Annotated in this window: 50 protein-coding genes, 1 tRNA gene and 1 CRISPR repeat array (1 of these 52 running past the window's edge); of the genes, 33 read left to right on the forward strand and 18 right to left on the reverse strand. The window is 69.2% G+C overall.

From position 1 onward, the window contains the following. Positions 1–57: 57 nt before the first annotated feature. Positions 58–1,005 (reverse strand): hypothetical protein, encoded by a 948-nt coding sequence (locus tag ACTOQ2_RS12845; RefSeq protein WP_440099805.1) that lies wholly within the window; start codon positions 1,003–1,005, stop codon positions 58–60. A gap of 906 nt (positions 1,006–1,911) precedes the next feature. On the opposite strand from ACTOQ2_RS12845, the gene ACTOQ2_RS12850 reads away from it, so the two are divergent. The 4 genes from ACTOQ2_RS12850 to ACTOQ2_RS12865 all read left to right on the forward strand — a co-directional run bounded on the left by ACTOQ2_RS12850 (position 1,912) and on the right by ACTOQ2_RS12865 (position 6,854). After that, positions 1,912–2,673: a hypothetical protein gene (locus tag ACTOQ2_RS12850; protein WP_440099806.1), complete on the forward strand. Its 762-nt coding sequence runs from the start codon at positions 1,912–1,914 to the stop codon at positions 2,671–2,673. Positions 2,674–2,754: 81 nt separating this feature from the next. Next, a complete protein-coding gene (locus ACTOQ2_RS12855) occupies positions 2,755–3,942 on the forward strand; it encodes a sensor histidine kinase (RefSeq protein ID WP_440099807.1) in 1,188 nt (395 codons plus the stop codon). Further along, positions 3,939–4,601: a response regulator gene (locus ACTOQ2_RS12860; RefSeq protein WP_440070895.1), complete on the forward strand. Its 663-nt coding sequence runs from the start codon at positions 3,939–3,941 to the stop codon at positions 4,599–4,601. The genes ACTOQ2_RS12855 and ACTOQ2_RS12860 overlap by 4 nt, the downstream gene beginning before the upstream one ends. A gap of 174 nt (positions 4,602–4,775) precedes the next feature. Further along, positions 4,776–6,854 (forward strand): multicopper oxidase family protein, encoded by a 2,079-nt coding sequence (locus ACTOQ2_RS12865; RefSeq protein WP_440099808.1) that lies wholly within the window; start codon positions 4,776–4,778, stop codon positions 6,852–6,854. On the opposite strand, the gene ACTOQ2_RS12870 is transcribed toward ACTOQ2_RS12865, so the two are convergent. Continuing rightward, the gene (locus ACTOQ2_RS12870; protein ID WP_440099895.1) at positions 6,815–7,210 is read right to left on the reverse strand and encodes a zinc-binding dehydrogenase; all 396 of its coding nucleotides are present in this window, start codon (positions 7,208–7,210) and stop codon (positions 6,815–6,817) included. The two genes, ACTOQ2_RS12865 and ACTOQ2_RS12870, sit on opposite strands and share 40 nt — an antisense overlap. Here ACTOQ2_RS12870 and ACTOQ2_RS12875 point away from each other — a divergent pair. After that, positions 7,098–7,424 (forward strand): hypothetical protein, encoded by a 327-nt coding sequence (locus ACTOQ2_RS12875; protein WP_440099898.1) that lies wholly within the window; start codon positions 7,098–7,100, stop codon positions 7,422–7,424. The genes ACTOQ2_RS12870 and ACTOQ2_RS12875 overlap by 113 nt on opposite strands. 503 nt (positions 7,425–7,927) lie before the next feature. Then, a CRISPR array of direct repeats spans positions 7,928–8,750; the repeat unit is 30 nt; unit sequence GTCCTCATCGCCCCTACGAGGGGTCGCAAC. A gap of 1,897 nt (positions 8,751–10,647) precedes the next feature. Here ACTOQ2_RS12875 and ACTOQ2_RS12880 read toward each other — a convergent pair. Continuing rightward, complete coding sequence (locus ACTOQ2_RS12880; protein WP_440099809.1) at positions 10,648–11,100, reverse strand: NUDIX hydrolase; 453 nt, start codon at positions 11,098–11,100, stop codon at positions 10,648–10,650. A gap of 73 nt (positions 11,101–11,173) precedes the next feature. On the opposite strand from ACTOQ2_RS12880, the gene ACTOQ2_RS12885 reads away from it, so the two are divergent. From ACTOQ2_RS12885 to ACTOQ2_RS12920, 8 genes are all read left to right on the forward strand, one after another. Then, on the forward strand, positions 11,174–11,959 hold the full coding sequence (locus tag ACTOQ2_RS12885; protein ID WP_440099810.1) for a GntR family transcriptional regulator: 786 nt from the start codon (positions 11,174–11,176) through the stop codon (positions 11,957–11,959). 1,079 nt (positions 11,960–13,038) lie between these two features. Continuing rightward, on the forward strand, positions 13,039–13,773 hold the full coding sequence (locus tag ACTOQ2_RS12890; protein ID WP_440099811.1) for a GntR family transcriptional regulator: 735 nt from the start codon (positions 13,039–13,041) through the stop codon (positions 13,771–13,773). Between the two features lie 119 nt (positions 13,774–13,892). Beyond that, a complete protein-coding gene (locus ACTOQ2_RS12895; protein ID WP_440099812.1) occupies positions 13,893–14,306 on the forward strand; it encodes a plasmid replication, integration and excision activator in 414 nt (137 codons plus the stop codon). A gap of 83 nt (positions 14,307–14,389) precedes the next feature. Beyond that, positions 14,390–15,835: an FtsK/SpoIIIE domain-containing protein gene (locus ACTOQ2_RS12900; protein ID WP_440099813.1), complete on the forward strand. Its 1,446-nt coding sequence runs from the start codon at positions 14,390–14,392 to the stop codon at positions 15,833–15,835. Beyond that, on the forward strand, positions 15,835–16,029 hold the full coding sequence (locus ACTOQ2_RS12905) for a hypothetical protein (RefSeq protein ID WP_440099814.1): 195 nt from the start codon (positions 15,835–15,837) through the stop codon (positions 16,027–16,029). Before ACTOQ2_RS12900 ends, ACTOQ2_RS12905 begins: the two co-directional genes overlap by 1 nt. Further along, positions 16,026–17,777 (forward strand): replication initiator, encoded by a 1,752-nt coding sequence (locus ACTOQ2_RS12910; RefSeq protein ID WP_440099815.1) that lies wholly within the window; start codon positions 16,026–16,028, stop codon positions 17,775–17,777. Before ACTOQ2_RS12905 ends, ACTOQ2_RS12910 begins: the two co-directional genes overlap by 4 nt. Continuing rightward, positions 17,774–18,028 carry an excisionase family DNA-binding protein gene (locus tag ACTOQ2_RS12915; RefSeq protein WP_440099816.1) on the forward strand — a complete coding sequence of 85 codons (255 nt, stop codon included), beginning with the start codon at positions 17,774–17,776 and terminating at the stop codon, positions 18,026–18,028. Before ACTOQ2_RS12910 ends, ACTOQ2_RS12915 begins: the two co-directional genes overlap by 4 nt. Positions 18,029–18,225: 197 nt before the next feature. After that, positions 18,226–19,239 (forward strand): tyrosine-type recombinase/integrase, encoded by a 1,014-nt coding sequence (locus ACTOQ2_RS12920; RefSeq protein WP_440099817.1) that lies wholly within the window; start codon positions 18,226–18,228, stop codon positions 19,237–19,239. A 52-nt stretch (positions 19,240–19,291) separates the two neighbouring features. Here ACTOQ2_RS12920 and ACTOQ2_RS12925 read toward each other — a convergent pair. From ACTOQ2_RS12925 to cysS, 3 genes are all read right to left on the reverse strand, one after another. Beyond that, positions 19,292–19,364, reverse strand: a tRNA-Thr gene (locus ACTOQ2_RS12925). A gap of 72 nt (positions 19,365–19,436) precedes the next feature. Further along, complete coding sequence (gene rlmB / locus ACTOQ2_RS12930; protein ID WP_440070397.1) at positions 19,437–20,405, reverse strand: 23S rRNA (guanosine(2251)-2'-O)-methyltransferase RlmB; 969 nt, start codon at positions 20,403–20,405, stop codon at positions 19,437–19,439. A gap of 23 nt (positions 20,406–20,428) precedes the next feature. Then, positions 20,429–21,826 carry a cysteine--tRNA ligase gene (gene cysS, locus ACTOQ2_RS12935; protein WP_440099818.1) on the reverse strand — a complete coding sequence of 466 codons (1,398 nt, stop codon included), beginning with the start codon at positions 21,824–21,826 and terminating at the stop codon, positions 20,429–20,431. 510 nt (positions 21,827–22,336) lie between these two features. Between cysS and ACTOQ2_RS12940 the strand changes: the two genes are divergently transcribed. Then, positions 22,337–23,791, forward strand: coding sequence for a hypothetical protein (locus ACTOQ2_RS12940; protein ID WP_440099819.1), 1,455 nt, complete (start codon positions 22,337–22,339; stop codon positions 23,789–23,791). 997 nt (positions 23,792–24,788) lie between these two features. Here ACTOQ2_RS12940 and ACTOQ2_RS12945 read toward each other — a convergent pair. The 4 genes from ACTOQ2_RS12945 to ACTOQ2_RS12960 all read right to left on the reverse strand — a co-directional run bounded on the left by ACTOQ2_RS12945 (position 24,789) and on the right by ACTOQ2_RS12960 (position 26,562). Further along, positions 24,789–25,055: a GlsB/YeaQ/YmgE family stress response membrane protein gene (locus tag ACTOQ2_RS12945; protein WP_440070400.1), complete on the reverse strand. Its 267-nt coding sequence runs from the start codon at positions 25,053–25,055 to the stop codon at positions 24,789–24,791. A gap of 93 nt (positions 25,056–25,148) precedes the next feature. Further along, complete coding sequence (locus tag ACTOQ2_RS12950) at positions 25,149–25,415, reverse strand: GlsB/YeaQ/YmgE family stress response membrane protein (RefSeq protein WP_440099820.1); 267 nt, start codon at positions 25,413–25,415, stop codon at positions 25,149–25,151. Between the two features lie 188 nt (positions 25,416–25,603). Further along, positions 25,604–26,062, reverse strand: a complete 459-nt coding sequence (ispF, locus tag ACTOQ2_RS12955; protein WP_440099821.1) for a 2-C-methyl-D-erythritol 2,4-cyclodiphosphate synthase — start codon at positions 26,060–26,062, stop codon at positions 25,604–25,606. A 17-nt stretch (positions 26,063–26,079) separates the two neighbouring features. Beyond that, on the reverse strand, positions 26,080–26,562 hold the full coding sequence (locus ACTOQ2_RS12960; protein ID WP_030924410.1) for a CarD family transcriptional regulator: 483 nt from the start codon (positions 26,560–26,562) through the stop codon (positions 26,080–26,082). A 261-nt stretch (positions 26,563–26,823) separates the two neighbouring features. Here ACTOQ2_RS12960 and ACTOQ2_RS12965 point away from each other — a divergent pair, with 261 nt between their 5' ends. Further along, positions 26,824–27,405: a copper chaperone PCu(A)C gene (locus tag ACTOQ2_RS12965; RefSeq protein ID WP_440070401.1), complete on the forward strand. Its 582-nt coding sequence runs from the start codon at positions 26,824–26,826 to the stop codon at positions 27,403–27,405. 227 nt (positions 27,406–27,632) lie between these two features. On the opposite strand, the gene ACTOQ2_RS12970 is transcribed toward ACTOQ2_RS12965, so the two are convergent. Beyond that, the gene (locus tag ACTOQ2_RS12970) at positions 27,633–28,322 is read right to left on the reverse strand and encodes a response regulator transcription factor (RefSeq protein WP_362678267.1); all 690 of its coding nucleotides are present in this window, start codon (positions 28,320–28,322) and stop codon (positions 27,633–27,635) included. Beyond that, positions 28,319–29,500: a sensor histidine kinase gene (locus tag ACTOQ2_RS12975; RefSeq protein ID WP_440070564.1), complete on the reverse strand. Its 1,182-nt coding sequence runs from the start codon at positions 29,498–29,500 to the stop codon at positions 28,319–28,321. The genes ACTOQ2_RS12970 and ACTOQ2_RS12975 overlap by 4 nt, the downstream gene beginning before the upstream one ends. Before the next feature lie 158 nt (positions 29,501–29,658). Between ACTOQ2_RS12975 and phoU the strand changes: the two genes are divergently transcribed. After that, positions 29,659–30,318 carry a phosphate signaling complex protein PhoU gene (gene phoU, locus ACTOQ2_RS12980; protein ID WP_440099822.1) on the forward strand — a complete coding sequence of 220 codons (660 nt, stop codon included), beginning with the start codon at positions 29,659–29,661 and terminating at the stop codon, positions 30,316–30,318. Between the two features lie 126 nt (positions 30,319–30,444). Here the strand turns inward: phoU and ACTOQ2_RS12985 are convergent, their stop codons facing one another. The 3 genes from ACTOQ2_RS12985 to mshA form a co-directional block, all read right to left on the reverse strand. Beyond that, complete coding sequence (locus ACTOQ2_RS12985) at positions 30,445–31,188, reverse strand: phosphoglyceromutase (protein ID WP_362678263.1); 744 nt, start codon at positions 31,186–31,188, stop codon at positions 30,445–30,447. 194 nt (positions 31,189–31,382) lie between these two features. Then, positions 31,383–31,862, reverse strand: coding sequence for a YbjN domain-containing protein (locus ACTOQ2_RS12990; protein ID WP_440099823.1), 480 nt, complete (start codon positions 31,860–31,862; stop codon positions 31,383–31,385). 72 nt (positions 31,863–31,934) lie between these two features. After that, on the reverse strand, positions 31,935–33,218 hold the full coding sequence (mshA, locus tag ACTOQ2_RS12995) for a D-inositol-3-phosphate glycosyltransferase (protein WP_440099824.1): 1,284 nt from the start codon (positions 33,216–33,218) through the stop codon (positions 31,935–31,937). A gap of 107 nt (positions 33,219–33,325) precedes the next feature. Here mshA and ACTOQ2_RS13000 point away from each other — a divergent pair, with 107 nt between their 5' ends. The 17 genes from ACTOQ2_RS13000 (at position 33,326) to ACTOQ2_RS13080 (ending at position 55,037) form a co-directional block, all read left to right on the forward strand. Beyond that, a complete protein-coding gene (locus ACTOQ2_RS13000; RefSeq protein ID WP_440099825.1) occupies positions 33,326–34,063 on the forward strand; it encodes an SDR family oxidoreductase in 738 nt (245 codons plus the stop codon). A gap of 2 nt (positions 34,064–34,065) precedes the next feature. Then, positions 34,066–34,869: a class I SAM-dependent methyltransferase gene (locus tag ACTOQ2_RS13005; protein ID WP_440070407.1), complete on the forward strand. Its 804-nt coding sequence runs from the start codon at positions 34,066–34,068 to the stop codon at positions 34,867–34,869. Positions 34,870–34,928: 59 nt separating this feature from the next. Next, on the forward strand, positions 34,929–35,459 hold the full coding sequence (locus ACTOQ2_RS13010; protein ID WP_440099826.1) for an N-acetyltransferase family protein: 531 nt from the start codon (positions 34,929–34,931) through the stop codon (positions 35,457–35,459). A 61-nt stretch (positions 35,460–35,520) separates the two neighbouring features. After that, entirely contained in the window at positions 35,521–35,886 is a 366-nt protein-coding gene (locus tag ACTOQ2_RS13015) for a BlaI/MecI/CopY family transcriptional regulator (protein WP_362678251.1), read from the forward strand. Next, positions 35,887–36,810 (forward strand): M56 family metallopeptidase, encoded by a 924-nt coding sequence (locus ACTOQ2_RS13020; RefSeq protein ID WP_440099827.1) that lies wholly within the window; start codon positions 35,887–35,889, stop codon positions 36,808–36,810. A gap of 293 nt (positions 36,811–37,103) precedes the next feature. Next, complete coding sequence (locus ACTOQ2_RS13025; protein ID WP_440099828.1) at positions 37,104–37,634, forward strand: helix-turn-helix domain-containing protein; 531 nt, start codon at positions 37,104–37,106, stop codon at positions 37,632–37,634. 3 nt (positions 37,635–37,637) lie between these two features. Then, a complete protein-coding gene (locus ACTOQ2_RS13030; protein WP_440070411.1) occupies positions 37,638–38,123 on the forward strand; it encodes a hypothetical protein in 486 nt (161 codons plus the stop codon). 228 nt (positions 38,124–38,351) lie between these two features. Next, positions 38,352–38,681, forward strand: coding sequence for a DUF2516 family protein (locus tag ACTOQ2_RS13035; protein ID WP_329089733.1), 330 nt, complete (start codon positions 38,352–38,354; stop codon positions 38,679–38,681). Between the two features lie 91 nt (positions 38,682–38,772). Then, positions 38,773–39,327 carry a GNAT family N-acetyltransferase gene (locus ACTOQ2_RS13040; RefSeq protein WP_440099829.1) on the forward strand — a complete coding sequence of 185 codons (555 nt, stop codon included), beginning with the start codon at positions 38,773–38,775 and terminating at the stop codon, positions 39,325–39,327. A 105-nt stretch (positions 39,328–39,432) separates the two neighbouring features. Next, the gene (locus tag ACTOQ2_RS13045; RefSeq protein ID WP_440070414.1) at positions 39,433–40,437 is read left to right on the forward strand and encodes a LacI family DNA-binding transcriptional regulator; all 1,005 of its coding nucleotides are present in this window, start codon (positions 39,433–39,435) and stop codon (positions 40,435–40,437) included. Then, entirely contained in the window at positions 40,424–41,818 is a 1,395-nt protein-coding gene (locus ACTOQ2_RS13050) for a serine/threonine-protein kinase (RefSeq protein ID WP_440099830.1), read from the forward strand. The genes ACTOQ2_RS13045 and ACTOQ2_RS13050 overlap by 14 nt, the downstream gene beginning before the upstream one ends. 393 nt (positions 41,819–42,211) lie before the next feature. Then, positions 42,212–43,783 (forward strand): cellulase family glycosylhydrolase, encoded by a 1,572-nt coding sequence (locus tag ACTOQ2_RS13055; protein WP_440099831.1) that lies wholly within the window; start codon positions 42,212–42,214, stop codon positions 43,781–43,783. Positions 43,784–44,266: 483 nt separating this feature from the next. Continuing rightward, positions 44,267–45,370 (forward strand): ice-binding family protein, encoded by a 1,104-nt coding sequence (locus ACTOQ2_RS13060; RefSeq protein WP_440099832.1) that lies wholly within the window; start codon positions 44,267–44,269, stop codon positions 45,368–45,370. Positions 45,371–45,737: 367 nt separating this feature from the next. Further along, positions 45,738–47,009, forward strand: a complete 1,272-nt coding sequence (locus tag ACTOQ2_RS13065; RefSeq protein WP_440099833.1) for an ice-binding family protein — start codon at positions 45,738–45,740, stop codon at positions 47,007–47,009. Between the two features lie 343 nt (positions 47,010–47,352). Beyond that, positions 47,353–50,289, forward strand: a complete 2,937-nt coding sequence (locus ACTOQ2_RS13070; protein ID WP_440099834.1) for a glycoside hydrolase family 48 protein — start codon at positions 47,353–47,355, stop codon at positions 50,287–50,289. Between the two features lie 161 nt (positions 50,290–50,450). After that, positions 50,451–53,252, forward strand: a complete 2,802-nt coding sequence (locus ACTOQ2_RS13075) for a glycoside hydrolase family 9 protein (protein ID WP_440099835.1) — start codon at positions 50,451–50,453, stop codon at positions 53,250–53,252. 225 nt (positions 53,253–53,477) lie between these two features. Then, complete coding sequence (locus tag ACTOQ2_RS13080) at positions 53,478–55,037, forward strand: cellulase family glycosylhydrolase (protein ID WP_440099836.1); 1,560 nt, start codon at positions 53,478–53,480, stop codon at positions 55,035–55,037. Positions 55,038–55,221: 184 nt separating this feature from the next. Here the strand turns inward: ACTOQ2_RS13080 and ACTOQ2_RS13085 are convergent, their stop codons facing one another. The 3 genes from ACTOQ2_RS13085 to ACTOQ2_RS13095 form a co-directional block, all read right to left on the reverse strand. Further along, positions 55,222–55,530, reverse strand: coding sequence for a hypothetical protein (locus ACTOQ2_RS13085; protein WP_440099837.1), 309 nt, complete (start codon positions 55,528–55,530; stop codon positions 55,222–55,224). A gap of 424 nt (positions 55,531–55,954) precedes the next feature. Next, complete coding sequence (locus tag ACTOQ2_RS13090; protein ID WP_440099839.1) at positions 55,955–56,527, reverse strand: SGNH/GDSL hydrolase family protein; 573 nt, start codon at positions 56,525–56,527, stop codon at positions 55,955–55,957. Between the two features lie 415 nt (positions 56,528–56,942). After that, on the reverse strand, positions 56,943–57,450 hold the 3' end of the coding sequence (locus ACTOQ2_RS13095; RefSeq protein WP_440099840.1) for a neutral zinc metallopeptidase. Its footprint extends 521 nt past the window's final position; 508 of the gene's 1,029 nt are visible here — the last part of the coding sequence; the start codon falls outside the window, past its right edge; its stop codon occupies positions 56,943–56,945.

The raw sequence follows: 57,450 nt of genomic DNA on the forward strand, positions 1-57,450 counted from the left end.
ACGACCGTTTCGTACGCCTTGCGGCGTGCCGCGGATCTCGCTGGACCTCACCGGACCTCACCGAGCCTCGTCACCGACCCGGGCGGGGGCGTCGCGGCCGCCCTGGCCGTCGCCGTCGGGGTCGTCACGACCGCGCGGCCCCCGAGCCGCCCCGAGCGCGCGCGCCCGGCGCCGGCGGCGCGACAGCCAGGCGAGGGCGTACAGGGCCGCCGCGACCGCGATCAGCGCCCCGAGGAAATGGAGCGGGAAGACGACCAGCGTGACGCTCCGCCGGGAGGTCCCGCCACTGCCGGAAACCGACACCGTCGCGCGGCAGACGCACATGAACGGCGGGTTCGCCCACCTGGCGGTGACACTCCTGCCGACCCCGCGGGGCAGCGTGAAGTCGGGGAACGGCACGTCGTAGCCGTTCACCCCCACCTTCAGGCTCCGCGGGGCGAGGAAGTCGCGGTGAACGGTCCCGACGTTGTCGACGGTGGCGGTGAAGTCGATGGGGCCGCCCGTCGTGAAGCCGCTGGGGGTGGTGAGGTCGCCGACGTTCACGGAGGTGTCGATCGGCCCCGGAACCGTGAGGTAGATCGGCGTCCCGATCACCCGGTCGAGCTTGATGTCGCCCCCGCCGGTTCCGGCGGGGACGGCGAAGAGCAGGGCCATCTGGTACCCGCCGCGCTCGGGCCTGGGCGGGGGGTCGATCCGCACGGTGACGCGCCGCTCCGCGCCGGGGGCGAGACGGAAGCCCGCCGGCGTGACCCTGAGCCAGCCGGCGGCGGAGTGGGGGGCGTCGTGCTCGAAGAGCATCTCGCCGGCCCCGCCCACTGTGAAACCCGCCTTGTCGACGACCATGTCGACCGGCGATCGCCCCCTGTTGACCACCTGGAACGACTGGGGGTCGTCGATCTCCTCCGGACCGACGACCAGGCGTGCCGGACTCACCGTCAGGGAGAAGTCCGGATCCGGGGCCGGGCCGGACGCGCCGGAAGCTCCGGACCCCGTCGCCGAAGCCATGCCGCCCACCACGAGAAACGCGACGATCCCGCGCCGAAGCCTTCCGGCCACCGCACATCCCCCTACCGTCGTGGAACGCCGCCGGGGCCAGCCCGGAGGGCCATGCCCCGGCCGGGCACTCCACCGGATGCTCGGCCCGCCACCGCACTCGCCGTCACCGCACCCACGAGCACCGGCAGGACCCCGGACACCCCTCACCCAAAGATCCCTCAAGATCTTTTTTACGCATAGTAGTTACTTGATCACAGATGAAGCAAGTTCCGGGCGGACGTGTCGCCCGCGCGCCACCGCCTCCCCGCGGCTCTTTCCCTCATCAGGTCATGGACGCGGGGAGGGGCAATCTGTCCGTCTCGGAGATCAGGAAAGCCGCCCGCATAGGAAGCCGGGAGCTCGCCACGGCGAGTGTGAGTGCTCCGATGAGTGGCGTCGCGATGACCCATGGGCTATGCCGGTAGTCGCTGCCCCGGGTAATGAGGAGAGAGATCCATATAAGGCCGGACAGGAGCCATGCGGGGACGGCCAATAGAGCCAGAAACTGGTTGCCGCCGGGGTGAGCCGCCGCGAAGAGCGTCAAAACGGCACCCACGGCAACGGGACCGAAGACGAGCGCCAATCGCCACCATCGACTTCTTTCGGGTGCCCGATGCTGGAGATCCACGGCTGAGGGGGTGGCCATGCGAGGGACCCTGGCCCGCTGGACGGGGGTGATGCTCGGAATGTTTCCCGCGCAGGCCATCCGTGGCGGGCGTGATCCACCAGCACGCGGTCTTCCCTTGTCCGTGATTCCCCTTGGTTCCCCCTGTTCCCCGGCCTTACTGGCACGACATGAGAACCCTGTGCGGACGCACACGCCTCCCCCGCTGGATTTTCCCGGAGTCTGAGACCCCTCCCGGAGGCTTCTTGGTCTTGTCACTGCTCGTCTGCGGGGACCCCGTAGAGGTGCTGACGGACGGTGGTGTCGTGTTCGAGGATGTGGTCGACGGTGTGCCAGTAGGCGGAGAGCCAGGGGTGTTGGAGGGCTTCGTCGCGATTGAGCTTGTGGCCGTAGAGAGGTCTGTCAGGTACGACAGAGGCGGCTGGAACGAGGGTGCATGCGGGGTTGGGGTTGTTTGCGACGGGGCCGACACGGCATCCGAAGGTGACGCGGTTGGAGCCGGTGGGGGTTACGGGGTCGTCTGGGTCCCACGCGTCGTCAAAGACGACATCGATCCATGCCTCGTGAACTCCATCGTGGTGGTAGCAGGAGGCGTAGTAGATGGCGTAGGCGCCATCGTCGCTGTTGATGAACCCTGTTACGCGTTCGAAGGGAGTTCCGCAGCAGTCGCAGGTTCCTGTGTGGACCTTGCGTTCTGGGTCTATTTCGAGTCTCACGGGTCGGATTATGACGGCACATTCTTGGCTGCGTGGGATGTCGAACGTCGCATGGCGGCCGAGAATTGCAACCAGCTTCTTAAGTCGATCATGGGCACAGCGGTGAACGACGAGTTGATCCGCAAGAACCCGTGCCGGATCAAGGGTGCCGGCATGCCGGACACTCCGGACCGGGAGATGATCCCGCTGGCCAAGGTCGTGGAGATCGTGACGACGGTCCCGGAGCGATACCGGGCGTTCGTGCTCCTGGGAACCTTCGCGAGCTTCTGCCGGCGTGGGAGACCACATAGGGAGTGAAACGACCGTTTCGTACGCTTTGCGGCGTCGGGCTCCCGGGCTCTCGCCCGTCACGTTTCAAGGCACGTTTAGGGTGTGGCCATGAGCCGATGGATGCGCGCCATCGCCGACACCGGCCTGGCGATTCTCGTCGGGATCCTGGTGGGCATCGCGATGAGCGTGGCGACCGAGCCCGTTCTCGGATCACGGCCTCCCGACGCGATCGCCTACGGTCTCGCCGCGGTCATCGGAGGGGTTCTCCTGTTCCGCAGGCGTTCGCCGCTGGGCGTGCTCCTCGTCACGGCCGCGTGCCTCCTGCTGTACTACGGGCTGGAATATCCAGGAATCACCCCGGCCGTCCCCCTGGCCCTCGCGCTCTACACCGCGGCGTCGGGAGGACTGCTGGTGTGGTCGCTCGGGATCGCCGGGCTCTTCGTCGTGCTGGGGCTGACGATCCGCCCCCTGCATCTCGGCGAACCGATCCTGCCTGTGCTCACGGACATGACGGCCCAGGCAGGGCTGCTCCTCGCCGTCGTCCTGCTGGGTGAGACCATGCGCAGCCGGAGGGTACGGCTCGCGGAGGCCGGGGAGCGGCTGGCCCTGGTGGAGGCCGGACGGGAGCGCGAGGCGGCCCGGCGGGCGGCGGAGGAGCGGCTGCGGATCGCCGGGGAGATACACGACGTGCTGAGCCACACGATCACCGGGATAACCATCCAGGCGGCGCTGGCCGACGAGGTGCTCGACGATCGGCCGGCCGACGCGCGGACGGCTCTGCGCGCCATCCGCACGGCCGCCAGGGAGGCCACGATCGAGCTCAGGTCGGCCCTGGGACTCCTCAGGACGGACGACGGCGAGACCCCGCCGCGCGTACCGGCTCCGGGCCTGGGCCAGGTCGGCGAGCTGGCCGGAAGGGCGCGGAGCGCCGGTCTGGAGGCAACGGTCGTCGTGAAAGGTGAGGCACGGCGGCTGCCTCCCGCTGTGGATCTCGCCGCGTTCCGCGTCGTGCAGGAATCGGTGACGAACACCATCCGGCACGCGAACGCCGGCACGGTACAGATCACCCTGGCCTACGAGCCGGACGCGCTCGAGGTCGAGGTCGTCGACGACGGACGTCCCCGCGAGGGGCGTGACCGGAGAGACGAACACCCGGAAGCCGGAGGGACCTCTGGATACGGGCTCAGCGGGATGGGGGAGCGCGCGTCGTCCCTCGGCGGAACGCTCACGGCGGCGCCCCTTCCCGGTGGCGGATTCTCCGTCCTCGTCAGGTTGCCGATCGGAGACCCCGCGTGATCCGGGTACTGATCGCCGACGACCAGACGATGGTCCGGGTGGGCCTGCGCGGGCTCCTGGAGAACTGCGACGACATCAGGGTCGTCGCGGAGGCCACGACAGGGGAGGACGTGGTCCGTCTCGTACGCGAGCTGCGCCCCGACGTGGTGCTCATGGACATCAGGATGCCGATCATGGACGGGCTGGAGGCGACCAGGCGGATCGCCGGGGACGACACGCTGTCCGCGGTTCGCGTGATCGTGCTCACGACTTTCGATCTCGACGAGTACGTCATGGACGGCCTCCGCGCGGGCGCGAGCGGCTTCCTCACCAAGGATGTCGAACCCGCCGACCTCCGGCAGGCGGTGCGCGTGGTCGCCCAGGGAGAGGCGCTGCTGTCCCCAGCCGCGACCCGCCGGTTGATCGCCCGGTTCCTCGCCCAAGAGCCGGCCCCTCGGGACACGGGCGCGCTCGGCAGGCTCACGGGCAGGGAGCGCGAGGTCATGGCGCTCGTGGCGGCCGGGCTGAGCAACGAGCAGATCGGTGAGCGCCTGTCCATGAGCCCGGCGACCGCACGCACCCACGCTCACCGGACGATGGTGAAACTCGGCGCGCGCGACCGGGCCCAACTCGTAGTGATCGCCTACGAAACCGGCCTGGTCCGCCCCGGACACGCCTGACGGCCAGGACACGCCAGACAATCTAAATAGCCCAACGACCACGGCGCGCTCGACGGCCGGGACACACCCGGCGCCGTACGGCTCCCACCCGGCCGCCCGTACGGTGATCCGCGTAGCCGGTGTCGGCATCGGGCGGATGCGAGCGCTCCCGCCGGGCACCTAGCGTCGGCGCCCATGTACGAGTTCGCGGTGAATGTCGACAGCATTTTGGTGATCCTGCTCCTCATCGTCTGGGGCGCTGCAGGACTCCTCGCGGGAGGTCTCTCAACGCGCCGCCGGACCCGGCTCCTGCTCGCGCTGATCGGCGTGGGGACGGTCGTCACGGTGGCCCGGGGGATCGGCACCGGCCTGCTGTGGTCGAACGGCTGGGTATTCGTCGCCGACCGGGTGCTGGTGGCACTGCCCCTGCTCGCCGTCCCGATGGTGGCGATGTTCGCGCTGGCCGTCCCAGCGCTGCGGCGGATCGCCGGTCGACGTCAAGCGACGAACGGAACGGCGAAGACGGCGAAGACGGCAAAGACGGAGCGGACACCGGAGACGGCGGGAGCACCGCCGGCGCCCTTCCCGGTTTCCGTCCGGGTCTCCGTGCGGACGACCGCGGCGGCAGCCCTGCTCGGCGCCTTCATGGAATACCTCTCCCGTCCGCTCCCGCCGTACGGCGCGGACATGGCGATCTACGCGGGCGTCCTCCTCGTGGCCGCGGCGGCGTCCCGGGGGCGAAACCCCCGTCCTCGCCGGGCCGGGACCAGGCGGGCCGCGGCCGTCACCGCCCTGGTGGCGACAGCCATCACCGGCGCGGGCGTCTACGAGATGCGGACGAGCCTTCTGCCCGACCGGATGTCCATGATGGGCCACGGCGACGTGGACTACGGAGGAGGTCCCGGCGGTTCCCACCACGGGAGCCGGGCATCGGGCGCCCCGGCCGTCAAGGCCGTCAACGCCGCCGACCTCACCGGCCCGCGCACGGGCACCCCCGACCGCGCGTTCACCCTGACGGCCCGGGAGACGAGCATCCGGCTCGGCTCCGGCGCCGTGCTCGACGCCTGGACCTACAACGGCCAGGCACCCGGGCCCGCGCTGACCGTACGCGAGGGCGACCTCGTCCAGGTGACGCTCGTCAACAGGCTTCCCCACGAGGGGGTCACCATCCACTGGCACGGCCTGGACGTACCCAACGCCGAGGACGGCGTCGCGGGCGTGACCCAGGACGCCGTACAGCCGGGTGAGAGCCACGTCTACCGGTTCCGCGCCGACCAGGTGGGCACATTCTGGTATCACACCCACCAGCGCCCCCTCGTCGGCGTGCGGCGCGGGCTGTTCGGCTCGCTCGTGGTGCTCCCCCCAGAAGGCACCACGGGCGAGGACATCACCGTGATGGCCCACAACTGGGAGCGTCCCGACGGGCTGGTCGCGGCGTTCGGCAGGTCGGACACGCTCGACCGCCGACCGGTGAGACCCGGCACCCCGGTACGGCTACGCGTGGTCAACACCGACAGGAACGCCTGGTCGGACGTCGAGTCCAGGAACCTCGTACTGCTGGGCACGCGCTTCCGGGTGGCCGCCATCGACGGAGTCGACCTCGACGGCCCCTCCGAACTCGACGGTGTGCGGCTCTCCGTGCCCGAGGGTGGCCGGTACGACCTGACCTTCGTCATGCCGGACCGGCCGGTTCTCCTGGCCGACCTCGCCAACCCTCGGGCCGGACTGCTCCTGAGCGCCGGCTCGGACGGCCCGGTGACCGCGCCTTCGATTCCGCCTGACGCGCCGCTCTTCGACCCCGCGACGTACGGCACGCCGGCTCCGGCCCCCTTCACCCGCTTCGACCGCGATTTCATGGTCATCATCGACGACAGGATCGGCTTCCACGACGGCACCCTCCATTTCCTGCCCACCGTCAACGGGCGCAGCTTTCCTCACACCCCCGTCCACATGGTCCGGCAGGGTGAAGTCGTCCGTATGACGTTCGTGAACCGCAGCCACCAGGTCCACCCGATGCACCTGCACGGGCACCACGCCCTCGTGCTTTCCCGAAACGGCCGCCCGACCACCGGGAGCCCCTGGTGGATCGACACCCTGGCCGTCCAGCCTGGTGAAACCTACGAGATCGGATTCCGCGCGGACAATCCCGGCGTCTGGATGGACCACTGTCACGACCTCGGCCACGCGGCCGACGGCATGGTGACGCACCTGGCCTACGAGGGGGTCTCCACTCCCTACGAGATCGGACGCGGAACCCCCAACCAGCCGGAATGATCGGGTCGCGGGCCCAACTCGCGGGAATCGAATTCCGCTCGTCCTGTGGCCGGTTCACGGAGTGAGGACGATCCGGCCGCGAAGGCCCCCTTCTCGAGCAGGGCATGTGCGGTCGGGGCGTCGTTGAGCGGCAGTGTCCGCGCGACACGGAGCGTGAGCACTCGGGCATCGACGAGCGCGGCCAGTTCGGTGAGGCGGCCGCCGTCGGCGAAGATCTCCTGAACGACGACACGGGTGCCACGGATGGACGGCGAACGGGGCAACGAGCGCGACGAATGTGCCCGCGCCACGAAGTGCTTGATGCGCCGCGACGCCGAGGACCGCTGCGTCGATGATCTCCGCCATGCCGGCAACACTCTGGCGGCCTCGACCGGGGCGAGCCTCAAGGAGCTGATGTCCCGGATGGGGCACTCCTCGACGCGGGCGGCGCTGATCTACCAGCACGCCAGTCAGGACCGTGACAAGGCCATCGCGGAGGCGCTGGGCAAGGCTCTCAAGGTGGCACGCAAGACGGCCACGAAGAAAGCCAATGGCACGCGGGTGGCACGGAAAGGCAAGAAGTCCGCTTAACGATCAAAGGGCCAGGTCACCGAATGCCGGTTGACCTGGCCCTTTGTTACGAGCCGACGAGGGGAATCGAACCCCTGACCTACAGTTTACAAGATCTCGGCGCGCGACCCTCTGACTTGCTGCGTTCCAGGTCAGTGGCGGTTTCGCCTTGCCCGTGAGTCCCCGTGATTCCCCCCTGGTGACCCTCCTGACGGGCACGCAACGGGCACGCCGGGCACGGTCCCAGTTCTGCCGCTCGGTGGGCCGGGGCCGAGGAACGAGGTCTCGGACCGTCGATCGCCCCCGACCACTCACGGAGACCAGCCACCCTCAGGCGATCGTCAGGGCCGAACCACTCCACACCGGGTTCGAGTCCAGTGACACCGACCGGAACCGATGGCATCATGGTGATCACACGGATTTGCAGCAGACCTCCCGAGTTTTCTGCACTACCGGAGGTTCACTGCAAAAAGTGGCCGGATCGCCTCCAGAAGAAGGCCTTTGAACTGCGGCTTTACTCTGGGGTCCTCATCGCCCCTACGAGGGGTCGCAACGGGTGACGAGTGGCTGATCTGGAGTCCCAACCGCGAGTCCTCATCGCCCCTACGAGGGGTCGCAACAGCAAGGGTCTCATCTCTCGTTGATTCACTATGGAAGTCCTCATCGCCCCTACGAGGGGTCGCAACTGCCGGAGGCGGGCCTGAGGCGACCAGCCGCTCAGAGGTCCTCATCGCCCCTACGAGGGGTCGCAACGTGATGCGCGTGAGGTAGGCGACGATCGAGCCCGTCCTCATCGCCCCTACGAGGGGTCGCAACCGCGTGCGGGCGGCGACTCGTGGGCGGAGGTTGGCGTCCTCATCGCCCCTACGAGGGGTCGCAACGACATCCACAGCTGGTTGCCGTCCATCAGGCGGGTGTGTCCTCATCGCCCCTACGAGGGGTCGCAACTCGACGTCGACCAGGATCACGGGGACCTTGGCGAGGCGTCCTCATCGCCCCTACGAGGGGTCGCAACATGTCGGCGGGGGAGGCGGTGGCCAGGTCCAGCTTCGTCCTCATCGCCCCTACGAGGGGTCGCAACAAGTACGGCGTGTACTGATGCCACCCGAACTCCACAAGTCCTCATCACCCCTACGAGGGGTCGCAACCTGCGGGAAGCGATGATCTGTTCCAGCAGGGCGCGCGTCCTCATCGCCCCTACGAGGGGTCGCAACCACGGGGTCCCGTAGCCACGGAAAGTTCGTTCGTGTCCTCATCGCCCCTACGAGGGGTTGCAACATGATCCAGCCCCGATCCTTCAGCTTCTGCTGCACGGGGTCCTCATCGCCCCTACGAGGGGTCGCAACCCGGGAGACAGCACGATGTCCGCTATCCACAGCTTGTCCTCATCGCCCTACGAGGGGTCGCAACGGGCGAGCGGGTCGCGGCGTACATGATCAGCGCGACCGGTCCTCATTGCCCTTACGAGGGGTTGCAACACAATGCGCGTGAGCATAAGTCGCTAAGACGAGTCCTGTCCTCATCGGCCCCTGTGAGGGGTCACAACACGATCTGGCCCACAAGAACCGTCATGCCGCCCCCCGTTCCTTATCGCCTCTACGAGGGATCGCAACGGATTCGTGGTGCCTTTTCGCTTATGCCAGACGACTGATCCTCATCGTCCCTGCGAGGGGTCGCAACGTGGTAGTGCTGCCGTGGTGGCGGATCGTTGCCAGTCCTCATCGCCCCTCCGAGGGGTCGTAACCCGAACTCCTCCGTGAACGTGAACGCCTCGTGGTTCTGGTCCTCATCGCCCTTACGAGGGGTCGCAACATGTCCTCAGTGCTGACCAGCCAGTCCATCCACCCCACGTCCTCATCGCCCCTACGAGGGGTCGCAACTGCGCCCCCGGCGGCGGCCTCATCCACTCCCACCCCGGTCCTCATCGCCCCTACGAGGGGTCGCAACCCTGGATGCCCTTGCCTTTGGTGACGATCCTCGGCGTCCTCATCGCCCCTACGAGGGGTCGCAACGCCGAATGACCTCGACTACCCCGCGCGCTTCCGGGGTCCTCATCGCCCCTACGAGGGGTCGCAACCTGTTACTGATGACGAACCCGCTGAAGACGGTGGGGTGTCCTCATCGCCCCTACGAGGGGTCGCAACATGCCGCCGTCCGGCCAGAACTGGTAGGTGACCGCGGTCCTCATCGCCCCTACGAGGGGTCGCAACGTGATGGGATGTCCGTGCATGGCCCCTCCGGGGTGTGGGTCCTCATCGCCCTACGAGGGGTCGCAACTTGCTGGTGACGAGCGTTGGCTTACCCAGTTCGTGCCGGTCCTCATCGCCCCTACGAGGGGTCGCAACGGTCAGGTACGGCAGCAACAGGGCGTGCAGGACGTCCGTCTTCATCGCCCCTACGAGGGGTCGCAACGGGATCGCGAGGTCTGGCACTCACATCTCCATGTCTGGTCCTCATCGCCCTAGGAGGGGTCGCAACGTGATGATGGTGGGCTTGCCGGTCACCTTGAAGGGTGTCCTCATCGCCCCTACGAGGGGTCGCAACAGCGTCAGGGTGTCGGGCCGGATGTCGGCTGAACACCGTCCTCATCGCCCCTACGAGGGGTCGCAACCCGAAGAACGGCGCCCTGAAGCTGCCGTCCCTGTTGTTGTCCTTATCGCCCCTACGAGGAGTCGCAACGTGTTGCGGACGCACTGGGCAGCGTCACGGGCTGAACGTCCTCATCGCTCCTACGAGGGGTCGCAACGGGTTGGGGATGGGCGGAGAAACGCTCACAGCGGCGGTCCTCATCGCCCCTACGAGGGGTCGCAACTCGTGCTGCCAGTCCAGCTCTTCGTGCTGGCGGACGGTCCTCATCGTCCCTGCGAGGGGTCGCAACGTGTCAACGACCAGTTCTTGACCGGCGGGCACGGGTCCTCATCGTCCCTACGAGGGGGCGGCAACCGGAAGAACGCGGCAATCACGCCTGCGTTGGCTTGCGCGTCCTCATCGCCTCCACCCGGGGGCGCAACGCCTTGTTCAGTTCCGTTCGGCTGCGGTCCTGAGCAGTGACGGGCGGCGGTGCGGCCCCACTGCGGCGGTCGATGGGCGAGTGCGGCGGGCGGCCGGTGCGGCGGGCGGGCCGATTCCCGCCGCCGTTCGGGACCGGCGCCCACGCCGCACGCCCGGACGGCGGGCGGTGGGAGGGCCGTGCGGCGGCGCGCCGCGCCGCCGCCTTGATAACCCATACGAACAATTCGGCAAGTCACTCGTTACGTTGCGACGATCCGAGTAGATGAGTGCCGTCGTGGTGGCGGATGGCCGGCGCCTGGTGGTGGTGCATGGCGTCGAGGACGCGGATGGCGAATGCTTCGGATGCGAGTGATGAGACCTCGTCGGCGGTGACCCAGCGGAACGCGCGGGCTTCGTCGGTTTCGGTGAGGTGGCCGCTGATGACCTTGCAGCGGAAGACCAGGGCAACAATGCCGCGTGTCATGTTCTTGTAGACGCCGGTCAGGGTGACGGGCTCGACCGTCAGGCCGGTCTCTTCGCGGATCTCCCGAAGCAGACCTGTGGTGATGTCCTCGTCGCGTTCGAGGACGCCGCCGGGCGCTTCCCAGTGGTCGTTGTCTCTGCGCTGGGTGAGAAGGGCGCGGCCTTGGTCGTCGATGATCACGCCTGCCACGCTGACGGAGTGCTGCGTGCTGTGGTGATTCATCGAATGTCCTCCGGGGCTGCTGATCGCTATTCTCAGGCTGCGGTACACGTATGTACGAGTTGAGGAGTTGGTCGTGGCCGAGCTACCGTTGCCGGGTCTGGACCCGACCAGCGATCGGGCCGTCTTTCGGCAGATCGCCGACCACATCAGGCATGCGATCGAGCAAGGCGTCCTGGCCGAAGGTGACAAGGTGCCCTCGGAAGCTCAGCTCATGCAACATTACGGCGTCGCGCGGATGACCATCCGCAACGCGCTCCAGGTCCTCCAGAGTGAGGGTCTGACCGTGGCCGAGCATGGGCGCGGTGTCTTCGTCCGCTCGCATCCTCCGGTGCGGCGGCTGGCCTCCGACCGGTTCGCCCGTCGTCATCGGGAGCAGGGCAAGGCGGCGTTCATCGCGGAGACCGAAGGGGCCGGCGGCAAGCCGTCCGTCGACTCCATCGAGATCACCGACGAGCGGGCGGCGGCGGATGTGGCCGAGAGGCTCGGGATCTCTTCGGAGGATCACGTGATCCGGCGCTCACGCCGGTATCTGATCAACGGTCAGCCGGTGGAGACAGCGGTGTCGTACATTCCGGCAGACATCGCGCGGGATACACAGATCGCGCAGCCGGACAGTGGTCCGGGTGGGATCTATGCCCGGCTGGAGGAGTTGGGGTTCCGGCTGGATCACTTCGTGGAGGAGATCCGGTCTCGGATGCCGCTGCGTAATGAGGTGCGGGCGCTGAAGCTGGCGCCGGGTGTTCCGGTGTTTCACCTGGTCCGTACGGCGTATGCCACCGATGGTCGCGCGGTGGAGGTGTGCGACACGGTGATGTCCAGCGATGCCTATGTGCTCTCGTACGAGCTGCCTGCGCGGTAGGACTTGACGTACTCCTCTAGAGGAGTCATAAATGTCTTACGCACTACTCCTCTAGTCGAGCAGACGTCTATTGGAGGTTGATCGATTAAGCGTGAGGCATTGAGCTGAGGAGGTCGCGCGTCATGGCGGAGCAACCATGCATCTCATGCGGCGGCAAGGGATGGAAGTACGTCAGCCAGCGACGTGGCCTGATCGGCGGTCTACCCGGGGCAGCTTTGGCTTTCATCCGCGTCCGGGATGACTGCTCGCTCTGTCAGGGACAGAAGGTCATCACGGCGTCGATAGGGCGGGCCGACGCATGAGTCTCTTACTGCCTGGGGGACGGCTGGTCCTCGGCGACGTCTGTTCCCCGGTAAGGGCGGCGGAGTCCCTGAAAGCGGAGTTGGAGCACTGCGGCATCAACGCTGATGTCAACGATGGTTACGGGCTGGCCGTGGTGTCGGTCTGGCCGGGACTGACCGTCTGGTCCGATGGCCTGATCTTCTGGTGGCGTACAGGGGGCTGGGACGTCAGGCACGGAAGGGCGGTGTATGCCTGGCATTCGGCGGATGAACTCGAACGCGTCGCGCGACGGGTGGCACTCCGCTACGCCGATCTTCAACAGAATCATCCGCTGCCCATTACGAGGGCGGGGGCTCATCGTGCTCACCCTGTCTGATGAGTGCCTTGGAATCAGTCCACATGTGCTTCTGGTCCAGCGTGATCATGTGCGCCTTGAGTGGCAGAAGCCGAACGGGGCTTTGGGACGGGCGCAACCAGAGTCCTGGACGTGCGGGTGTCGGGCCACGATCTACGAACTTCGCGTTGGCGCCGGCCAGGGGTTCATCAGACGGACCGTTCGACGCGATGGCGATCATCAGATCCATGACACCCGTCCATGGAGGATTACCGAAGCTCGGGCCGTCTGGTCGGCGTTGCTGGCTGGGCGGGCTCGCTAGACGAGTGTGGTGGTGCGGTGACTGGTTGCGGAGGGCGCCGGAGGTCTCGCACCACCACACTCCTCACCTGCAAGAGAGTGCTCGCTTTGCAAGTCGGAAGTCATCTATGCTGACGACAAGTCGAGTAGTTGGGTTGTTAATATGTCTGTTTCCGGCGAGGAGTACGCGCCTCCCAAGTACGCCCAGATTGTTGCGCAGATCCGGCAGAAGATCACGGACGGCACCTATCCGCCCGGTTCCTTGCTGCCTTCGGAGACGCAGCTGATCCGGGAGTTCGCGGTCAGTCGTCCTACCGTGGTGCGAGCACTCCAGGTGTTGCAGCTGCGGGGCTTCATCGATCGGGAGCATGGCAAGGGTTCGTATGTGAAGATGGCGCCCCCGCTGGCTGAGGAGGACTTCTCCCGGCCTGGCCGTGCTGTCTTGGATCGTGCAGAAGCCAACCAGGGGGCTGCGGTATTGGAGGCGGGTCCGCGTCCGGCTCCGGCGAACATCGCGGCGACGTTGGCTCTGCCCACCGGGGCGCCGATCATGATGCGTCGGGTCTTGCTGAGCGACGGTGGGGAGCCGTGCGAACTGGTCACCTTCTGGTGTCCGGTCGAGCTGGCCGAAGGAACCGATATCGGCAAAGCACTGCCGTTGACGGTGGGCATTCGTCAGCACGTGCAGGCGGTGAAGAGTCTGCGGCTGGATCACGTCATCGAGCGCTTGGCGGCTCGCCATCCTACGGCCGATGAGATCAAGCTGTTGGGGTTGGACAAGACGACGGCGGTCATGGGGGTGACGGCCCGGGTCTTCGCCGGGAATCGTCAGGTCATGGTCATTGAGGTCGCCCTACCGGGGACGCTTCATGAGCTGGAAGACACCTACTCTCTGTGATGTGACGTAGGCCACACACTCGAACGGAAACTCGTCTTGTCGAGTATCCGTTCATTGATTAGCTTCAACTCGACAGTACGAGTTAGCGACATACCAACTAGACAACAGGAGAGCACCTCATGGCCATCCAAGGCCCCATCCCCGTCAGCTTCGACCAGGTCTTCCCGCACGGCTGCTACATCGTCGGCGACGTCGAGCAGGTCAAGGACTTCACCGCCTCAACCGGCGGACGCACCGTCTACGCCAAGGACAAGAACACCGGCGAACTCGTCTGGCAGGTCGCCGTCATGGACGCCGACCCCACCCTTAAGGCCGCTCAGAAGACGGTCGCGGTCAAGATCCTGTCCCCGGTTCAGCCGGTGCCCCCGCCCCCGCTGCCCAACATGCCGTTCGTCCCGGTGGAGTTCGACGGCATGACCGCCACCGCCTACGTCGCCGAAAAGACGGGCCGTCTGGCCTGGTCCCTGCGCGCACGAGCGATGCGCGCTCCCCGATCCGCTGCGGCCTCGACCAAGCAGAGCGCTGCGGCCTGACACGCAAGCGGGGCCGCTGGAACTGGCATTCCGGCGGCCCCTCGGTTCTCCCCAGACGCAAATCAAGAGAGGGCTCAAGCCTAATGTTCAAAAAACTGCCCGGCGACGAGGCACGCACCCTCGTCACCACCACCCCCGACACCGCCGTGGTGTTCCGCCCGGCCGTGGTGCGCACTCCGGCCATCTTCACCATCACGATCTTCCTGTGGCGACTGCTGGCCGGACTCGTCCGCCTCGTCTGGCGTCACCCGGTCATCGTGACCCTGCTCGCCGTTCCCGCCGTGCTCGGCCTCCTGTACGGCTGGGAATTCGCCGTCACCCCGCTCACCGTGCTCGTCCTGAACCTGACCCTGTGGGCGCTGCTGGATCGGGCCTCGTTCCTGCGCTGGGTGGGCTGGCGCCTGCTGGCCTGGTGGCGGCTGGTGTGGATCTACCGCCGTCACTGGCAACCAGTGATGATCATCTCCGGCTTAGGCCGTCACCTCCAGGGCCGCGACTACCTTCCCCACCTCATCCGCATCCGCTGCACCTCCTGGGCCGACGTGGTCACGGTGAAGATGATCAGCGGTCAATCGGTCAAGGACTGGGCCGACCGCATCGACCATCTCGCCCACGGCTTCGGCGCCTCCTCCTGCCGGGTGGCCATCGTGCGGGCCGGTCGCCTCCAGCTGACCTTTCCCCGCCGTGACCCGCTGGCCGTCCCGCTGCCGGCGGTTCCGCTTCCCGTGTCGGCCTCGGTGGGGCCGGTGGAGATCGGCACATGTGAGGACGGTCGTCCGTACCGGCTCAAGGTCCACGGCACACACGTACTCATCGCGGGCGCGACCGGCGCGGGCAAGGGCTCGTTCCTGTGGTCGGCCATCCGTGGCCTGCTCCCGGCGGTCCGGGCGGGTATCGCGCAGGTGTGGGCGCTGGATCCCAAGCGGATGGAACTGTCCTACGGACGCGAGATCTTCGCCGACCGCTACGCCACCGATCCGGCCGCGTGCGCGGATCTGCTGGAAGCCGCCGTGAAGATCATGCAGGAGCGGGCCGATCGTTACGCCGGACTCCAGCGCTCCCATACGCCCACCCTCGATGACCCTTTCGTCCTGGTGCTCGTCGATGAGGTGGCGTTCCTGACCGCCTACCAGTCCGACAAGGGCCTCAAGCTCCGCATCTCGGCTGCCCTGGCGACACTGACCACGCAGGGTCGTGCGGTCGGGTTCGGCGTGATGGCGGCTCTTCAGGACCCGCGTAAGGAGGTCATGAACATCCGCAACCTGTTCCCCGACAAGATCGCCCTTCGCCTGGATGAGTCGGAACAGGTGGACATGGTCCTCGGCGACGGTGCACGGGATCGGGGAGCGCTGGCCGATCACATCTCGCCGATCCCTGAGCAGGGCGCGGGCGTCGCCTACGTCCGCTTGGAGACCTCACCCGACCCGATCCGGGTCCGCGCGGCCTACGTCTCCGATGCCGACATCAGAGACATGGCGGCCTTGATGACCAGTGACACCCTGCCGATCGAGATGGAGGGGGCGGCCTGATGCGCATCATCCTGCACGCCACCCCCGCCCAGATCGCGGGCCTTCCCTTCCGGCGGCTGCGCACCCTCGACGGCTCCGACCTCGCCGAGGTGACGGTGATCGTCGACCTCGATTCCGCACGGCTACGCAAACACCCCTACCGCGATGCCTACCGGATCTGCGCCGATCTCGTCGACCCGAAGGGGGCCATGTGACCGACACCCTCGCTCCCTCCCCGACCGACACCCCTGCGACCGAACCCCCTCCGAACGGCGCTGATCGCACCCTTCCCCGCCTGGTGCGCGACACCCTGCCCGTCGCTCTGGACGTGGCTATCGAGGTGGCCAAGCTCAATGGCGTGTGCATCCGCCCCATCGAGATGCGGCGCCTGGACACCCACACCGGCCAGAGCGAACCCTTCGACATCCCCTGCGGCACCACGCAGGAAGCCAAGTGCCCGCCGTGCGCCAAACGCAATCAGCAGCTGCGCCGAGCCCAATGCCGGGAAGGCTGGCACCTGGACCACGAACCCGTCGCCGAACCCCACCCCTCCACCGATGATCAGAAATGGCTGATCGAGTTCCGGGCCGACGTGGAAGCCAAGCGGGACGAAGCCGAGAGGAACGGCGAAGAGGTCGCCGACTGGGACGAGGCCATCGCGGGCATTGATGCGGAGATCAACGCCGCCGGGATGCGGGGCAATGTCCTGGGGGGTCGAGCTGCTCCGAAGCGCTCGCGTTCGACGAGGCGGCGTCAGGATGCGCCGGACCTGCCCAAGCGGGCCAAGCAGGACACCACCCTTGGCCGGACCTTCATCGCCCCCGATGGCAGGGTGTATCGGCCGTCGCTGTTCGTCACCCTCACCCTTCCCTCCTACGGCAAGATCCGCTCCGGGCTGGGTGTGCCGGCCGATCCGAGCACCTACGACTACGCTCGCGCGGCCCGCGATGCGCTGCACTTCTCCAAGCTCGTCGACCGCTTCGTGCAGAACCTTCGCCGGGTGGCGGGCTATGACGTGCAGTACTTCGCCACCGTCGAACCCCAAAAGCGGCTCGCCCCTCACCTGCACATGGCAATCCGCGGGACCATGCCTCGCGCGGAGATCAAGGCGATTGCCGCCGCGACCTATCACCAGGTGTGGTGGCCATCGGTCGATGAGGTCCGCTTCGACGGGGAGCACCTGCCCATCTGGGCGGAACGGGCCGACCTGGGCGACGGCGCGACCTACCCGGACGGGCAGAGCGGCGACTACCTCGATCCTGCTACCGGGGAACTGCTGCCCACCTGGGACGAGGCACTCGACCAGCTCGACACCGACGACGAGGCCGAACCGCTGCACGTGGTCCGCTTCGGCTCCCAAGTCGATGTTCAGGGCCTCGTCGCCGGATCACCGGACGCGCACAAGCGCATCGGCTACCTCACCAAGTACCTGACCAAGAACCTCGGCGACCCCCTCGACCCCGACGACCCCACCACCGAGAACCCCGCACGCCGCGACCACGCCACCCGAATGGTCGAGGCGCTGCGCTACGAACCCTGCTCGCCGACGTGCCCGAACTGGCTGCGCTACGGCATCCAGCCCAAGGGCGCCAAAGCGGGCATGCTGCCGGGCCGCTGCAAGGGCAAAGCGCACAAGGCCGAACACCTCGGCTACGCGGGCCGTCGCGTCCTGGTCTCGCGCAAGTGGTCGAACAAAACCCTGCGCGAACACAAGGCCGACCGCCGGGCCTGGGTCCTCGACATGCTCGGCCTTCCCGACGAGACGGTGACCGACTCCCACCGCTACCTCTGGCGGCCGATCTCCTCCAAAGACCCCAACCGCACCCCGCTGGCCAAACGGCTGCTACGCGGAGTCGCCGACCGCCACCGCACCAAAGCACGCCTGGCTGAACTCCAGGCCAGAGCGGACGGCCTCCCTGTTCCAGATCTTTCGGCAACTGCGGCTCTGGGGGTGGCGGCATGACCAAGAAGTCCAGACAAGAACCTGTCTCGCTTCTTCCAGAGCTGGCGCGGGGTCGGCTGCTCACCGTCGAAGAGGCGGCCGAACGGCTGAACACCTCGGTCCGCTTCCCCCGTCGCCTGATCGAAGAACGCCGCATCGCCTTCATCCACGTCGGACGCAACGTCCGCATCCCCGAAGCGGCGCTAGAGGCGTTCATCGCCGCCGGGCTGGTCGAACCGATCACCACCACACGCCGTAGGAGGGCCGCGTAATGACTAAAACCGCTCTGGCCACCCCGGAAGAGAACCCCCGGCCGTCACGGGCCAGGAAAGGCACCAAGCGACGCTTCGGACGGGTGCGGAAACTCCCCTCCGGGCGGTTCCAGGCTCGCTACGCGGGACCTGACGGCGTGGATCGCCCTGCACCCGAGACCTTCGCCACCAAGAAGGACGCGGACAGGTGGCTTGTCTTGCAGGAGGCCGAGATCCAGCGTGGTGACTGGATGAGTCCGGAGGCTGGCAAGGTGACCTTCGGGGCGTATGCCGCCGAGTGGATCGATGATCGGGTGCTCAAGCACCGGACGGAGCTGCTGTACCGGGGCCTGCTCAAGAACCACCTTGCCCCAGCTTTCGGCAACCGCTGCCTCGCCGACATCAAGGAAGCCGACGTGCGGCGCTGGCGCAAGGAACGGCTCGGCGTCGTCGGGCAGTCCACCGTGGCCAAGGCTTACCAGCTCCTCAAGTCGATCATGGGTACGGCGGTGACCGACGAGTTGATCCGCAAGAACCCATGCCGGATCAAGGGCGCTGGCATGCCGGACACCCCGGAACGGGAGATGATCCCGCTGGCCAAGGTCGTGGAGATCGTGACGACGGTCCCGGAGCGATACCGGGCGCTCGTGCTCCTGGGGACCTTCGCGAGCCTGCGGTGGGGCGAACTGGTCGGGCTCCGCCGTACACACCTCGATCTCGATGCGGGAGTGCTTCGGGTCGCCGGCGCCCTGGTCGAGATCGGCGGTGGGAAGGTGCTGGACGACTCCCCCAAGTCGCGAGCCGGTCGGCGGGTAATCTCCATCCCCCCGGAGGTCATTCCTGAGCTGCGGGTGCATCTGGAGATGTTCGCCGAGTCTGGAGAGTACGGGCGTGTGTTCACCGGTCCCAACGGCGGGCCGTTGAAGCACTCGGGGTTCCGCCGGACATGGGACAGGACCCGCAAGGCTGTCGGGCTCCCCGGCCTTCACTTTCATGATCTCCGCCACATAGGCAACACCCTGGCGGCCTCCACCGGGGCGAGCCTCAAGGAGCTGATGTCCCGGATGGGGCACTCCTCGACGCGCGCGGCGTTGATCTACCAGCACGCCAGCCAGGACCGGGACAAGGTCATCGCCAAGGCGCTCGGGCAGGCATTCAAAAGGGCACGGGCAGGCGGGCACGAGAAGCCATCGGGCACGCAACGGGCACGGAAGATCATAAAGTTCCCCTGAACGGCGAAAGGCCAGGTCACCGGATATCGGTTGACCTGGCCTTTCACATGCGAGCCGACGAGGGGAATCGAACCCCTGACCTACAGTTTACAAGACTGTTGCTCTGCCGATTGAGCTACGTCGGCACGGTCGCCAGACGAGTGTAGTCGGCTTACTCCCCGTACGTCACCGAGGTATGCCCTGCCGATCGCGAACCGTTAGGAACGGCGGTGGCGGGCGACCTCGTAGAGGGCGATGCCGGCGGCGACCCCGGCGTTGAGGGACTCGGCGGCGGCGTGCATCGGGATGCGGACGACCAGGTCACACGACTCGCGGACCAGGCGGGACAGGCCCTTACCCTCGGAACCCACGACGACGACCAGCGGGCCGTCGAGGAGATTGGCCTCACCGAGGTCGACCGTGCCCTCGCCGTCCAGGCCGATCACGAACAGGCCCGCCTCGCGGTACTCCCGCAGGGTGGCGGTGAGGTTGGCGGCGCGGGCGACCGGCAGGGTGGCCAGCGTGCCCGCCGAGGTCTTCCAGGCCCCGCCGGTGACCCCTGCCGAGCGGCGGGAGGGGATGACCAGGCCGTGGGCGCCGAAGGCGGTGGCCGAGCGGGCGATGGCACCCAGGTTTCGGGGGTCGGTGACGCTGTCGAGAGCGACGATCAGCGGGACCTCCGCGGCCTCCTGGGCGACGCGGACCAGATCGTCGGGGTGGGCATAGTCGTACGCCGGGATCTGCAGGGCGATGCCCTGGTGAATCCCGCCCTCGGTGAGGCGGTCGAGCTTCTCCCTGCCGACCTCCAGCATCGCGATGCCCCGGTCGGCGGCGATGCGGACCGACTCCTTGACGCGGTCGTCGTTGTCGATCCGCAGAGCCACGTAGAGCGTGCTGGCCGGAACCCCGGCCCGCAGCGCCTCGACGACGGGGTTGCGCCCGCCGATGTGCTCGGGCGCGTCGTCGCTCCGCCGGGTGCGGACCGGGGTGCGCGGGGAGGAAGACCTGCCGGTCTTCTCCTCGCGCTCGATCCGCTCGGTGCGCGCCTTGTCCTTGTGCCAGTGCCGCAGATGCGCCGGCGGGGTGGCTCCCCTGCCCTCCAGGCCACGACGGACGTTGCCGCCCGTGCCCTTGGTCGGACTCTTCTTCTTCGCGGGTCGCCCGGACCCTTTACCCCCACCAGCCATGGTCTATAGCGTACGGCCTGGTTTCACCGCGAGAGTTCCCAGCGTGGCCCCTGGGGGGTGTCCTCGACGTGGATGCCCGCGTGGGAAAGCTGGTCACGGATGCTGTCGGCCGCCGAGAAGTCCTTGCGCGCCCGCGCCGCCTGCCGCTGTTCCAGCGCGACGGCGACCAGCGCGTCGACGGTCGCCCGCATGCCGGTCTCGCCGCCCGAGGAGCGCCACTGCTCCGAGCGCGGGTCGAGACCGAGGACGTCAAGCATGTTCTGCGTCTCGGCGAGCAGCCTGGCCACCTGCTCCTTGTTGCCCTGGGCCAGCGCGACGTTGCCCTCGCGGACCACCTCGTGCACCACGGCGAGCGCCTGGGGGGTGCCCAGGTCGTCGTCGAGGGCGTCGGAGAAGGCCTGGGGAAGCGGCGCGTGGGCGTCGACGTCGTGGATGACCTCGGCCGCGCGGGTGACGAAGCCCTCGATGCGCTGGTAGGCCGAGGCGGCCTCGAGCAGCGCCTCCTCCGAGTAGTCGATCGAGGAACGGTAGTGCGGGGCCGCCAGGTAGTAGCGGAGCTCGACCGGGCGGACCTTCTTGGTGACCTCGGGGACCAGCAGGGAGTTGCCGAGCGACTTGCTCATCTTCTCCGCGCCGATCTTGAGCATGCCGTTGTGCATCCAGTAACGGGCGAAGCCGTCGCCGGCCGCCTGGGACTGGGTCAGCTCGTTCTCGTGGTGCGGGAAGATCAGGTCGACGCCACCGCCGTGGATGTCGAAGGTGGACCCGAGATACTTGGTGGCCATGGCCGAGCACTCCAGGTGCCAGCCGGGGCGACCCCGGCCCCACGGGGTCGGCCAGGTCGGCTCACCGGGCTTCTCGCCCTTCCAGAGCGCGAAGTCGCGCGGGTCGCGCTTGCAGGAGTCGGTGTCGGTGTCGCCAGCGGCCCGCATGTTCTGGAGCTTCTGGTTGGACAGCGAGCCGTACCGGTCGGCGTAGGACATGACGTCGAAGTAGACGTCGCCCTCGGAGGCGTAGGCGTGTCCGGCGGCGATCAGCCGGTCCATCAGCTCGATCATCTCGGGCACGTGGCCGGTGGCACGGGGCTCGACGGTGGGGGGCAGGCAGCCCAGCACCTCGTAGGCCCAGGTGAAGGCCCTCTGGTTGCGCTCGGCGACGGCGAACCACGGCACGTTCTCCGCGGCGGCGACTCTAATGATCTTGTCGTCGATGTCGGTGACGTTGCGGCAGAAGGTCACCTCGTAGCCGGACCTGATCATCCAGCGGCGGAGCACGTCGAAGTTGACGCCCGAGCGGATGTGCCCGATGTGCGGGGGAGCCTGCACGGTGGCACCACACAGGTAGATCGAGGCCCGGCCGGGTTCGACCGGGACGAATTCGCGGACAGTGCGTACGCTGGTGTCGTATAGCTGCAGGCTCACGAAGGCAAGGCTAATGCCTCACCTCCCCTCACAAACCGAGTTGCGGGACGTTGAAGACACTCAGCAGAGTGTTTTATGACCATTGGCGGCGAATGTCGCCCAGTTGGTGCGGCAGAACGGCATCGCGACAGAAGACGCGGTCGGCAGTGATCCTGACGACCGTCCTCTCCACCTGGAGATTCCGCTCGCCCCGCCTCTCCCCCGGTCTTCGCACGTCATCTCCCGGGCGAACGCCCCGTCTGGATCAGACTGTCGAGGCGGCCGTCCCTCTTGCCTCCACGCGGCGATGACATAGCGATGACATGGACGAGGTGGTGGTAAGAGCCGGCGGGGTCGGACGGCACTCGCCCGCGGGCTACCGTCGCCGTTGAGACCCGTCACGGTGGCGACGTTCGCTGCGTCGAACATCTCGCGCACGGGATCGGACGATGTTGCCGGCTCTCTGCCTCGACCGCCTTCGAAAAACTTCCCCGATCATGCTAGATGCCGATTCTGTAGGCTCAAAGGGCCATGGACGTCAAATCCCCCGGGGCGGCAGGTTCGATCTCCCGCCCGCCCCCGCCCCCGCCCCTGCCCATCGCCGCCGAGCCGAGCCGGGTGGCCGTCGCCCTGCGCCGCGCCGGGATCGCCGTCACCGGAGTCGGCGTGGCCGCGCTCACGGCCGCGGCCTGCGTGCTCTCCTTCGAGGATCTGCGCGCCCTCGCCGTGGCGGGCAGGGCGCCCGTCGGCCTCGCGTATCTGTATCCCGCCGCCTTCGACGCCCTGCTCGTCATCGCGATGATCGGCGTACTGCTGCTGCGCGGCGGCCGGTGGCCGGTACGGCTGCAGGCGGGCGTGATCCTGACGTTGCTGTTCGCCGGCGCGGCCGCCGCCGAGGTGTCCACCGCCATGCGGATGGCGGTGGACGAGGGGCGCGCGGCCGTCGTGGTCGCCGTCGCCCCCTGGGTGATGCTGATCCTGGCCCTGTGGCTCTGGCTCCTGCTGATCAAACACGCCGCCGCCCGGAGGGCCGCGAGCGACGCGGCCCTGTCCGGCCTGCCGTCGTCCGGGCGAGACATCGTGCCGTTCCCCGAGGCGAGCCGGGCGGCTTTGGACCGCCTCGCCGCGCCCGACCCCGAGGAGCGGTGGCAGGATCCACCGGCCCACCCTGAGCAGCCCGTCCGCCCCGGCCACGAAGAGCATCCGGGACACGGGAGCCATCCGGGTCATGGGGACCACCCCGGTCACGGGGACCGCCCGGGTCACCCAGTGCACCCAGTGCACCCAGGGCATCCGGGGCATCTGGTGCACCACTCCGCGGCGGAGATCATGCTCGACCCGCATTCCGCGCCGCCCCTGGAGTCCGCCCCGCACCACGACCTCCCGGTGGGAGAGCCGGTGGTCGGTCCCACCGCGGCACCGGAGACGCCCGAGGTCACCGACATCCCGCAGGACCCGCCGCCCTCGCGGGAACCCGCGGCCCCCCGGCCGGGCAAGCCGATGCGCTGGGGCGACCTGGTCCGGCCGCGCCAGGGCGACCTGCTCGTCCACCCGCCACGCCGGGCCGTCCGGGCACCCGAGCCTGAGAGCGGCGGCAGGGTCAGCGAGCGGGTGGAGACGTGGGACAGCGACACCGACCTTCCCCGGGAGCAGGCGTCCGAGGTGAGCGAGCGCGACGCCGACACCCAGCCGATCCTCGCCGTGAAGGACCGCCCGGCGAGTGTCCCGCCGGGCGAGATCGCCACGGAGCAGGCGGCGTCGCCCGCGGAGAGGCCCTCGGAGAGCGCCGCGAAGGCGCCTGTGGCGAGGGAGAGGCGCACCGCGGGCCGCAAGGCCGGAAAGTCCCCTGACCCGGCGCACGGCGCCGAGGCCGCCGAGGCCGGGGAGGCCGGGGAGGAGGGCGAGGCGCGGTCGCACGACGAGGACGGCGTCGCGGCACCGCCCTCCGGGCGGATGCGCAGCACGCCCGTACCCCCGGGTGAGTGAGGGATCGAGGGCGAGCGGGAGGCGGATCCGATCCGCCTCCAGGCAGCCGTCGAGCACGACACGAACCCCGAGCCTGACGCTCCGGCGCCCCGGCTCCCCTACGACCCTGTGATCCTGTGACCCGTCGAGCCGGTGCCGCGCGACCGGCCGCGGACGCCCGTCGGACAGGGAGGCAGGGCGGCAGGGCGTGACCATGTCCGGTGCTGCGGTCGTACGCCCGTCGGGTCAGCTCCGGGGCCTGGGAGGAGCTGACCCGGTCTTCGGGCCGTCGCTCAGCGGGTTCTTTCAGCCGGGATGGCCGAGACCGCTGAGATCGGCTACGTGGTTCGGCGCCCCTTCGGCCTCGCCGCACGCGCTGGGTAGGTGGTCCAGCCGTTCGAAGACCACGTTCTCCGGGTGTGAGAAGGCCTGTGACCCCGGGACGTCACCGCCCGGGCGAGCCACACCTCCGGGCCGTTCCCCGGGCGGTCCGTCGCTTCGCGGGTGATCCCGTCCCCGGGCAATCCGTCGCTTCGCGGGTGGGTCCGCTCGTGGCGCCGCGAGCGGCCCGGCCCCTTTCGTGGTGGATCCGCCGGGCGGTACGGCCCGTCCATGCCCCGCCGCCGCCCGGCCGCCGGACAGGCAGGCCGGGCGGCGGCGGGACCCGGGCCGCACACCGCGGTGGAACCGAGCGGCGGTCTCCTGCCGGAACCACCGTTCGCCACCGGGTGTTGGACCGGCCCGCAGCTATTCGTTCACACATGTGTGAACGGCGCCCCGCTGCGGACCGGCGATTTGCTCACCTCCGGGCCCGGGTCAGGATCGGCCGGAAGCCGGTTCGGCACGCTGCTCGAACCGGCCTTGAACGACCGAGACCCGCTCGGCAGGCCAGATGGAACCGAGCGGGTCTTCTCCTGGAGCAGGATGACATCGTGCGCGTCACCGCGATGCCTCCGGACCGGAGGGGGTCCAGTCGAGTCTCGGCGAGGTCACCGGGATGGTTCACCCGGGGTGTTCGCTAGACCCTGGAGCGCTTGAGACCCGCGACCAGGCCGACACCGACGATGGCGAGGCCCACCTGCATGACGAGTTCGATCCAGTCGATACCGTCCGTGGTGGCGACACCGAGAACCTGGGCGAGGGCGGTACCGATAAGCGCGGCGACGATGCCGACGACGACGGTCAGGATCACTCCGATCGCCTGCCTACCGGGAAGCAGGAGACGGCCGAGGGCACCGATGACCGCGCCGATAACGATTGCCCCGAGAATGGACGCGATAGTCATATTCAACCTCCCAGTGATCGTGAGACCTTCACTCTCACAGGGAGGTGGCTACCCCCTGAGTCACGGTTATGCCTAACAGTGGCAAAAAATCCTTCAGTGCGTCTTTCTCGCCTGCATCTGGACGACGAGGAGCACCGCGAGCACCGCGAGTGCCAGCTGGATGATGTGCTCCCACCAGTCGATCCCTCGCGTGTTGGCCAGGCCGAGCGCTCCGGCGATGAGCGAGCCGACGAGCGCGGCGACGATGCCGACGATGAGCGTCAGGCCGATGCTGATGTTCTGACGCCCGGGAAGGATGAGACGCGCCAGGGCACCGATGATGGCGCCGATGATGATTGCGGAGACAATCGAGACGATCATGTCCGGCTCCCCCTGTTACGAGACACGGTCACCAAGGGGTTACCCAGCGCATTCATTGATCACGCTAAAAGAAGGGGTGGCCCGTACCGCGCCAGTGACGGGCCACCGCCTCGATATGGATCGACGAGCATTCCGCGCCGCCCGCCGGAACGTTTTCCACGTTCCGTATGGAAGACGTCTGACACCCGCTACAGGTTCACCACGATCGCGGTCGCGACGGCCGCCACGCCTTCGCCGCGCCCGGTGAGGCCGAGCCCGTCCGTCGTGGTGGCGCTGACGCTCACCGGAGCCCCCACGGCGGCGCTGAGGGCCTTCTCGGCCTCGACGCGGCGAGGGGCGAGCTTGGGACGGTTACCGATCACCTGAACGGCCACGTTGCCGATCTCGAAGCCCGCGGCACGCACCTTACGCGCGGCCTCCTCCAGCAGGGCGGCACCCGAGGCGCCTGCCCACCGGGGATCGGACGTGCCGAACAGGCCGCCGAGATCACCGAGGCCCGCCGCGGACAGCAGGGCGTCACAGGCGGCGTGGGCCGCGGCGTCGCCGTCGGAGTGACCGGCCAGGCCGGTCTCACCGGGCCAGTGCAGACCGGCGAGGTGAAGCTCACGGCCAGAAGCGAACGGGTGGACGTCGACCCCGACGCCCACCCGTGGAAATGTCTTGTTCAGGAGTTGAGAACCTCGTCCAGCAGGGCCTCGGCCTTGTCCTCGTTCGTCTTCTCCGCGAGCGCGAGCTCGCTGACGAGGATCTGCCTGGCCTTCGCCAGCATCCGCTTCTCTCCTGCGGAGAGTCCGCGCTCCCTGTCTCGCCGCCACAGGTCGCGAACGACCTCGGCAACCTTGTTGACGTCGCCGGACGCCAGCTTCTCAAGGTTCGCCTTGTAGCGTCGGGACCAGTTCGTGGGCTCTTCGGTGTGAGGCATTCGAAGCACGTCGAAGACGCGCTCAAGGCCCTCTTGTCCGACGACATCGCGAACACCGACGAGTTCTGCGTTGTCAGCCGGCACCTGGACGGTAAGGTCGCCCTTGTCGACCTTAAGAACCAGGTAGGTCCTTTCCTCACCCTTGATGGTTCGGGTCGTGATCGCCTCGATCCGAGCAGCCCCGTGGTGGGGGTAGACGACAGTGTCGCCGACCTGGAAAGTCATGTGACAAGTACCCCTTCCGCTGTACTCAAGAGTACCACGTATCCACAGCCTCCCGGAACAGTGAAATCACCATAACTGCAGGTCAAAGCCGCATCTTATGACTTGACAAGTGCCCAAGTGTGTGAATCAGAGGGGCAAAAAGCACTTATGACCTGCGTTCTGCGGCTTCGGATGATGAGGCGGGGCGGCGGGAAACCCGGTAAACGTCGCCGATAGGGTTGCCCTTGCCCTATCTCACGCGTGACAAGGAGAACTCGCACCGTGACCCGCAACATCCGCCACCGGGCGATCGTCGCCGCGGCGTTCCTCGCAGCCGCTCCGGCCCTGGCCGGCTGCGGTGCCGGATCCGACGCGATCACCAACAAGCCCTACTCGCCGACCGAGGCTCTCTCGGTCAAGACGAAGGGCATCGACATCTCCCAGGCCTTCTTCCTGGGGCCGGACTCCGGCGCGACGCTGCCGGCCGGGGCGGCCACCCCGCTCTACCTGTCGGTGGTCAACACCAACGCGGGCTCCGACCAGCTCGTCGGCCTCGGCGTCGACCCCGCCCTCGGTACGGCGAAGGTGAGCGCGCCCGTGACGCTCCCTCAGGACCAGCGGGTGAACGTCGGCAAGCCGACCCCCACGATCCTCGTCGAGGGGCTGAAGAAGCCTCTCAGGGGCGGCGAGGGCCTCAAGGTGCAGCTGCAGTTCGCCAACGCCGGCATCGTGCAGCTCACGATCCCCGTCATCACCCGCAGCCGCGAGTTCACCGCCTACCCGCAGGCTCCCGGCGCCTCCGCTGCCCCCACGCCGTCGCCCACCCCCTCCGCCACCACCGGGGACGAGCACTCGGGCCACTGACGCTCCGGGGCCGGTGACGGCCTCCGGACACGCCGAGGGGCCGTACGGCGCGGGCACGCCGTACGGCCCCTCGGATCGTCCGGAGGCGAAGCGTCCGCCCGGGGCGGGCACGCCCGGACGGGTGTCGCCCCGGAAGCGGGCGATCGTCAAGGAACGGGCGAGGCGGCTCAGATCTCCGCGGCCCAGAGCTCGGCGGGCCGGACCTCCGCGACCCAGACCTCGGGGAGTCAGACCTCGGCGGGGTCGAACTTGTAGCCCAGCCCCCGGACGGTGAGGATGCAGCGCGGGTTGGAGGGGTCGGACTCGACCTTGGCCCGCAGCCGCTTGACGTGCACGTCCAGGGTCTTGGTGTCGCCCACGTAGTCGGCGCCCCAGACCCGGTCGATGAGCTGGCCCCGGGTGAGCACCCGCCCGGCGTTGCGCAGCAGCACCTCCAGCAGCTCGAACTCCTTCAGGGGCAGCTGTACCGGCTCACCGCGCACGGCGACGATGTGGCGGTCGACGTCCATCCGGACCGGACCGGCGGCCAGCACCGCCGACTCCAGCTCCTCCACGTCGCCCTGGCGGCGCAGCACCGCGCGGATGCGGGCCACCAGCTCTCGCGAGGAGAAGGGCTTGGTGACGTAGTCGTCGGCGCCGAGCTCCAGCCCGACGACCTTGTCGATCTCGCTGTCCTTGGCGGTGAGCATGATGACGGGCACGTTGGAGCGCTGCCGGAGGGAGCGGCAGACCTCGGTACCCGGCAGGCCGGGGAGCATCAGGTCGAGCAGCACCAGGTCGGCGCCGTTGCGGTCGAAGGTTTCCAGCGCCTCCGGCCCGGTGGTGGCCACGGCCACCTCGAAGCCTTCCTTGCGCAGCATGTATGACAGGGCGTCGGAGAACGATTCCTCGTCCTCGACAACGAGCACGCGAGTCACTGCGCGGCCTCCAGGGGAATCGTGACTGTTGCTGGTTCCGTGACCGCCATGCCGCCGAAGGCGGGCAGGCGGAGGGTGAAGGTGGAACCGGAACCTTCCTTGCTCCACACCGTGACCGCCCCGTTGTGGGAGGCGGCCACGTGCTTGACGATGGCCAGGCCGAGGCCCGTGCCACCGGTCGCCCGCGAGCGTGCCGCGTCGACGCGGAAGAACCGTTCGAAGATCCGCTCCTGGGCGCTCTCGGGAATGCCGATCCCCTGGTCGCTCACGCTGATCTCGACGGATTCGGTGTTGGGGCCCGCCGCGCGGGCGCTGACCACGACCCGGGTGTGCTCGGGGCTGTAGGCGACCGCGTTGTCGATGAGGTTGCGCAGGGCGGTGACGAGAAGCTCGTCGTCGCCCCATATCCGCAGGCCCTCGACCCCACCGGCGACGAGGGTGATGTCCTTGGCCGCCGCGGTGGTGTTGCAGCGGTCGATGGCCTCGTGCACCGCCTCGTCGATCAGGACCGGGCCCGGGGTGGGGATGGGCTCGGCGCCCTGGATACGGGAGAGGGTGATGAGGTCCTGGACGAGGTAGGTGAGCCGGGCCGCCTCGTGCTGCATGCGCCCGGCGAAGCGGGTGACCGCCTCGGGGTCGTCGGCGGCGTCCTGGATGGTCTCGGCCAGCAGCGACAGCGCGCCCACCGGCGTCTTGAGCTCGTGGCTCACGTTGGCCACGAAGTCGCGGCGCACCGCCTCGACGCGGCGGTGCTCGGTCTGGTCCTCGGCGAGGACGAGCACCTGGCCGTGCGAGCCGAGCGGGGCGACCCGCACCGCGAAGTTGGTCGACTCCTGGCCGAACTTGTGGCCGGCCACCTCGATCTCGCTCTCGCGGATCTCGCCGTCCCTGCGGACCTTCCTGGCCAGGGCGAGCAGCTCGGCCGCCATCAGGTGATCTCCCTTGACCAGGCCGAACGCGCGTGCCGCCGAGCTGGCCCGCAGCACGCGGTCCTCCTTGTCGAGCACGACCGCCGAGGACGGCAGCACGGCCAACACCGAGGCGACCCCCTGCGGCAGCGCGCCGGGCTCGACGCCGTCAACCGGTGTCATCGCACTCCGCTGTCCATGGTTATGGCGGACGACCATCACGGCCAGCGCTCCCACGACGAAACCGGCCAGTGCGGCCAGGCTCGCCATCAGCTCACTCACGCGGTCCTCCCGTAGGCTTCACGTCCTCGATGGTAGGTCGGGCTTTTCCCATTGAGGACTGCTAAGGGGGCATGACCACGGCCTTTCCCATAAAGTTCACTTTACGGTCGAGGTTCGTTCACCGTTACCGCCCTACGGTGAGTCTCATGCGCGACGCCTACCACGAAGAACTCGACGCCCTCACCGAGCGGCTGGTCGAGATGACCCGACTCGTGAGGTCGGCGATATCGCGGGCCACCACCGCCCTCCTGGACGCCGACATCCACCTCGCCGAGAGCGTCATCTCCCAGGACGAGGAGGTCAACCGGATCTTCGCGGAGATCGAGGCCTCGATCTTCGACCTGATGGCCAGGCAGCAGCCCGTGGCCGTGGACCTCAGAATGATCATCGCGGCACTGCGGATGGGCACCGACCTGGAGCGCATGGGCGACCTCGCCGAGCACGTGGCCAAGATCGCCCGGCTGCGCCATCCCGAGTCCGCCATCCCGCCGGAGGTACGCTCCACCATCCTGGAGATGGGGCAGATCGCCGAGCGTCTCGTCACCAAGACCGGCAGCTGCATCGCCTCGCGTGACGTGGAGTCGGCCCTGGAGCTGGAGTCCGACGACGACGCCATGGACAAGCTGCACCGGAGGCTGTTCAAGGTCCTGATGGCCTCCGACTGGAAGTACGGCGTCGAACCGGCCATCGACGTGACGCTGATCGGCCGCTACTACGAGCGCTACGCCGACCACGCGGTCCGCGTCGCGCACGACGTGGTCTACCTGGTGACGGGCTCCCGCCCCCAGGACACCTCCGCTTCCTGACCCCCGCCGTCCCTCACGAACGTCTTCGCGACAAGCCCGAGAAGCCCCGAGAAGCAGGGAGGGCCCGCCGGATCCGGCGGGCCCTCCCTGCTTCTGTGCGTTCTCGTACGTTCCGGGATGCCGGGGCTACTTGCCCTGGTTGGCCACGGCCTCGATGGCGGCCTCGGCGGCGGTGGGGTCGAGATACTGACCGCCCTTGGTGACCGGGTGGAAGGCGTCGTCCAGCTCGTACCGGAGCGGGATGCCGGTGGGGATGTTGAGCCCGGCGATCTCGTCGTCGCCGATCCCGTCCAGGTGCTTGACCAGCGCCCGGAGCGAGTTGCCGTGCGCGACGACCAGCACGTTCCTTCCCTGCGCGAGGTCGGGCACGATCTGGTCGTACCAGTACGGCAGCATGCGCTCGACGACGTCCTTGAGGCACTCGGTCCTCGGCATCAGCTCGCCCGGCAGGAGCGCGTAGCGGGCGTCGCCGGCCTGGGAGAACTCGTCGTCGTCGGCGATCGGGGGCGGCGGGACGTCGTAGGAGCGGCGCCAGAGCATGAACTGCTCGTCACCGAACTCGGCCCGCGTCTGAGCCTTGTCCTTGCCCTGCAGGGCGCCGTAGTGGCGCTCGTTGAGCCGCCAGGACCGGGAGACCGGCAGCCAGAGCAGGTCCGCGGCGCCCAGCGCGAGGTTGGCCGTCTGGATCGCCCTGGTCAGCAGGGAGGTGTGCACCACGTCGGGACGCACCCCCGCGTCGAGCAGCAGCCGCCCGCCGCGGCGCGCCTCCTCCTCGCCCTTGGCCGAGAGCCCCGCGTCCACCCATCCGGTGAACAGACCCTTTGCGTTCCACTCACTCTCACCGTGCCGAAGCAGCACCAAAGTCGACATGCCGACAAGCTTAGTGGGCGCTTGCTTGCCGTCTCCGGCGCTCCACCCGACCTGAACCCGGCCTGAACCGGGCCTGAACCGGGCCTGAACCGGGCCTGAACCCGGCCTGAACCGCCTCGGCCCGACGGCGGACCCGGCCGCCCCGGCCCTCGGAACCTGCCTTCGAGGGTTCGGAACGGTGGGACGGGGCGCCCTCAGCGCTCGGGGTCGGCGAAGCGGGCGAAGGCCTGGAGGTTGGCGAGCGACTCGCCGCGCTTGGCACGCCACTCCCACTCGCGCCGGATCGAGGAGGCGAAGCCCAGCTCCAGGGCGCGGTCGAAGCCCTCGTCGGAGTAGGTGAGCACGCATCCGAGAAGGCGGTCGACCTCCTCGTCGGTGACCGCCTCCAGCGGGACGCGGCCCACGAGATAGACGTCGCCGATGGGATCGAGGGCGAAGTGCACCCCGTACATGGAGCCGTTCTTGGTGAGGAGCCAGCGGTAGAACTCGGCGTGGTTCTCGTCGGGCTGACGGCAGAAGAATGCCTCCACGTGCAGTGCCTGGTCGCCGACGATCAGCCAGGCCATGGTGGCGAGCTTGTGCTGGCCGGGGAGCTTCACCAGGAAGGCCCCCGGCCGGGGCTGCTCGTAGGAGGCGTCCGCGCTCTTCAGCGCCGCCTCGATCACTTCACGCATGGGCCCAGCTTACGAGCGGGCCTCACACGAACAGCGCGCCATCCGCTTCGCGGGCGCCCCGCGGGCGGGCCTTCAGGAGTTGACCGCGACCGGGAGGCGGTGCAGGTTCGTCATCGCCCCGGCGTAGACGTCCGCCAGCCGGGCCGCGGTGGCCGACCAGCCGAAGGCCGCCGCGTGGGCCACCGCACCCGCCGACAGCGTCTCCCGCCAGGCGGGCTCGTAGACGAACCGGCGGAGCACCCGCGCCCAGTCATGGGCGTCGTGCCCCTCGACGAGCACCCCGGACACCCCGTCGCGTACGGCGGTGCGCAGCCCGCCCACGGACGCGGCGGCGACGGGGGTGCCGCAGGCCTGGGACTCCAGGGCCACGAGGCCGAACGACTCGCTGTGGGAGGGGACGACGGTCACGTCGGACGCGCGGTACCAGTCGACCAGCTCGTGCTGGGGCGCGGGGGGAACGATCCTGACCACGTCGGAGATCCCCAGCGAGGCGGCCACGTCGGTGAGGTAGGAGGGCCTGGCCAGGCCGTTGCCGCTGGGGCCGCCGACGCAGGCGACGACCAGCCTCGACCTGAGCGAGGGGTCGTCGATGAGCATCCTGGCCGCCGCGCGCAGCAGCACGTCCGGGGCCTTCAGCGGCTGTACGCGGCCCACGAACAGCAGCACGTGGGCGTCCTGCGGCAGCCCGAGCCTGTAGCGGGCCGCGCCCTGGGAGGCGGGCTGGAAGACCCTGAGGCTCACGCCGGGGTTGACGACCTCGACGCGGGCCGGGGCGGCTCCGTACAGCTCGACGAGCTCCCTGGCCTCGGTCGGGGTGTTGGCCACCAGGCGGTCGGCGACGTCCACGACCTGCTGCTCGCCCAGCACCCGGGCGGCCGGCTCCGGCCTGTCGTCGGCGGCGAGCAGGAGGTTCTTCACCTTGGCCATGGTGTGCATGGTGTGCACCAGCGGCAGGCCCCAGCGTTCCTTGGCCAGCCAGCCCACCTGGCCGGAGAGCCAGTAGTGGGAGTGGATGACGTCGTAGCGGCCCGGCTCGTACATGGCCTCGGTGCGCAGCACCCCCGACAGGAAGGCGCAGAGCTGGCCGGGCAGGTCGCCCTTGTCGAGCTCCTCGTACGGCCCGGCGGTGACGTGGCGGACCGAGACGCCCGGGACGATCTCCGCGACCGGTGGCAGGTCCCGGGATGTCTGCCGGGTGAAGATCTCCACCTCCACCCCGAGTTCGGCCAGGCGTTTCGCCACTTCGACGATATAGACGTTCATCCCGCCCGCGTCCCCGGTCCCCGGCTGGTCCAGGGGGGACGTGTGCATGCTGATCGTCGCGACCCGGTTGACCCGCCGTCGCCTCACCGACACCACCTCCGAGAGGGCTCAACCATGGAAAAATCCGCAACATTCCCGACACATAGCCGCACCAGGTACGGACGGGGAGGCCCCGGCGGTTCCTGGCAGGATGGGGGTCCATGAAGAGGACAGCTGTGGTGACAGGGGCCAGCAGCGGGATCGGCGAGGCGACGGCCCGCAGGCTCGCCGCCGAGGGCTTCGAGGTGGTGGCCGCGGCGCGGCGCAGGGAGCGGCTCGACGAGCTGGCCGCCGAGGTGCCCGGCATCCGCCCGGTCACCCTGGACGTGACGTCACAGGAGTCGGTGGACGAGCTGGCCGCCTCGCTCGAGCGCTGCGACGTGCTGGTGAACAACGCCGGGGGCGCGATCGGCCTGGAGCCCGTGGCGAGCGGGAAGGTCGCCGACTGGCAGCGGATGTACGACGTCAACGTGATCGGCACGCTCCGCATGACCCAGGCGCTGCTGCCCAGGCTGATCGAGTCGGGCGACGGCGTGCTGCTGATGCTGACCTCGGTGGCCGGGCTCGTCTCGTACGAGGGCGGCGGCGGCTACAACGCGGCCAAGCACGCGCAGACCTCGATGACCGAGGTGCTCAGGCTGGAACTGGTCGGTCAGCCGGTCAGGATCGTCGAGGTCGCCCCCGGGATGGTCCACACCGAGGAGTTCTCGCTGAACCGCTTCCGCGGCGACTCGGCCGCCGCCGGACGGGTCTACGAGGGCGTGCCCGGCCCGCTCTCCGCCGACGACGTGGCCGACGCCATCGCCTGGTGCGTGACCCGCCCGGCCCACGTGAACGTCGACCGCCTCGTCATCCGCCCCCGGGCCCAGGCCGCCCAGCACAAGGTCCACCGCGTCTGATCGTGCGGAAGCCAACGGAGAAGCCGGTAGGAGCGATCACCAGGGGGACGACCGGGCACAACCGCCTGCGGCGGGCCGACCGCTGGGTCGTCGCCGCGCACGGCCGCCTGCTGCGCTCCGCCGTCCGCCCGCTGGTGGTCGACCTGGGGTACGGGGCCTCGCACACCACGACCCTGGAGATGTTCCTGCGGCTGCGCGCGGTCTGCCCCTCGGTCGAGGTCGTCGGCGTCGAGATCGACCCGGCCAGGGTGGCGGCTGCCAAGCCGTACGAGCGGCCGGGACTGTCGTTCACGCTGGGCGGCTTCGAGCTGCCGGTGGCGCGGCCGCCCCTGCTGATCAGGGCGTTCAACGTGCTGCGGCAGTACGGGGAGGCGCAGGCGTGGGAATACTGGGCGATGCTCTCCGAACGGCTCGCGCCGGGCGGGGCGATCGTCGAGGGCACCTGCTCGGAGGTGGGCCACCGCGCGGTCTGGGCCGGGCTCGACCGCTCGGGGCCCCGGACGCTCACTCTCTCGGCCCGCTTCGACGCCTTCGAGCGCCCCTCGGACCTGGCCGACCGGCTGCCCAAGACGCTCATCCACCGCAACGTCCCCGGCGAGCCCGTCCACGCCTTCCTGCGCGACTTCGACCGGGCCTGGGCCGTCAACGCCCCCCTGAGCTCGTACGGCTCCCGGCAGCGCTGGATCGCCGCGGCCGAGACGCTCGCCGGGACCTGGCCGCTGGCCGGGCACCCGCCGCTGGGCGGCCGGGCGCGCTGGCGGCTCGGCGAGGTCACCCTTCCCTGGGCCGCGGTCGCCCCGAGGTGACCCGGAAACGTTGGTAAGGCAACCCTAAGTTGCTTACATATATTTGGTAAAGTCCGCGTATGGCAGAACTGCGGTTCGTGGTGGACCCCGAACTCACCCCGGCGCTCACCGGCGAGCTCGTCGAGTGCTGGACCGAGGTGGTCAACGCCGGAGGGTCGGTCGGCTTCGTCCCCCCGGTCACCTCCGACGACATCCTGGAGACGGCGGCCGCCACCTTCGCCGCCTGCGACACCACCCGCGACAACCCCGACCATCTGCTCGTCGGGTTCGACGCGGAGGGCCGGGTGGCGTGCTGGCTGGTCCTGGGTGACGGGAAGTCGTGGCTGCGGGCGCACTGGCGCTGGGTGTGGCGCGTGATGGTCGATCCCAAACACCAGGGCAAGGGCTACGGGACTCTGCTCATGCGCGCCGCCGACGACGCCGCCCGCGACCTGGGCGTGGAGGCGCTGCACCTGACGGTCCGCGGCGGCACCGGGACCGAGGGCTTCTACGGCCGACTGGGATACGTGGAGGTCGGCCGGATCCCGCGGGCGATCCGCCTCGCTCCGGGGGACGACCGGGACGAGATCTACATGGTCAAACAGCTGTGACGCACGTCACTCGACAACCCGTAGTACTACCCCTCGTGGTGCGGGAGTTAGGCTTGGATGCGTGAAGGGTCTCGGCGAGCTTGAACGCAGCATCATGGACATCATCTGGGCACAGCCATCTCCCGTGACGGCACGGGAGGTCGGGCGTCTGATCGCTGACCGCGACCTGGCGCCCACCACCGTGATGACCGTGCTCGACCGGCTCACCCGCAAGGGGTTCCTGCTCCGCACCCGGGACGGGCGCGCGTGGCGGTACGCACCGGCGGAGAGCCGCGACGCCTACGTCGCGGAGCTTATGCTGGAAGCGCTGGATATGACCGGTGACCGGTCGGCGGCCCTCACCAGGTTCGCCCAGGCCGTCACCGGCACCGAAGCCGACATCCTGCGCAGGGCCCTGACGGACCTGGAGGAGCTGGAGGACGAGTAGATGACCGCGGCAGCCCTGGCGACGCTCGCCCTGGTCTGCGCGGTCGGCGCCTGGCGCTTCACCCGGGCGCGGTGGACCTACCGCGCTCCGCACGTGGCCATCGTCCTGTGGCAGGCGCTGGGGGTCACATGGGGCCTGGCCGGGACGGGCGCCCTGCTCGGCTACGCGCTGAAGCCCTATGGCGAGGGCGTGCTGCACGGGCTTCGCGAGTTCGCGGTCTCCTCGCTCGCCGGCGGACGCGGGTTCCCCCAGCCGTACGAGCTGCCGAGGATCGTCGCGCTCACCGCCGGGCTCACCGCGCTGGCCGTGCTGATCCTGGTGCTTCTCGCCGCGGGCGCGCAGACGTTCCGTGCCCGCCACCGCCACCGCACCCTGCTCGCCCTGATCGCCAGGGAGGACCCGGTGGTCCCCGGCGTGCGGGTGCTCGACCACCCGGGCGCCACCGCCTACTGCGTGCCCGGCCTGCGCTCCCAGGTGGTGGTCAGTGAGGGGGCGCTCAAGCTGCTCTCCGCCGACGAGCTGAGCGCGGTGCTCGCCCACGAGGCCGCCCACGTGCGCGAGCGGCACGACCTGGTGCTGCTGCCCTTCGCCGCGCTGCGCCGGGCGCTGCCCTGGTCGCGCGTGGTCAAGGACGCGCAGAGCGAGGTCGGCCTGCTCGTGGAGATGGCCGCCGACGACGTCGCCCGCCGCTGCTGCTCCGCGCGCCGCCTGGCGACCGCCCTGCTGCGCTTCGGCACCGCGGGCGCCGTCCCGGCCCCGCACGGCGCGCTGGGCGCCGCGAACTCCACCGCCGCCGTGATGGCGAGGGTCGAGCGCCTGGTGAACCCGATCCCGGTCCTGCCGCGCGGGATCCGCTACGCCATCGTCGCCTTCTCCGTCGCCCTGACGTCGTCGGCGCCGCTGCTCTGGCTGGTCCCGTACTGAACTTCGCGCCGAGGCCCGTAGCGGGCCCGCGCCGGGCCCCGCCGGGGCCGGTGCCGCGTTGACCCGCCTTGCAGGCGCCGCGTTGACCCGCGCCTTGCGGGCGCCGCGTTGACCCGCCTTGAAGATGAGGCGTTGACCCGCCTTGAAGATGCGACCGGCCCGCATACCGAACCCGGGTCTCACCCTGGAGTTCCGGCCGGATTCGTCCGGCTATAGCCAAACTCACCCCAAAGTGCTTGCAAGTGTTAGCCAACCCGTTTGCAATAGCAAGCACGATGCGGCAGACTCGGTCCATGGCACTACCCAAGGTCGGCTCGATCGGTGAGTACATCCGCGAGCAGCGCACGCACGCGAAGATCTCCCTGCGACAGCTCGCCGCGGCGGCGGGGGTCTCCAACCCCTACCTGAGCCAGATCGAGCGCGGGCTACGCAAGCCCAGCGCCGAGATCCTGAACCAGATCGCCAAGGGCCTGCACATCTCGTCGCAGGCACTCTACGTCCAGGCGGGCCTCATCGAGGAGCGCGAGCCGGACAGCGACGTGCTGACCGCGATCAGGGCCGACCACCTCATCACCGAGCGCCAGCGCCAGGTGCTGATCGACATCTACGAGTCGTTTCGCAAGGAGAACCAGCAGGCCGAGGCCCCGGACGACGACGCGCAGACCTCCCAGAAAGCACGTCTCGCACCGGAGCCCCGGCGGGGTGACGCGGACTCCTCGCCTGACGACGAGGTGCCGCTCCCCGGGGAATACCTCACCGCGTTGAAGCCCTACGCGGCCCCCCCGAGCAACGGCCACATCACCGAGGAAACCAAGGAAGGTTAACCCATGCCCATCACCGCCGAAGTCAAGAAGCTGGCCGAGTCCAAGCCGTTCTACGCCGTCGCCGGGGCCGGCGACTTCGCCGTCGAGAAGCTTCTCGAGCTTCCCGAGCAGATCCAGAGGCTGCAGGGCCGCCGCGAGGAGATCCGCGAGGCCGCGAAGGACCTCCCGGAGAGGGCCAGGCAGCTCGCCGGCAAGGCCGAGGGATACGCCAAGGACTTCCCCGTGAAGGCGCGCGACTACGCCGACCAGATCGCGGGCAGGGCCAACGAGCTCTACGAGGAGTTCGCCAACCGCGGCCGCAAGGTCGTCTCCAAGACCAGCGGCGAGATCGCCCTAGAGCTGGAGGAGGTCTCCGAGGCCGCCGAGCCCGCGATCGCCTCCGCCCGGACGCCCAAGAAGGGCACCCGCGCCTCGAAGCCCGCGACCGGCAGGTCCACCACGACCGGCAGGTCCACCGCCGGCGGCAGGTCCACCCCGCCCAAGGGCTGAGCGAGTCCCTCGCGGACTCCGGTTCCACGGCCCGCCCCGGGCGTCGTCTCCGGTGCGGGCCTTTCGACGTTCGAGGGCCCGCGCCCGGCGAGGGCGGGAAAGCGGGCCGGCACGAGCGGGCGCGAGAACGGGCCGCCAAGGTCGGCCGGTACGGGCCGAGGACGCCGCGAACGGGGCTTTCGGCATTAGGCTGAGGGAGACCGGCGAGGCGAACGTTCTGGAGAGACGATGATCGAAATCCACGGTGCCCTGGACCTGGTCTTCTGGATCCTGGCCGTCGGAGTGTTCGCGCTGTCGGGATGGGCGCTCGTGCACGCGGTGAAGACCCCGGCACGGGCGTTCGCGGTCACCGGCAAGCAGACCAAGAACCTGTGGCTGGTCATCCTCGGACTGGCGGCCCTGTTCGGCTTCGCCGCCGCGGTGCAGTACCTCAGCGTGCTGAGCATCTTCACGATCGCGTCCGTCATCGCCTCGGGCATCTACCTGGCCGACGTGCGTCCCGCCGTGCGGGAGATCGGCAAGGGCGGCGGCAACCAGGGGCCGTACGGACCCTGGTGAACCGGTCCCGGGCCCGTCGTTTCGCGCGGGCCCGTGGACGGCTCAGGAAAACCGGGTTGCCCGGCGAGGTTCCGGCCGGTAGACACACCGGATGATGTTCGCGCGCAAGCCCACGCTCGCCGGAGAGCACGTGACGCTCCGGCCGGTCGGTCCCGAGCACGTGGACGGCCTCTGGGAGCTGGTCAACGACCCCGAGACCGTCCGGCTGACCGGTTCTCACGGCAAACCCGACTACGAGGGGCTCAAGGCCTGGTACGGCTCGCGGGGCGAGCACGGCGACCGGCTGGACCTGGCGATCTGCACCGCCGGGGACGACGCCTACGTGGGCGAGATCGTGCTCAACGAGCTCGACGCCGACAACCTCTCCTGCAACCTGCGCATCGCGCTGATCGGCCCCCGGGCGTACGGCAGGGGGTACGGCACCGAGGCGATCCGGCTCACCCTCGACCACGTCTTCCGCACCACGCCGCTGCACCGGGTGGCCCTGGAGGTTTACGCCTTCAACGAGCGGGCAGCGCACGTCTATCGCAAGATCGGCTTCATCCAGGAGGGCGTCTGCCGTGACGCTCTGCGCCTAAACGGGGAATGGTATGACTCCGTAATCATGGCGATACTTGCCCCTGACTGGGTTGTCAGGGAAATTTGACATACACATGGTGATTTTTCGGAAACATCTTTTGACACTTCCGAAACAATGCTAGGTTCACTGGGAGCGCTCCCACCTGTGCAGGATCTTGGTGTGGAGGAAGTTATGACCGATCTACCCACACTTGCCCAGGTCGCCGCAGAGGCAGGGGTCTCCCCCGCCACAGCGTCCAGGGTACTCACCGGTTCAGTCAGAGTCAGCACGTCGACTCGTAGGCAGGTGCATGACGCAATATCGCGTCTCGGTTACGTAAGACATCGCGCTCCCCGGGGCGGCTCCGGCCGCCGATCCGACCAGGTCGTGGCCATCGTGGTCTGCGAACCCGCGCACCGGCTCTTCACCGAGCCGTTCTACGCGCGGATGATCACGGCTGCGGAGGAGGTCCTCACCGGGCACGGCGTGCCACTCGCCGTGATGACCGCCACGGCGGCCACCTCCACCATCGCCACGCCGCCGCTCGTCGCCGGAGGCATCGACGGCGTCCTGCTGATCGGCGCACGTGACAGGCATCCGCTCGTGGTGACCCTGGCCGCCTCGGGCATTCCGGTACGGAGTGCGGGCCGTCCCCCGGACGGCATCGACCTCCCCCACGTCGACATGGACAACCGCGACGGCGGCCGGCAGGCGGCGGAACACCTGCTGCTCGGCGGACGGAGGTCCATCGGTGTCATCGCGGGCCCACCCGCCCTTCCGGCCGCCCGCGACCGGCTCGAAGGGTTCATGCAGACCCTCTCCCTGGCCGGGATGACCGGCGTGCCGGTCGCGTACGGCGACTTCAGCCACACGTCGGGGGTGCACGGCATGCAGTGGCTGCTGCGCAGGATGCCGCACGTCGACGCGGTCTTCGCCGCCTCCGACGTGATGGCGGCCGCCGCGCTGCAGACCCTGCGCCGGGCCGGCCGCCGGGTGCCGGAGGACGTGGCCGTCATCGGGTTCGACGACGCCCCCGCCGCCCGGCGGACCTCTCCCACGCTCACCACCGTCCGCCAGCCGGTGGAGGAGTTCGCCGCGCTCGCCACCCGGCTGCTGCTGCTCTCGATGAGCTCGGCCGGTGCTCCCCGTGACAATCCCGTCCTCCCCACTGAGCTGGTGGTCCGTGAGTCCGCCTGACCAGGTCGGGCTTCGTGCGGGAGACGTGCTCACCCGCAGGTACCTGTTGCTGGAGCGGATCGCGTGGGGTGGCATGAGCGTCATCTGGCGCGCCTTCGACCAGTCGCTCCAGCGGATGGTCGCCGTCAAGCTGCTCGACGGCGAGCTGGGCGTCGACCTGGGGGAGCGCGAGCTGATCCGCAGGGAGGCGCGTGCCACCGCGCGCCTCATCCACCCCGACGCGATCGAGGTCTACGACTACGGGGAGACCGTGACCTCGCACGGTCGCCTGGCCGCGTACGTCGTCATGCGCCTGCTGGAGGGGCGCCCGCTGTCGGACCGGATCAACGAGGGCCCGCTGCCGTGGGCGGAGGCGGCGACGATCGCCGCCAGGCTGGCCACCGTGCTGGCCGCCGCCCACGAGCGGGGCATCGTGCACCGGGACGTCACCGCCGAGAACGTGCTGCTGACCTCGGCGGGCGCCAAGCTGCTCGACTTCGGCATCGCGGCGTTCATCGGGGAGGACGCCGACGACCGGGCCTCCGACTACGGGACCCCTCCCTACGTGGCGCCCGAACGGCTCACCGGCACGGTCGCGGACCCGGCGAGTGATGTCTACGCGCTGGGCGTGCTGCTGTTCGAGATGCTCACCGGCGACCCCCCGTACCCGGAACGGACCTGGGAGGAGATCGAGAACGTCCGCCGGGAGGGACCGCCGCCGGTGGCGAAGGTGCCGGGCATGCCCGCGCGGATCAGCGCGCTCTGCCAGGTCTGCCTGTCGCACCGGCCCGAGGCCAGGCCCAAGGCGCAGGAGGTGGCCGACGACCTGGCCGCGGCCCTCAGACCGCCGGCCACGACCCCGGTCCACTGGACGCGCGCGCACGGGCTGGTGGGCTGGACGGTGGTCGCGACGGTGGCGGCGCTGCTCGCGGGTCTCCTGGTGTGGAGCCGGATCTCCGGCTCCTACGAGGAACAGGTGGCGGCTCCACCGGGTCGAGGGACGGCACCGCCCACGGTCCTCGACCCCACCACCGCCTATCCCGAACCGGGCACGACGCCGCGCCCCAGTCCCTCTCCGTCCGGTCCCGTCCCCAAGCGGGGCGGGCAAGCGGCGGAACCCGCACCGGGAGTGGAGGCGATCCCCTTCTCCACCCCCAATCTCAACCAGAGCGTGCGGCGCTTCAACGCGGTGCTGGCGAGGGGGGAGGACGAGGGCAGGATCCGCCCGGACGTGGCCCTGGACCTGCGGCAGGTGCTGGCCAACAGCGTCTGGGGCTCCGGCGACCTCGCCCCGATCCGGGGAAAGATCGCCGACCGCCACCGGGAGGGCTCGCTGCCCGACGACTTCCGCCACGCTCTGGAGGCTCAACTCCTGCTCGTGTCGGTCGCGCTGGCCGGCTAGAAAGACGAGACGTACGGCTAAGCCCCCTCGAATCCGCCTCAGGTGGAGGGGGCTTAGGTTCCGGCCGCCGTGGCGCGATCTCGAAGCCGGCGGCCGGGCCGTGCGGTGCGCGGTTCCCGCCGGCCCTTCGAACGCCGGGCCTCCCGCGGGCATGCCCGGCCCTCCCGCCACCCGCGACACCGGCCGGTGAAACTTTCACCTCGTGCCCGGCGGGACGATCGTCGTACAGGGCGAGATGGGAGGGGTCGCGACCGCCGTGGAAAGGCGCCGGCGACCCTGGCGGCGGTTGACGGGACCGGGGTGGGCGCCGAACCATGGCGAGCGCGACCGGCCGCACCTCTCGATCGCGGGGCCCTCCCCTCGCGTACAGCTCCCGTCCTCGAAGGGCTCTTGATGAAAGTCCTGCGTGTTCGCAGGTGGCCGGCGGCGCTCGCGGCGCTCGTGGTCACCTCGGCGCTGGCGGTCGCGCTCGGCTCCTCCCCGGCCGGTGCCGCGGGCGGAACCGGCACCGGCTACCTGCGCACCTCCGGCAACAAGATCGTTGACAGCACGGGCGCGACCGTCCGGTTGACCGGCATCAACTGGTTCGGCATGGAGACCGACAACAAGACCTTCCACGGATTGTGGTCGAACAACCCGTGGAGGGGCCAGATCGACAAGATGGCCTCGCTCGGTTACAACACCCTTCGCGTGCCGTTCTCCAACGACGCCCTCAAGCCCGGCGCGGTGGCCAGCGGCGTGAACGACTTCGTCAACCCGGACCTGGTCGGCGACAGCCCGCTGCAGATCCTCGACAAGGTCATCGCGTACGCCGGAAGCAAGGGCATGCGGATCATCCTCGACCGGCACCGGCCGACCGCGGCCGGGCAGTCGCCGCTGTGGTACGTCGCCGCGACGCCGGAGAGCACCTGGATCAACGACTGGAAGGCACTCGCCCAGCGGTACGCGGGCAACACCACCGTCATCGGTGCCGACCTGCACAACGAGCCGCACGCCGAGGGCACCAATCCGGCCGCCACCGGGGCGTGCTGGGGCTGCGGGGACACCGCGCGCGACTGGCGGCTGGCCGCCGAGCGGGCGGGCAACGCGGTGCTGTCGGTCAACCCCAACTGGCTGATCTTCGTCGAGGGTGTGAGCTGCCCGAGCGGGGGCCTGTCGAACGTCTGGGACAACGACCCGAGCAACGACGAGGACTGCGGTTGGTGGGGCGGCAACCTGTCGAAGGCCGGGGAGTTCCCGGTGCGCCTGAACGTGGCCAACCGGCTGGTCTACTCGCCGCACGACTACGCCACCTCGGTCTACCGCCAGGCGTGGTTCGACGCGCCGGACTATCCGGCGAACCTGCCCGCGATCTGGGACAAGTACTGGGGCTACCTCTACAAGCAGAACATCGCGCCGATCATGCTCGGCGAGTTCGGGACCACCATGCAGGCCGCCGTGGACAAGGTCTGGCTCCAGGAGCTGATGAAGTATCTGGGCACCGGGGTGAATGGGATGTCGTTCACCTACTGGTCGTGGAATCCCAACTCGGGTGACACCGGGGGCATCGCCAAGGACGACTGGACCTCCATCAACCAGGACAAACAGGACATCCTCCAGCCGTACCTGATCCCGCCGGTCGGAGGCGGCGGCACGCCCACCCCGACCCCCACACCGACCCCGGGGACCACGGCCTGCGAGACGTCGTACACGCTCACGAACTCCTGGCAGGGAGGCTTCCAGGCCGCGCTGACCGTGAAGAACACCGGGACCTCGGCCTGGAACAACTGGTCGGTGAGCTGGACCCTGCCGTCCGGGGTGACGCTCGGCAGCGGCTGGAACGCCACCGTCACGCAGAGCGGAACCACCTTCACCGCGAAGGCCCCGAGCCACGCCGCCAACCTCGCGGCGGGCCAGTCCGTCGTCGTCGGATTCACCGCCAACGGGCCCTCCACCCCCGGCGCGTCCGGAATCACCTGCACCTGATCCCCAACTCCCCGTTCCACGGAACCGTCGAGGGCGTGCCGCCGAGCGGCACGCCCTCTCGTGGTGTGAACCGTGGCCGGGACAAGGACGCGGCCCCTCGTCGTGCTGACGCGGCTTTCTGCCGTGCGGACGCGGCTTTTTGTCGTGCGGAGGCCGTCTCCGCCGCCGGATCCGTCCCCGCCGGAATATCCCGGACACCCTCACAAACAGCAACATAGCCATATCTCTCTTATATGCCTCGATAACTACGCAATAAAGCATCCCGCATGTCGTATAACAGATACGACACCGCCGATCAGTAGGGTCAGAAAAAATGGCGCATCATCGGCAATGCGCCTGGACGGATAAATATCAAAAGAAAAGGACAGCACTGTGACAAGAGTTGGTCACTCGCGCATCGTTTCGTGAAATACCGCCCGTTCCTGACTGGCCGGGGTCCTGACCGTCGCGGTCGCGCTGGGCCGTGTCGCCGCGACACCGCGGGTGGCGAGCGCGGCGACGACACCGGACCTTCTGACGGCCGCGGACTACGCGGTCCTGGCCGGGACGACGGTCACCAGCACCGGCCCCACCGTGGTCACCGGGGATCTCGGGGTGAGCCCGGGAACGGCGGTCACCGGCTTCCCGCCCGGCGTCGTGGTCGGCACCATCCACTCCGCCGACGCCGACGCCGCGCAGGCCCAGGTCGACCTGACCTCCGCCTACAACGAAGCGGCAGGACAGGCCGTCGACGCCACTCTCCCGACGGAACTCGGCGGGACCACCGTGACGCCGGGCGCCTACGACTCCGCCGCGGGCACCTTCGAGATCACCGGGGAGCTGACGCTCGACGGGCAGATTGACCCGAACGCCGTCTTCATCTTCAAGACCGCCTCCACCCTGGTCACCGCGTCCGCCAGCACGGTGAACCTCATCAACGGCGCCCAGGCGTGCAACGTCTTCTGGCAGGTCGGGAGCTCGGCCACGCTGGGCACCGGCTCCAGCTTCGCAGGGAACATCCTCGCGCTCACCTCGATCACCGCGACCACCGGCGTGAACGTCAACGGCCGCCTGCTGGCCCGCAACGGCGCCGTCACCATGGACACCAACCTCGTCACGCCGGCCGACTGCGAGGGCCCGCCGCCGAGGGAAGACAGGACAACCGCCACCACGCTGAGCGCGGTGTGCTCGCAGAGGGTGGCGGGCCGGCTCATCCTCACCGCGACCGTCACGGCCTCCGGGCCGACACCGCCCACGGGACCGGCCGAGTTCTTCTTCGACGGGGTGAGCCTGGGCACGGCCCAGATCGACGCGAACGGCCGCGCCATCCTGGCCGTGACCGACCTCGAACCGGGGACCTACCTCGTGGCCGCCTTCTTCCGCAACGCGGATCTGGATGCCAGCGCCTCGACACCGCTGCCCCTGGCCATCGGCCTGGACGGCCCCTGCCCGGCACGGACGGCGAGGGCCGGGGAGGACCGGAGGAACAAGGACCGTCAGAGCATCAGAAACAACCAGAGCAGTGGCAACGCGATCAAGATAAGGGATCGCAAGCGCAAGCATCACCGCCACCACTCGTGGGTCAGGTGCTGCCGCCACCGGCGCTAGTGCCCCGTGCCGAGAACTCACCCGGCACATCCGTGCGCCGGTTCGCGTGTCGTCCCCGGGCCCGTCCGTGTCCGGCCTTCCCGCGTTTCGAGACCATCGAGGGCGTGCCGCCAGGCGGCACGCCCTCTCGTCATGGAAACGGACCCGCGAACGCCGCCGGGCCGCGGCCGGCGGAACGACATCCCACTGAATATCACCACAAAAAACAACACGATCGCATTTTCATTTGTCCACGAATAAGTAACGCGACAAAACAACCCGCATGTCGTGCGGCGACCACGGCGCCGCCGATCAGTAGTCTCGGAAAAACGGCGCATCATCGGCAATGCGCCTGGACGGAGAAATACCAAAAGAAAAGGATGAAACCGTGACAGTCATTGGTCACTCTCATATCGTTTCGCGAAATACCGCCCGTTCCTGGCTGGCGGGAGCCGTGACGGTCGCGGTCGCGCTGGGCTGCGTCGCCGCGACACCGCGTACGGCGAGCGCGGCGCACGCGCCAGGCGCGGCGGGTACCGCGGGCACGGCGAGCGCGCCGGTACCGGTACCGGTGGCGCTCGGCGCGGCCGCGGACTTCGCGGTCCTGGCGGGGACGACGGTCGCCGTCACCGGGGCCACCGTCGTCACCGGCGAGGTCGGGGTGAGCCCGGGCTCGGCGACCGCCGGGTTCCCGCCGGGCGTCGTGGTCGGCGCCGTCTACCTGGACGACTCCGTCGCCGAACAGGCCCAGGACGACCTGGCCATCGCCTACGCCAACGCGGCGAGGCGACCCGGCACCGCCTCCCTCCCCGCGCAGCTCGGCGGGACCACGGTGGCGCCGGGCGTCTACAACTCCATCTCGGGCGCCTTCCAGATCGGCGGGGAGCTGACCCTCGACGGGCGGGGGGATCCGAACGCCCTCTTCGTCTTCAGGGCTCCCGCCCTGACCACCGCGCCCGCCAGCACCGTGCGGCTCGTCAACGGCGCCCAGGCGTGCAACGTCATCTGGCAGGTGGGCGGTTCGGCCGCGCTGGGGGCCGGCTCCCGCTTCGCCGGGAGCGTCCTCGCGCTGACCTCGATCACCGCGGCCAGTGGCACCACCGTGAACGGCCGTCTTCTGGCCCACATGGGCACCGTCGATCTGGACACCACCACCGTCACACGATCCGCCTGCGCGGTCGTGCCGCACCGGAAGACCACCACCAAGCTGGCCGCGTTCTGCGATCCGGGAGCGCCGGGTCACCTCACCCTCATCGCGACCGTCACGACCTCGGGGGCGGCCCCCGCGGCCGGACCGGTCGAGTTCTTCGCCAACGGGGTGCGCCAGGACCAGTCCCCATCGGACGCCACCGGCCACGCGAAACTGATCGTGAACAAGATCCCGCCGCGCACCCATGAGTTCGTGGCGGCCTTCGCGGGCACGAACCGGCTGGAACCCAGCGCCTCATCGGTGCTGACCGTGCCCGTCGGCCCCGAGGGCATCTGCCCGGCGCCGCCGGCGAGTCCGGCCGCTCCCGCTCCCGCCGCCACCGCCGGCGACGGCGGCGGAAAGGGCAGGGACGCCGTGAAGCGTCCGCGCAGCTACACCCTGTTCGGGCCGAAGCACCGCGAGCGCAAGCGTCACCACCCACGATTCCGGCAGCATCGCAACGCGCGCTGACAGGACGGGCCGGAGAACTGTGAATCCGCCCCACCGGCCGGCGGCCGGTGGGGCGGGGCCGCCGGGAGGGCCGGAACGCGCATCCACAAGCAAGCACTCGGCTGGCAAGATCGAAAGTCATGAAACTTTCATGGTTCGCGAAAAAGGCCGTCCGGATCGCAGCAGCCTGGCGGCATGGGCCGCGAAACATCGGCGTAACCGGGGGCGCATGCCATTGACATCCCGTTCACCGTCTCCAGAATCCCTTATGGGAGCGCTCCCACCCCCTCTCTCCCTTGCTTGATCCGATGCGGCGCCACCACCAGCGACTTCGCATCGATCCCCACTCACGGAGGCCCATTTCATGCATTTGTTCCCCATCAAAGCGGGAGCGCTCCCACGCTTCCGGAGACGGATCGCCGCGCTGGCGCTGCTCAGCCTGGCGGCCGGGACGACCACCGCCCTGGCAGCCTCCCCGGCCATCGCCGCCGTCTCCTGCGACGTGACGTACACCACCAACGACTGGCAGGGCGGCTTCACCGCCAACGTGTCGATCAAGAACCTGGGCGACCCGCTGACCGGCTGGACCCTCGGGTTCAACTTCCCGACGACCACCCAGAGGGTCTCCCAGGGCTGGAGCGCCACCTGGGCGCAGAGCGGCCAGGCCGTCACCGCCCGGAACCTCGCCTGGAACGGCAACCTGGCCACCGGCGCCTCGACCAGCATCGGTTTCAACGGCACCTGGTCCGGCTCCAACCCCAAGCCGGACGCCTTCACGATCAACGGCACCACCTGCGGCGGCACCCCCGTCAACCAGCCGCCCACGGTGAGCATCACCAGTCCGGCGGCCGGGGCCACCTTCGCCGCGCCCGCGACCGTGCCGATCACCGCGAACGCGGCCGACAGTGACGGCACCGTCGCCAAGGTCGACTTCTTCAACGGCACCACGCTGCTGGGCACCGACACCACCGCGCCGTACGCCTACAACTGGACGGGCGTCGCCGCCGGGAGCTACTCCATCACCGCGAGGGCCACCGACGACAAGGGCGCGGTCACCACCTCCGCCCCGGTGGGGATCACCGCCACCACCGACTCGGCCCCCGCCGTGGTCGTCACCCCGGCCACGATCGCCGTCCCCGAGGGCGGTTCGGCCAACCTCGCGGTCAAGCTCTCCAAGGCCCCGTCCGCGAACGTCACCGTGACGACCGCCAGGACGAGTGGCGACACCGACCTGACCGTCGCCTCCGGCGCGTCGCTGACCTTCACCACCGCCAACTGGAACACGGCCCAGACGGTACGGGTCGAGGCGGCGGAGGATGCCGACGAGACCTCGGACAGCGCCGAGTTCACCTCCACCGCCACCGGCCACACCGCGGCCAAGGCGACCGCCACCGAGGTCGACAACGACTCGACCGGCGGCGACAACGAGTACATCCAGCGCTTCACCGAGATGTACAACAAGATCAAGGACCCGGCGAACGGCTACTTCTCGCCGCAGGGCGTGCCCTACCACTCCGTCGAGACCTTCCTCGTCGAGGCTCCGGACCACGGGCACGAGACCACCTCCGAGGCCTACAGCTACTACCTGTGGCTGGAGGCGGCGTACGGCAAGGTGACCGGCGACTGGACCAAGTTCAACGAGGCCTGGGCCTCGATGGAGAAGTACATCATCCCGGCCACCGCCGACCAGCCGACCAACGCCAACTACAACCCGTCCAAGCCCGCCACGTACGCCGGTGAGTGGGACGACATCAAGCAGTACCCGTCCAGGCTGGACAGCGGCGTGAGCGTCGGCGTCGACCCGATCGCCAACGAGCTCAAGACGGCGTACGGCACCAGCGACGTCTACGGCATGCACTGGCTGCTGGACGTGGACAACACCTACGGCTTCGGCCGCTGCGGCGACGGGACCACCAAGCCCGCGTACATCAACACCTACCAGCGCGGCCCGGAGGAGTCGGTCTTCGAGACCATCCCGCAGCCGTCCTGCGACACCTTCAAGCACGGCGGCCCGAACGGGTTCCTGGACCTGTTCACCGGTGACAGCTCCTACGCCAAGCAGTGGAAGTACACCAACGCCCCCGACGCCGACGCCCGCGCCGTCCAGGTCGCCTACTGGGCGCACACCTGGGCCAAGGAGCAGGGCAAGGAGGCCCAGGTCTCGTCCACGATCTCCAAGGCCGCGAAGATGGGCGACTACCTGCGCTACGCGATGTACGACAAGTACTTCAAGAAGCAGGGTTGCACCAGCACCTCGTGCCCGGCCGGAACCGGCAAGGACAGCTCGGCCTACCTGCTGAGCTGGTACTACGCCTGGGGCGGCGCCTACGACACCTCCGCCGGCTGGGCCTGGCGGATCGGCTCCAGCCACAACCACTCCGGCTACCAGAACCCGATGGCCGCGTGGGTGCTGTCCAGCGTGGACGCGCTCAAGCCCAAGGGCGCGACCGCCGTGCAGGACTGGACCACCAGCACCAAGCGGCAGATGGAGTTCTACCGCTGGCTCCAGTCGACCGAGGGCGCGATCGCCGGTGGCGCCACCAACAGCTGGCAGGGCCACTACGCGGCCCCGCCGTCGACGCTGCCCACCTTCTACGGGATGGCCTACGACTGGCAGCCGGTCTACCACGACCCGCCGTCCAACCAGTGGTTCGGCTTCCAGGCGTGGTCGATGGAGCGGGTTGCGGAGCTGTACTACGCGACCGGCAACGCCGACGCCAAGATCGTGCTGGACAAGTGGGTCAAGTGGGCCACCGACAACACCACGATCAACGCCGACGGGACCTACCAGATCCCCTCGACGCTGGTGTGGACCGGCCAGCCCGACACCTGGAACCCGAGCAACCCGGGCACCAACTCCGGGCTGCACGTGAGCATCAGGGACTACACGACCGACGTGGGCGTGGCGGGCTCGTACGCCAAGGTGCTGATGTACTACGCGGCCAAGTCCGGCAACGCCACGGCCAAGGCCGTCGCCAAGGGCCTGCTCGACGGCCTGTGGAGGAACAACCAGGACGCCAAGGGCGTGTCGGTCACCGAGACCAAGGCCGACTACAGCCGCCTCAACGACCCGGTCTACGTGCCCCCGGGCTGGACCGGCAAGATGCCCAACGGCGACACGATCAACTCCAGCTCGACCTTCATGTCCATCCGGTCCTTCTACAAGAACGACCCGGACTGGCCGAAGGTGGACGCCTACCTGAAGGGCACCGGCCCCGCGCCGTCCTTCAACTACCACCGGTTCTGGGCACAGGTGGACGTCGCCGTCGCCCTCGCCGAGTACGGCCGCCTCTTCCCCTGACCCCCCGTCCCCGGGTCCGGCTCTCCCCCGGGCCGGACCCGGGCCCGATCCGAGCCCGAGCCGAACCTGACCCGGGCTCCACCCCCTGAGACCTCGGGGCGTGGTGGCACCCCTGACCTGCTGCCACGCCCCGAGCACCACCTGCGAGAGGCACACCCCCCATGAAGAGAAGCTTGGCGGCGCTCGCGCTGCTGGCGCTGGCGGCCGTGCCGGTGACGGTGCCCGCCACCGGCGCCCAGGCCGCGGCGCCCGCCTTCGCGTACGGCGAGGCGCTGCAGAAGTCCATCTGGTTCTACGAGGCCCAGCAGTCGGGGGCGTTGCCGAGCTGGAACCGCGTCAGCTGGCGCGGTCCGTCCGGGCTCGGCGACGGCCAGGACGTCGGCCTCGACCTGACCGGCGGCTGGTACGACGCGGGCGACCACGTCAAGTTCGGCCTGCCGATGGCGGCGAGCGCGACGATGCTGGCCTGGGGCGCGGTCGAGTACCGCGACGCGTACGCCTCCTCCGGGCAGCTCACCCACCTGCTGAACAACCTCAAGTTCGTCAACGACTACTTCATCAAGGCCCACCCGTCGGCGAACGTGCTGTACGGGCAGGTCGGCAACGGCGGCAAGGACCACGCCTGGTGGGGCCCGGCCGAGGCGATGCAGATGGAGCGGCCCGCGTACAAGATCGACGCCTCGTGCGGCGGGTCGGACCTGGCCGGGGAGACGGCGGCGGCGATGGCGGCCTCGTCGATCGTCTTCCGCCCAACAAATCCGACTTATGCCGACACGCTGGTGACGCACGCCAAGCAGCTCTACACCTTCGCCGACACCGTGCGGAAGAAGTACAGCGACTGCATCACCGACGCGTCCGGGTACTACCAGTCGTGGAGCGGCTACAACGACGAGCTCGTCTGGGGCGCGATCTGGCTGCACCGGGCCACCCAGGACGCCTCCTACCTCGCCAAGGCGGAGTCGTACTACGACAACCTCGGCACCGAGCCGCAGTCCACCACGAAGTCCTACAAGTGGACGATCGCCTGGGACGACAAGTCCTACGGCGCCTACGTGCTGCTGAACAAGCTGACCGGCAAGCAGAAGTATCTCGACGACGCCAACCGCTGGCTCGACTTCTGGACGGTCGGGGTCAACGGGCAGCGGGTGAGGTACTCCCCGGGCGGGCAGGCCGTGCTCGACCGGTGGGGGTCGCTGCGCTACGCGGCCAACACCTCGTTCGCGGCGCTGGTCCACTCGGACTCGATCACCGACGCGACGCGTAAGGCGAGATATCACGACTTCGCGGTCAGGCAGATCAACTACGCGCTCGGCGACAACCCGCGCAACTCCTCGTACATGATCGGGTTCGGCGCGAACCCGCCGAAGAACCCGCACCACCGCACCGCGCACGGCTCGTGGACCGACCAGATGACCAACCCGGTCGAGACCCGCCACACCCTGTACGGCGCCCTCGTCGGCGGCCCGCCCGACCCCAACGACGCCTACACCGACAAGCGCGACGACTACGTGATGAACGAGGTCGCCACCGACTACAACGCGGGCTTCACCAGCGCCCTCGCCCGCCTCTACCGCGAGTACGGCGGGGCCCCCGCCGCGAACTTCCCCGTGGCGGAGACCCCCGACGGCCCCGAGATCTTCGTGGAGGCCGGGGTGAACGCCTCCGGCTCGGCGTTCACCGAGATCAAGGCCATCGTGCGGAACCAGTCGGCCTGGCCGGCCCGCTCGCTGACCGACGGCTCGTTCCGCTACTACTTCACCCTCGACGGCAGCACGACCGCGAGCCAGGTCTCCGTGACGTCCGCCTACAACCAGTGCAAGTCCCCGACCGGGCCGACCCTGCTGTCCGGGAAGACCTACTACGTCACCATCGACTGCTCGAACACCTCGATCGCCCCGGCGGGGCAGTCGCAGCACCGACGCGAGGTGCAGTTCCGCATCGCCAGCACCGGGACGTGGGACCCGTCCAACGACTGGTCGTACACCGGCATCGCCACCACGCCGGGCGCGACCCCGGTGCGGGCGCAGAACATGACGGTCTACGCGGGCACCACGAAGGTGTGGGGCAACCCGCCCGGCGACGAGCCGGCGGACACCGTGGCGCCGTCGCGGCCGGGCAAGCCCGCCGTCTCGGCGATCACCGCCACCGGCGCCACCCTGACCTGGACGGCCTCGACCGACAACGTGGGCGTCAGCGGCTACGACGTCTACCGGGGAACGACGAAGGTCGCCACCGCCACCGGCACCTCCCACACCCTCACCGGGCTCACCCCGGCGACGGCGTACACCGTGTCCGTGGTGGCCAAGGACGCGGCCGGCAACTCCTCCACCGCCTCCGAGAGCACCGCGTTCACCACGACGACGGCCCCGGAGGAGGACACCGAGGCCCCGTCGCGGCCGGGCAAGCCCGCCGTCTCGGCGATCACCGCCACCGGCGCCACCCTGACCTGGACGGCCTCGACCGACAACGTGGGCGTCAGCGGCTACGACGTCTACCGGGGAACGACGAAGGTCGCCACCGCCACCGGCACCTCCCACACCCTCACCGGGCTCACCCCGGCGACGGCGTACACCGTGTCCGTGGTGGCCAAGGACGCGGCCGGCAACTCCTCCACCGCCTCCGAGAGCACCGCGTTCACCACGACGACGGCCCCGGCGGGCGGCTGCACGGCCACGTACACGGTCATCAGAGACTGGCAGGGCGCCTTCCAGGGCGAGGTCACCGTCAAGAACGAGGGCACCTCGACGATCACCGGCTGGACGGTGACCTGGAGGTTCCCCAACGGCCAGACGATCAGCCAGCTCTGGAGCGGCGCGCACACCCAGACGGGAGCGGACGTGTCGGTCAGGAACCTGGCCTGGAACGGCACGCTCGCCCCGAACGCCTCGACGTCCTTCGGCTTCACCGCGAGCCAGAACGGCACCAACGGCGTCCCCGCCCCGGTGGCCTGCACCACCGGCTGACCTCCGTTCCGCCGGCCCGCACCGCGGGCCGGCGGAACACTCCGTGGGCCGGCGGAACACTCCGTGGGCCGGCGGAACAGCCCCCTCACCCTGTCGGCCCGCACCGCGAACCGGAGCCCCGCTCCCCGCTGTCCAGGCGTCCGCTCCTTCCCCGGACGCCTCATCGCCCCGGCCGGGCGCGACGACCCCTCCGCCCGGCCGGGCACCCCCCAACCGAGGTATGTCATGCGCACCAGACTGGCGCTGCTCGCGGCGCTCCTGTTCCCGTTCCTCCTCTCCATACCGCCCGCCCATGCCGCCGTCGGCCTCCACGTGAGCGGTACGCGGATCCTCGAGGCGAACGGCGACGCGTTCGTCATGCGGGGGACCAGCCACGCGCACACCTGGTACGCGACCCAGACCGGCTCGTTCGCGGACATCAAGTCGCTGGGCGCGAACACCGTCAGGGTGGTGCTCAGCGGCGGCCGGTGGACCGCCAACGGCGCGGCCGACGTGGCGAACGTCGTCTCGCTCTGCAAGCAGAACAAGCTCATCTGTGTCCTGGAAAATCATGACACCACCGGGTACGGCGAGCAGAGCGGCGCGTACACCCTCGACCAGGCCGTGGACTACTGGATCAGCGTCAAGAGCGCGATCGCCGGCCAGGAGGACTACGTCGTCCTCAATATCGGCAACGAGCCCTTCGGCAACAACGCGACCACCCCCGGCTGGACCCAGGCCACCTCGGCCGCGATCACCCGGCTGCGGAGCAACGGGTTCCAGCACCTGATCATGGTGGACGCGCCCAACTGGGGCCAGGACTGGAACTTCACCATGCGCGACAACGCGGCCACGGTCGCCGCCGCCGACCCGCAGCGCAACACGGTCTTCTCCGTCCACATGTACGGGGTGTTCGACACGGCCGCCGAGGTCACCTCCTACCTGCAGGCGTTCCAGACGGCGGGGCTGCCGCTGGTGATCGGCGAGTTCGGCTTCGACCACTCCGACGGCAACCCCGACGAGGACACGATCATGGCCCAGGCGCAGGCCAGGGGGGTCGGCTACCTCGGCTGGTCGTGGAGCGGCAACGGCGGCGGCGTCGAGTATCTCGACCAGGTGACCAACTTCGACGTCACCAGGCTCACCACCTGGGGACAGCGCCTGTTCAACGGGGCGAACGGCATCGCGCAGACCTCCGTCGAGGCCACGATCTACGGCGGCACCGGCACCCCCGACACCCAGGCGCCGACCCGCCCCGGCACCCCCGCCGCCTCGGACATCACCTCGACCGGCGCCCGGCTGTCCTGGACCGTCTCCACCGACGACCGCGCGGTCACCGGCTACGACGTCTTCCGGGGGACCACCAAGCTCGGTTCGTCCGCGATCAACTCGATCACCCTGACCGGGCTCACCCCGCAGACCGCGTACAGCGTCACCGTCGTCGCCCGCGACGCGGCGGGGAACACCTCCGCCGCCTCGGCGGCGGCGACCTTCACGACCACCCCGGCCTCGCCGGGCGGTTGCACCTCGACATACCGTACGAGCAACTTCTGGCAGGGCGGCTTCCAGGGTGAGGTCATCGTCCGCTGCGCCTCGGCCGTCACCGACTGGCGAACCGTCCTCACCTACCCCTCCGGCGTGAACATCGGCCAGTCGTGGAGCTCCACCCTCTCGGCGACTCCCCCGGTCTTCACCTTCACCAACGCAGCCTGGAACGGATCCGTCCCCGCCGGGGGATCCGTCGTCTTCGGCTTCATCGGCACCTGGTCGGGCACCAGCGCCCCGCCCACCCCCACCCTCTCCTAGACGTACCCGGCGGCTCCCTGGACCTGTTCGGCCGAGCCGCCCCTCCGGCCGCACGCCGACGGCGAGGCCGCCGTCACCGGCGGTCTCGCCGCGGCCCCGCGGCCGGTTCACACCGGCCGCGGGGGTTCCCCCGCGCCGCGCCCGGATCAGGTCGCGAGCGTGCTCCGGCGATCGGGAGATCCGGTCAGTCGTCGAACCCGAAGCGTCCGCTGCTGTTCCTGTTCGACAGGTAGTTGTTGTTGTGGTTGTGGTTGTTGATCCGCACCTTGACGCGGTGGCGGCCGCCTCCGCCGTGCCGTCCCCAGCCGCCCCAGCCGCCGCCGCAGCCGCGGCGGCAGCCACCCCCGCCCCAGGTCGGGAAGGCCGCGGCGGTGACGGCGGTGGTCGTCGTGGCGGCGCTCGCGACGGTGGTCGCCGCGCCTACTCCGACAACCCCGCCGGTCAGCGCCACACTGAACGCGAGCCCTGCGATAACACTCTTGAACTTGGGCATTGCTTTTCCCCTCGAAAGGTTCAATTACCCCGATTGCCGACATTTCTGGATCAGTCGGAAATCATTAGCGATGGATAGATATGACCCATCCCCGCTTGTCATACTTTCCTGCACTCTGTGCCCATAAACGATAATTCAATCCTTTTACACTGCGATTGTCGGGTTATGGTGAGCGCCGAACACTTAAGTGTAGTTTTATGGCGAAATGTCCCTTATGTGCTATCGAGGGCCGTGGTCCATGAAGATCGCGCCGACGGACGGGGCCGGGAGAACCGGGCCGAGGACGGGCTTCCGCGTTCGGCTCAGGCGGCGGAAGACGGTGCCGGGACGAGCGCGACGTCCACCTGTTCCCGGGCTTCCCGGGCTTCCCGGGGCTTCCCTGGCTTTCCCGGGCGCGCCGTTTCCGCCGACCTGTCCCGTGCTCTCAGGAAGGACGCGCCTCGATGCCGTACTTCTGCAGCGCGGAGACCATCCAGCGCGAGAGGCGTACGTGGCCGGTGAGGGTCGGGTGGACGCCGTCGGGCAGGACCGCTCCGCGACCCCAGCCCCGGCCGTGCGAGCCGAGGGGTTCGAACGGGTCGAGGAAGGGCACCTCCTGCCGGTCGGCGGCGAGCAGGACGGCCTCCCGCACGTCGTGGGCCCACCGGGGAGCCTTGGTCATCCAGATCGGGCCGACCAGCACGATCCTGGTGTGCGGCCATCGCCGCCTGACCAGCTCCAGCAGGTGGACGGCCGCGTTCTCGACCCTCGCGGCTCCGATCCGGCGGTCGTTGCGCCCGCCGGAGATGATCAGCATGTTGGGCTCGGGGCGCCAGGAGAGCTCCTTGACGAAGGAGTCCTCGAAGGTCCGGCCCACCCGGCCGGGGTTGACGAAGCCCGTTCCCGCGGCGCCCGCGGTGATCAGCTGCCAGCCCAGCTCCCGCGCGACCCTGGCCGCGTAGCCGTCCCATGCCCGTACGGGACCCGATCCGACCGTGAAGCTATCGCCGACGATCATGACGAGCGGGGCCGGGAGCGGTGAGGCGGGCGGGAGGTCCGTGCCGGTGGCCGGCGGCGTGGCCGCGCCACCGCCAAGGCTGCATCCCGAAATAAGGCAGGAAATCGCCACAAGAAACGCGACCGCGAGCGTCCACGGTCGTCTACGTACGGGCGCGCGCATGCCACCTCGGGAAACGTCGGACTCCCGACATGATTGCAGATGTCCGCCGCCGATCGCGGCGACTCCGCCTCATGAACACGACACGATCGGACCCGCGCCTCCGGCCCGGCCGCCCAGGATCAGGACGGCTCGCCGACCGCGACGGCATCGCCCGGGCCGCGGCGGTTCCACCGGATCGGAGCGGCACCGCCGGACCGTGACGGTCCGGGCCCCGTCCCACCGGGCCCAGGCGGGGGAACAGGGCGAGGGTGGGTCAGCTCACATCGGAGGGGCCGACGGACCAGGTGTTGCAGTAGGCGATCCTGGCGTACTTCCATCCCTGGTGGAGCCAGGCGGCGTAGTGCTCGCCGCTGCCGTGGTCGCGCCGGGGGTTGCCGTTCTGGTCGTCGCCGCGCCCGAACTCCGTCCGCAGGACCTCCTGCCAGCGGGCGGCGGTGACACCCAGCGGCTCCCGTACGGTACGGATGAAGGCCCCGGAAAGGCACTGCGCCTGGAGCTCGTGGCGGCGGGAGTGGGAGTCCTGGGCGGCACGGGACTTGTTGGAGACCTCCCACCACCAGGCTCCGCCGATGCCGGCCATGCTCTGCACGTGGTGCGCGTACTCGTGGGCGAGCACGGCCAGGTAGGGCACGTGGTTCCTGGCGGGGTCGACGTCGCCGCTCTGCTCGATCACATGGCTCAGGCCGATGTACATGCCCCGGTTGGACGGGCAGTAGTAGGCGGAGGCGGAGTTGTCGGGGTAGGTCCCGCAGGGGCCTCGT

The sequence above is a fragment of the Streptosporangium sp. H16 genome (genome assembly GCF_051918855.1).
GTDB lineage: Bacteria > Actinomycetota > Actinomycetes > Streptosporangiales > Streptosporangiaceae > Streptosporangium.

What these genes read in the sequence shown, in the direction of transcription:
- ACTOQ2_RS13080 (WP_440099836.1), top strand. Translation starts at nt 53,478, where the DNA reads ATGCGCACCAGACTGGCGCTGCTCGCGGCGCTCCTGTTCCCGTTCCTC.
- ACTOQ2_RS12855 (WP_440099807.1), top strand. Translation starts at nt 2,755, where the DNA reads ATGAGCCGATGGATGCGCGCCATCGCCGACACCGGCCTGGCGATTCTC.
- ACTOQ2_RS12945 (WP_440070400.1), bottom strand. Translation starts at nt 25,055, where the DNA reads ATGACTATCGCGTCCATTCTCGGGGCAATCGTTATCGGCGCGGTCATC.
- ACTOQ2_RS12880 (WP_440099809.1), bottom strand. Translation starts at nt 11,100, where the DNA reads ATGAATCACCACAGCACGCAGCACTCCGTCAGCGTGGCAGGCGTGATC.
- ACTOQ2_RS12950 (WP_440099820.1), bottom strand. Translation starts at nt 25,415, where the DNA reads ATGATCGTCTCGATTGTCTCCGCAATCATCATCGGCGCCATCATCGGT.
- ACTOQ2_RS12890 (WP_440099811.1), top strand. Translation starts at nt 13,039, where the DNA reads ATGTCTGTTTCCGGCGAGGAGTACGCGCCTCCCAAGTACGCCCAGATT.
- ACTOQ2_RS13085 (WP_440099837.1), bottom strand. Translation starts at nt 55,530, where the DNA reads ATGCCCAAGTTCAAGAGTGTTATCGCAGGGCTCGCGTTCAGTGTGGCG.
- ACTOQ2_RS13030 (WP_440070411.1), top strand. Translation starts at nt 37,638, where the DNA reads ATGCCCATCACCGCCGAAGTCAAGAAGCTGGCCGAGTCCAAGCCGTTC.
- ACTOQ2_RS13000 (WP_440099825.1), top strand. Translation starts at nt 33,326, where the DNA reads ATGAAGAGGACAGCTGTGGTGACAGGGGCCAGCAGCGGGATCGGCGAG.
- ACTOQ2_RS13075 (WP_440099835.1), top strand. Translation starts at nt 50,451, where the DNA reads ATGAAGAGAAGCTTGGCGGCGCTCGCGCTGCTGGCGCTGGCGGCCGTG.
- ACTOQ2_RS12900 (WP_440099813.1), top strand. Translation starts at nt 14,390, where the DNA reads ATGTTCAAAAAACTGCCCGGCGACGAGGCACGCACCCTCGTCACCACC.
- ACTOQ2_RS13055 (WP_440099831.1), top strand. Translation starts at nt 42,212, where the DNA reads ATGAAAGTCCTGCGTGTTCGCAGGTGGCCGGCGGCGCTCGCGGCGCTC.
- ACTOQ2_RS12875 (WP_440099898.1), top strand. Translation starts at nt 7,098, where the DNA reads ATGGACGGCGAACGGGGCAACGAGCGCGACGAATGTGCCCGCGCCACG.
- ACTOQ2_RS13070 (WP_440099834.1), top strand. Translation starts at nt 47,353, where the DNA reads ATGCATTTGTTCCCCATCAAAGCGGGAGCGCTCCCACGCTTCCGGAGA.
- ACTOQ2_RS12975 (WP_440070564.1), bottom strand. Translation starts at nt 29,500, where the DNA reads ATGGCGAGCCTGGCCGCACTGGCCGGTTTCGTCGTGGGAGCGCTGGCC.
- ACTOQ2_RS13045 (WP_440070414.1), top strand. Translation starts at nt 39,433, where the DNA reads ATGACCGATCTACCCACACTTGCCCAGGTCGCCGCAGAGGCAGGGGTC.
- phoU (WP_440099822.1), top strand. Translation starts at nt 29,659, where the DNA reads ATGCGCGACGCCTACCACGAAGAACTCGACGCCCTCACCGAGCGGCTG.
- ACTOQ2_RS12845 (WP_440099805.1), bottom strand. Translation starts at nt 1,005, where the DNA reads ATGGCTTCGGCGACGGGGTCCGGAGCTTCCGGCGCGTCCGGCCCGGCC.
- ACTOQ2_RS13020 (WP_440099827.1), top strand. Translation starts at nt 35,887, where the DNA reads ATGACCGCGGCAGCCCTGGCGACGCTCGCCCTGGTCTGCGCGGTCGGC.
- ACTOQ2_RS12865 (WP_440099808.1), top strand. Translation starts at nt 4,776, where the DNA reads ATGTACGAGTTCGCGGTGAATGTCGACAGCATTTTGGTGATCCTGCTC.
- rlmB (WP_440070397.1), bottom strand. Translation starts at nt 20,405, where the DNA reads ATGGCTGGTGGGGGTAAAGGGTCCGGGCGACCCGCGAAGAAGAAGAGT.
- ACTOQ2_RS12960 (WP_030924410.1), bottom strand. Translation starts at nt 26,562, where the DNA reads ATGACTTTCCAGGTCGGCGACACTGTCGTCTACCCCCACCACGGGGCT.
- ACTOQ2_RS13010 (WP_440099826.1), top strand. Translation starts at nt 34,929, where the DNA reads ATGGCAGAACTGCGGTTCGTGGTGGACCCCGAACTCACCCCGGCGCTC.
- ACTOQ2_RS12940 (WP_440099819.1), top strand. Translation starts at nt 22,337, where the DNA reads ATGGACGTCAAATCCCCCGGGGCGGCAGGTTCGATCTCCCGCCCGCCC.
- ACTOQ2_RS12985 (WP_362678263.1), bottom strand. Translation starts at nt 31,188, where the DNA reads ATGTCGACTTTGGTGCTGCTTCGGCACGGTGAGAGTGAGTGGAACGCA.
- ACTOQ2_RS12905 (WP_440099814.1), top strand. Translation starts at nt 15,835, where the DNA reads ATGCGCATCATCCTGCACGCCACCCCCGCCCAGATCGCGGGCCTTCCC.
- ACTOQ2_RS13090 (WP_440099839.1), bottom strand. Translation starts at nt 56,527, where the DNA reads ATGATCGTCGGCGATAGCTTCACGGTCGGATCGGGTCCCGTACGGGCA.
- ACTOQ2_RS13025 (WP_440099828.1), top strand. Translation starts at nt 37,104, where the DNA reads ATGGCACTACCCAAGGTCGGCTCGATCGGTGAGTACATCCGCGAGCAG.
- ACTOQ2_RS12915 (WP_440099816.1), top strand. Translation starts at nt 17,774, where the DNA reads ATGACCAAGAAGTCCAGACAAGAACCTGTCTCGCTTCTTCCAGAGCTG.
- ACTOQ2_RS12895 (WP_440099812.1), top strand. Translation starts at nt 13,893, where the DNA reads ATGGCCATCCAAGGCCCCATCCCCGTCAGCTTCGACCAGGTCTTCCCG.
- ACTOQ2_RS12990 (WP_440099823.1), bottom strand. Translation starts at nt 31,862, where the DNA reads ATGCGTGAAGTGATCGAGGCGGCGCTGAAGAGCGCGGACGCCTCCTAC.
- ACTOQ2_RS13035 (WP_329089733.1), top strand. Translation starts at nt 38,352, where the DNA reads ATGATCGAAATCCACGGTGCCCTGGACCTGGTCTTCTGGATCCTGGCC.
- ACTOQ2_RS13040 (WP_440099829.1), top strand. Translation starts at nt 38,773, where the DNA reads ATGATGTTCGCGCGCAAGCCCACGCTCGCCGGAGAGCACGTGACGCTC.